47 protein-coding genes and 2 tRNA genes (1 of these 49 running past the window's edge) are annotated in these 57,671 nt (G+C 73.8%); 39 read left to right on the forward strand and 10 right to left on the reverse strand.

Annotation, left to right across the window (positions count from 1 at the left end):
- Positions 1-199: 199 nt before the first annotated feature.
- From M8316_RS13780 to clpX, 12 genes are all read left to right on the forward strand, one after another.
- Complete coding sequence (locus M8316_RS13780) at positions 200-769, forward strand: LURP-one-related family protein (RefSeq protein WP_250055442.1); 570 nt, start codon at positions 200-202, stop codon at positions 767-769.
- Positions 770-801: 32 nt separating this feature from the next.
- Entirely contained in the window at positions 802-1,707 is a 906-nt protein-coding gene (locus tag M8316_RS13785; protein WP_250055444.1) for an alpha/beta hydrolase, read from the forward strand.
- A 66-nt stretch (positions 1,708-1,773) separates the two neighbouring features.
- The gene (locus M8316_RS13790; RefSeq protein WP_250055445.1) at positions 1,774-2,283 is read left to right on the forward strand and encodes a ribose-5-phosphate isomerase; all 510 of its coding nucleotides are present in this window, start codon (positions 1,774-1,776) and stop codon (positions 2,281-2,283) included.
- A 10-nt stretch (positions 2,284-2,293) separates the two neighbouring features.
- Positions 2,294-3,172 (forward strand): Fpg/Nei family DNA glycosylase, encoded by an 879-nt coding sequence (locus M8316_RS13795; protein ID WP_250055447.1) that lies wholly within the window; start codon positions 2,294-2,296, stop codon positions 3,170-3,172.
- Positions 3,173-3,198: 26 nt separating this feature from the next.
- Positions 3,199-4,338: a PP2C family protein-serine/threonine phosphatase gene (locus tag M8316_RS13800; protein ID WP_250055449.1), complete on the forward strand. Its 1,140-nt coding sequence runs from the start codon at positions 3,199-3,201 to the stop codon at positions 4,336-4,338.
- 87 nt (positions 4,339-4,425) lie between these two features.
- Positions 4,426-4,496 (forward strand) — tRNA-Gly (locus tag M8316_RS13805).
- A 60-nt stretch (positions 4,497-4,556) separates the two neighbouring features.
- A tRNA-Pro gene (locus M8316_RS13810) sits at positions 4,557-4,629 on the forward strand.
- A gap of 159 nt (positions 4,630-4,788) precedes the next feature.
- Positions 4,789-6,201, forward strand: coding sequence for a trigger factor (gene tig / locus M8316_RS13815; protein WP_250055450.1), 1,413 nt, complete (start codon positions 4,789-4,791; stop codon positions 6,199-6,201).
- Positions 6,202-6,337: 136 nt separating this feature from the next.
- A complete protein-coding gene (locus tag M8316_RS13820) occupies positions 6,338-6,871 on the forward strand; it encodes an SRPBCC family protein (protein ID WP_250055452.1) in 534 nt (177 codons plus the stop codon).
- 119 nt (positions 6,872-6,990) lie between these two features.
- Positions 6,991-7,593, forward strand: a complete 603-nt coding sequence (locus M8316_RS13825) for an ATP-dependent Clp protease proteolytic subunit (protein ID WP_250055722.1) — start codon at positions 6,991-6,993, stop codon at positions 7,591-7,593.
- Between the two features lie 10 nt (positions 7,594-7,603).
- Positions 7,604-8,209, forward strand: a complete 606-nt coding sequence (locus tag M8316_RS13830) for an ATP-dependent Clp protease proteolytic subunit (RefSeq protein ID WP_250055454.1) — start codon at positions 7,604-7,606, stop codon at positions 8,207-8,209.
- A 242-nt stretch (positions 8,210-8,451) separates the two neighbouring features.
- A complete protein-coding gene (gene clpX / locus M8316_RS13835) occupies positions 8,452-9,732 on the forward strand; it encodes an ATP-dependent Clp protease ATP-binding subunit ClpX (protein ID WP_308196024.1) in 1,281 nt (426 codons plus the stop codon).
- Between the two features lie 111 nt (positions 9,733-9,843).
- On the opposite strand, the gene valS is transcribed toward clpX, so the two are convergent.
- The gene (gene valS, locus M8316_RS13840) at positions 9,844-12,456 is read right to left on the reverse strand and encodes a valine--tRNA ligase (protein WP_250055458.1); all 2,613 of its coding nucleotides are present in this window, start codon (positions 12,454-12,456) and stop codon (positions 9,844-9,846) included.
- A gap of 337 nt (positions 12,457-12,793) precedes the next feature.
- On the opposite strand from valS, the gene M8316_RS13845 reads away from it, so the two are divergent.
- Genes M8316_RS13845 through M8316_RS13855 form a run of 3 tightly spaced genes read left to right on the forward strand, consistent with a single transcriptional unit; the run spans position 12,794 to position 15,625 of the window.
- Positions 12,794-13,708 (forward strand): GNAT family N-acetyltransferase, encoded by a 915-nt coding sequence (locus M8316_RS13845; RefSeq protein WP_250055460.1) that lies wholly within the window; start codon positions 12,794-12,796, stop codon positions 13,706-13,708.
- A gap of 31 nt (positions 13,709-13,739) precedes the next feature.
- On the forward strand, positions 13,740-15,245 hold the full coding sequence (locus tag M8316_RS13850; protein WP_250055462.1) for a bifunctional folylpolyglutamate synthase/dihydrofolate synthase: 1,506 nt from the start codon (positions 13,740-13,742) through the stop codon (positions 15,243-15,245).
- Complete coding sequence (locus tag M8316_RS13855; protein WP_250055464.1) at positions 15,245-15,625, forward strand: DUF4233 domain-containing protein; 381 nt, start codon at positions 15,245-15,247, stop codon at positions 15,623-15,625. The genes M8316_RS13850 and M8316_RS13855 overlap by 1 nt, the downstream gene beginning before the upstream one ends.
- Positions 15,626-15,700: 75 nt before the next feature.
- Here M8316_RS13855 and pdxR read toward each other — a convergent pair whose 3' ends face one another.
- Positions 15,701-17,035: a MocR-like pyridoxine biosynthesis transcription factor PdxR gene (pdxR, locus tag M8316_RS13860; protein WP_250055466.1), complete on the reverse strand. Its 1,335-nt coding sequence runs from the start codon at positions 17,033-17,035 to the stop codon at positions 15,701-15,703.
- 88 nt (positions 17,036-17,123) lie between these two features.
- On the opposite strand from pdxR, the gene M8316_RS13865 reads away from it, so the two are divergent.
- The 7 genes from M8316_RS13865 to rodA all read left to right on the forward strand — a co-directional run bounded on the left by M8316_RS13865 (position 17,124) and on the right by rodA (position 24,589).
- Complete coding sequence (locus M8316_RS13865) at positions 17,124-17,828, forward strand: pyridoxamine 5'-phosphate oxidase family protein (protein WP_250055468.1); 705 nt, start codon at positions 17,124-17,126, stop codon at positions 17,826-17,828.
- A gap of 28 nt (positions 17,829-17,856) precedes the next feature.
- A complete protein-coding gene (gene ndk, locus M8316_RS13870) occupies positions 17,857-18,276 on the forward strand; it encodes a nucleoside-diphosphate kinase (RefSeq protein ID WP_250055469.1) in 420 nt (139 codons plus the stop codon).
- Between the two features lie 236 nt (positions 18,277-18,512).
- Entirely contained in the window at positions 18,513-19,535 is a 1,023-nt protein-coding gene (locus tag M8316_RS13875; RefSeq protein ID WP_250055471.1) for a rod shape-determining protein, read from the forward strand.
- Positions 19,532-20,641, forward strand: a complete 1,110-nt coding sequence (gene mreC, locus M8316_RS13880) for a rod shape-determining protein MreC (protein ID WP_250055473.1) — start codon at positions 19,532-19,534, stop codon at positions 20,639-20,641. Before M8316_RS13875 ends, mreC begins: the two co-directional genes overlap by 4 nt.
- On the forward strand, positions 20,638-21,156 hold the full coding sequence (gene mreD / locus M8316_RS13885; RefSeq protein WP_250055475.1) for a rod shape-determining protein MreD: 519 nt from the start codon (positions 20,638-20,640) through the stop codon (positions 21,154-21,156). The genes mreC and mreD overlap by 4 nt, the downstream gene beginning before the upstream one ends.
- Positions 21,153-23,363: a penicillin-binding protein 2 gene (gene mrdA, locus M8316_RS13890; protein WP_250055476.1), complete on the forward strand. Its 2,211-nt coding sequence runs from the start codon at positions 21,153-21,155 to the stop codon at positions 23,361-23,363. Before mreD ends, mrdA begins: the two co-directional genes overlap by 4 nt.
- Positions 23,360-24,589, forward strand: a complete 1,230-nt coding sequence (gene rodA, locus M8316_RS13895; RefSeq protein WP_250055477.1) for a rod shape-determining protein RodA — start codon at positions 23,360-23,362, stop codon at positions 24,587-24,589. The genes mrdA and rodA overlap by 4 nt, the downstream gene beginning before the upstream one ends.
- 65 nt (positions 24,590-24,654) lie before the next feature.
- Here rodA and M8316_RS13900 read toward each other — a convergent pair whose 3' ends face one another.
- Together M8316_RS13900 and M8316_RS13905 are read right to left on the reverse strand one after the other, a co-directional pair.
- Positions 24,655-27,501: an FAD/NAD(P)-binding protein gene (locus M8316_RS13900; RefSeq protein ID WP_250055478.1), complete on the reverse strand. Its 2,847-nt coding sequence runs from the start codon at positions 27,499-27,501 to the stop codon at positions 24,655-24,657.
- Between the two features lie 157 nt (positions 27,502-27,658).
- On the reverse strand, positions 27,659-28,783 hold the full coding sequence (locus tag M8316_RS13905) for a calcium:cation antiporter (protein ID WP_250055479.1): 1,125 nt from the start codon (positions 28,781-28,783) through the stop codon (positions 27,659-27,661).
- 100 nt (positions 28,784-28,883) lie between these two features.
- Here M8316_RS13905 and M8316_RS13910 point away from each other — a divergent pair, with 100 nt between their 5' ends.
- Positions 28,884-30,518, forward strand: a complete 1,635-nt coding sequence (locus M8316_RS13910; protein ID WP_250055480.1) for an MDR family MFS transporter — start codon at positions 28,884-28,886, stop codon at positions 30,516-30,518.
- A gap of 108 nt (positions 30,519-30,626) precedes the next feature.
- Positions 30,627-32,615 carry a TIGR03960 family B12-binding radical SAM protein gene (locus M8316_RS13915; RefSeq protein WP_250055481.1) on the forward strand — a complete coding sequence of 663 codons (1,989 nt, stop codon included), beginning with the start codon at positions 30,627-30,629 and terminating at the stop codon, positions 32,613-32,615.
- Positions 32,616-32,695: 80 nt separating this feature from the next.
- Here M8316_RS13915 and M8316_RS13920 read toward each other — a convergent pair whose 3' ends face one another.
- Both M8316_RS13920 and M8316_RS13925 read right to left on the reverse strand, forming a co-directional pair.
- The gene (locus tag M8316_RS13920; RefSeq protein WP_250055482.1) at positions 32,696-33,163 is read right to left on the reverse strand and encodes an NUDIX hydrolase; all 468 of its coding nucleotides are present in this window, start codon (positions 33,161-33,163) and stop codon (positions 32,696-32,698) included.
- Positions 33,163-33,630: a hypothetical protein gene (locus tag M8316_RS13925; protein WP_250055483.1), complete on the reverse strand. Its 468-nt coding sequence runs from the start codon at positions 33,628-33,630 to the stop codon at positions 33,163-33,165. Before M8316_RS13925 ends, M8316_RS13920 begins: the two co-directional genes overlap by 1 nt.
- Positions 33,631-33,902: 272 nt before the next feature.
- Between M8316_RS13925 and M8316_RS13930 the strand changes: the two genes are divergently transcribed.
- From M8316_RS13930 to M8316_RS13985, 12 genes are all read left to right on the forward strand, one after another.
- Positions 33,903-35,672: a S8 family peptidase gene (locus tag M8316_RS13930; RefSeq protein WP_250055484.1), complete on the forward strand. Its 1,770-nt coding sequence runs from the start codon at positions 33,903-33,905 to the stop codon at positions 35,670-35,672.
- A gap of 164 nt (positions 35,673-35,836) precedes the next feature.
- The gene (locus M8316_RS13935; protein ID WP_250055486.1) at positions 35,837-37,036 is read left to right on the forward strand and encodes a winged helix DNA-binding domain-containing protein; all 1,200 of its coding nucleotides are present in this window, start codon (positions 35,837-35,839) and stop codon (positions 37,034-37,036) included.
- On the forward strand, positions 37,029-37,754 hold the full coding sequence (locus tag M8316_RS13940) for a TIGR03936 family radical SAM-associated protein (protein WP_250055487.1): 726 nt from the start codon (positions 37,029-37,031) through the stop codon (positions 37,752-37,754). The genes M8316_RS13935 and M8316_RS13940 overlap by 8 nt, the downstream gene beginning before the upstream one ends.
- Before the next feature lie 384 nt (positions 37,755-38,138).
- Entirely contained in the window at positions 38,139-41,657 is a 3,519-nt protein-coding gene (locus tag M8316_RS13945; protein ID WP_250055489.1) for an Rne/Rng family ribonuclease, read from the forward strand.
- Positions 41,658-42,069: 412 nt separating this feature from the next.
- Positions 42,070-42,372, forward strand: coding sequence for a 50S ribosomal protein L21 (gene rplU, locus M8316_RS13950; RefSeq protein ID WP_250055491.1), 303 nt, complete (start codon positions 42,070-42,072; stop codon positions 42,370-42,372).
- A 66-nt stretch (positions 42,373-42,438) separates the two neighbouring features.
- A complete protein-coding gene (gene rpmA / locus M8316_RS13955; protein ID WP_250055493.1) occupies positions 42,439-42,693 on the forward strand; it encodes a 50S ribosomal protein L27 in 255 nt (84 codons plus the stop codon).
- A 160-nt stretch (positions 42,694-42,853) separates the two neighbouring features.
- Entirely contained in the window at positions 42,854-44,440 is a 1,587-nt protein-coding gene (gene obgE / locus M8316_RS13960) for a GTPase ObgE (RefSeq protein WP_250055495.1), read from the forward strand.
- The gene (proB, locus tag M8316_RS13965) at positions 44,437-45,558 is read left to right on the forward strand and encodes a glutamate 5-kinase (protein WP_250055497.1); all 1,122 of its coding nucleotides are present in this window, start codon (positions 44,437-44,439) and stop codon (positions 45,556-45,558) included. The genes obgE and proB overlap by 4 nt, the downstream gene beginning before the upstream one ends.
- A gap of 109 nt (positions 45,559-45,667) precedes the next feature.
- On the forward strand, positions 45,668-46,732 hold the full coding sequence (locus M8316_RS21170; RefSeq protein WP_250055499.1) for an endonuclease/exonuclease/phosphatase family protein: 1,065 nt from the start codon (positions 45,668-45,670) through the stop codon (positions 46,730-46,732).
- Between the two features lie 95 nt (positions 46,733-46,827).
- The gene (locus M8316_RS13975; RefSeq protein ID WP_250055501.1) at positions 46,828-48,108 is read left to right on the forward strand and encodes a cysteine desulfurase family protein; all 1,281 of its coding nucleotides are present in this window, start codon (positions 46,828-46,830) and stop codon (positions 48,106-48,108) included.
- A gap of 3 nt (positions 48,109-48,111) precedes the next feature.
- Complete coding sequence (mnmA, locus tag M8316_RS13980; protein WP_250055503.1) at positions 48,112-49,287, forward strand: tRNA 2-thiouridine(34) synthase MnmA; 1,176 nt, start codon at positions 48,112-48,114, stop codon at positions 49,285-49,287.
- A complete protein-coding gene (locus tag M8316_RS13985) occupies positions 49,284-50,405 on the forward strand; it encodes a uroporphyrinogen decarboxylase/cobalamine-independent methonine synthase family protein (RefSeq protein ID WP_250055504.1) in 1,122 nt (373 codons plus the stop codon). The genes mnmA and M8316_RS13985 overlap by 4 nt, the downstream gene beginning before the upstream one ends.
- Before the next feature lie 113 nt (positions 50,406-50,518).
- Here the strand turns inward: M8316_RS13985 and M8316_RS13990 are convergent, their stop codons facing one another.
- From M8316_RS13990 to M8316_RS14000, 3 genes are all read right to left on the reverse strand, one after another.
- Positions 50,519-52,177, reverse strand: a complete 1,659-nt coding sequence (locus M8316_RS13990) for an MFS transporter (RefSeq protein ID WP_250055505.1) — start codon at positions 52,175-52,177, stop codon at positions 50,519-50,521.
- Between the two features lie 78 nt (positions 52,178-52,255).
- A complete protein-coding gene (locus M8316_RS13995) occupies positions 52,256-52,876 on the reverse strand; it encodes a TetR/AcrR family transcriptional regulator (protein ID WP_250055508.1) in 621 nt (206 codons plus the stop codon).
- Between the two features lie 273 nt (positions 52,877-53,149).
- Positions 53,150-53,881 carry an alpha/beta hydrolase gene (locus M8316_RS14000; RefSeq protein ID WP_250055510.1) on the reverse strand — a complete coding sequence of 244 codons (732 nt, stop codon included), beginning with the start codon at positions 53,879-53,881 and terminating at the stop codon, positions 53,150-53,152.
- 144 nt (positions 53,882-54,025) lie between these two features.
- Between M8316_RS14000 and ligA the strand changes: the two genes are divergently transcribed.
- Complete coding sequence (gene ligA / locus M8316_RS14005; protein ID WP_250055512.1) at positions 54,026-56,215, forward strand: NAD-dependent DNA ligase LigA; 2,190 nt, start codon at positions 54,026-54,028, stop codon at positions 56,213-56,215.
- 13 nt (positions 56,216-56,228) lie between these two features.
- Here the strand turns inward: ligA and M8316_RS14010 are convergent, their stop codons facing one another.
- Complete coding sequence (locus tag M8316_RS14010; protein WP_250055514.1) at positions 56,229-56,831, reverse strand: hypothetical protein; 603 nt, start codon at positions 56,829-56,831, stop codon at positions 56,229-56,231.
- Positions 56,832-57,117: 286 nt separating this feature from the next.
- On the opposite strand from M8316_RS14010, the gene gatC reads away from it, so the two are divergent.
- Entirely contained in the window at positions 57,118-57,417 is a 300-nt protein-coding gene (gene gatC, locus M8316_RS14015; RefSeq protein WP_250055516.1) for an Asp-tRNA(Asn)/Glu-tRNA(Gln) amidotransferase subunit GatC, read from the forward strand.
- Positions 57,414-57,671: the start of an Asp-tRNA(Asn)/Glu-tRNA(Gln) amidotransferase subunit GatA gene (gatA, locus tag M8316_RS14020; protein ID WP_250055518.1), read on the forward strand. It continues 1,299 nt past the right edge of the window; the window shows 258 of its 1,557 coding nt (coding positions 1-258); its start codon is at positions 57,414-57,416; the stop codon falls past the right edge of the window. The genes gatC and gatA overlap by 4 nt, the downstream gene beginning before the upstream one ends.

Here is a 57,671-nt window from a genome sequence, read left to right on the forward strand (position 1 = left end):
GCCAGGACCGATGCTCAGGAACCAGCTCCCAGAAAGCTCTCTCGACGCTCCGCCGTACCCGCGGCCGGCCTCCGACACCCATACACCCCTCCAGGGCTAGGTGTTGCGACCACCGCATGAACCCAAGCCGATGTCGACCTGCACAACGTCACGGACTATCCGCCTCCCGGCGGGTCGGTGACTCGGTAGTGTCCGGCTCGTGACCGCACAGATGTACCTGCCGGCGTTCCTGGTCAAGCAGCGCTTCGCCATGACGGCGAACCGCTACGAGCTCGTCGAGCTGCGGCCCGATGGCTCCGAGGGGCGCAGCATGGGCATCGCCCAGCAGAAGCGGATGGCCCTCAGGGAGCAGGTCACGTTCTTCGCCGACGAGGCGCGCACCCAGCCGGTGTTCTCCTTCAAGGCCCGCCAGCGGCTCGACCTCGGTGCCGGCTACGACGTCACGGACGGCGCCGGCGCCCCGCTGGGCTACTTCAAGAAGGACTTCGGGGCCAGCCTCCTGCGCACCACGTTCCACGTGGAGGGGGCCGGGGTCCGCGGGTCCGGGCAGGAGCGCAACCAGACCACCGCCATCGTGCGCCGGTTCATCGAGCTGCCGTTCATGTCGATCCACTTCGACTTCACCAACGCCGAGGGCGGCCCGCTCATGCACGTCGACCGCGAGCTCAAGCTGCGCGACCGGTACGTGGTGCGGGTGCCCGACGACCGGCTCGACTTCCGGGTCGCCGCCGCCATGGCCGTCGGCCTCGACGCGCTCATGCAGCGCTGAGCCGGCACCGACGCCGAAGCAGAGGAGACCGAGTGCTGCACCCGCAGGCCCGCGCCGCCGTCGCGGCGTACGCGAGCGAGACCAAGGTCCACGACGACGACTTCGACATCGACGCCGCCCGCGCCGAGGCGCGCGCGCTCGCGTCACGCCGGCCCCGGGAGGCGGTGGCCGAGGTCCGTGACGTGGACGCCGGCGGCGTGCCGTGCCGCCTCTACCGGCCGGTCGACGCCCGGCCGGGGCTGGTGCTGCACCTGCACGGCGGTGGGTTCGTGATGAACGACGTCGAGGTGCACGACGCCGTGTCGCGACGGTTCGCCAACCGCCTGGGCCACCCGGTGCTCAGCATCGACTACCGGCGCCCGCCCGAGCACCGGTTCCCGGCCGCGCCCGACGACGTCGACACCGTGCTCGCCTGGCTGGCCGCCCACGCCGAGGACGAGGGGCTGACCGGTCCGCTGGCCGCGCACGGCGACTCTGCCGGCGGCAACCTGGCGCTGGTCGCGGCGCTGCGGCACCCGGGGCGGTTCGCCGCGATCGCGCTCACCTACCCCTTCCTCGACCCCGAGGGAGGCTTCGAGAGCTACCGCACGGCCGCGGACGGGTTCCACCCCGACGAGGCCCGGTGGTACTGGGACCAGTACGCCGCCTCGTCCGCGGACCTGGTCGACCCGGACCTCGCGCCGCTGCGCTCCACGCGGCTCCACACCCTGCCCCCGACGCTGGTGACCACCGCCGAGCACGACCCGCTGCGCGACGAGGGCGAGCACCTCGTGACCCTGCTGGCGGAGGCGGGTGTGACCGTCACCGGCACCCGCTACCAGGGGCAGGTGCACGGCTACTGGCGCCACCCGGACGTCTTCGACGCCGCGGCGCCGCACACGGCCGCCGTCGCCGGCTTCCTGGCCGAGCACCTGCGGCCCGCGCCACCGCCGGCCTGACGCGCCGGTGACGGCTCGGCCTCCCGGGTGCGGGACGCCAGCCTGGGAGGTGGCAGGATCGGCGGCATGCGCGTGCACCTGGGCTCCGACCACGCCGGCCTCGACCTGAAGAACCACCTCGTGGGCTGGCTGACCGACCACGGCTACGAGCCGGTCGACCACGGCCCGTTCGTCTACGACGCCCTCGACGACTACCCGGTCTTCTGCCTGCGCGCCGCGGAGGGCGTGAAGAAGGACCGCGACGCCGGGCTCGACAGCCTCGGTGTCGTCATCGGCGGCTCGGGCAACGGCGAGCAGATCGCCGCCAACAAGGTCGAGGGCATCCGCTGCGCCCTGGCCTGGAGCGAGGACACGGCGAGGCTCGCGCGCCAGCACAACGACGCGCAGGTCGTCTCCGTCGGCGGCCGCATGCACTCGCTCGCCGACATGACCCGCTTCGTGGAGCTGTTCCTCGCCGAGCCGTTCAGCGGCGACGAGCGCCACGCGCGCCGCATCGCGCAGCTGAGCACCTACGACGTCGACGGTGCCCTGCCGCCGCTGCCGGAGTCCGCCCAGGGCCTCGGCCCGGACGCCTGAGGGGCGGGACGTGCCTGAGGGGCACACCCTCCACCGGCTCGCGATCGACCTGACCGACGCCTTCGGCGGCTCCGTCGTCGCCGCCTCCAGCCCCCAGGGGCAGGGGAGGTTCGAGGACGGGGCGGCGCAGCTCGACGGCCGCGAGCTGATCGCCGCGGACGCGTGGGGCAAGCACCTGTTCGTCCGGTTCGCCGGCACCGAGCTGGTGCTCCACGTCCACCTGGGCCTCTACGGCAAGCTGCGCATCGCCGGCGCCGACGAGCTGCCCGACCCCGTGGGCCAGGTGCGGCTGCGGCTGGTCACCACCGACCGCTCCGACGGCCGGGTCACCTGGGCCGACCTGCGCGGCGCCACCGCGTGCGAGCTGCTGACCCCCGAGGAGCGCGACGCCCTGGTGGCGCGGCTGGGTCCCGACCCGCTGCGCGAGGGGGCCGACGCGGACCCGCACCGCGCCTGGGCGCGCATCGGCCGCAGCCGCAAGAGCATCGCCGCGCTGCTGATGGAGCAGGACGTGGTGGCCGGGATCGGCAACGTCTACCGCGCCGAGCTGCTGTTCCGGCACCGCGTCGACCCGTTCCGCGAGGGCCGCAGCATGCGCGTCGGCCGCTGGCAGGAGATGTGGGCCGACCTCGTCGAGCTGATGCACCTCGGCGTCGCGGTGAACCGCATCGAGACCGTGCGCCCCGAGCACGAGGCGGCCGCCCGGGCCGCCGCCAAGCAGTACGAGGGCGGACGCCGGCGGCGCAGCGGGCTCTCCTACGTCTACCGTCGCGACGGTCAACCCTGTCTAGTCTGCGGTACGCAGGTGAGGACAGAAGTGCTCGTGGCGAGGAACCTGTTCTGGTGCCCTCGGTGCCAGCCGCGGTTCCGTTCCCGGGCCCAGCGGTGAGCACCCGCCCCTCAGGAGGGATCGAGATGACGATCGCCTCCGAGAGCGTCCAGCCGGCCTCGCACCCGCGCGGCGTCCTGGCCCGCCAGCGCCGGTGGGTCGGCCTCGCGCGGGACCGGGTGGCCCTCGGCGCCCGACGCGGTGTGGTGCGTCGCTACGGCCCCGTCGCCGGGCTGGTCGTGCTCAGCGCGCTGCTGGTGGTCGGCATCGCGTGGGACGCGGCGACCGTGCCCATGACCACGCTCATGGTGCCGCTGCTGGTGGGCAGCCTCGTGCTGGCACCTCGTCACCTGGCGCCGTTCGTCGGCTGGATGGTCCTGATGGTGATGGCGTCGCTGCTCGTGCAGCCCGACGTCACCACCCGCATCCTCGGCGCGGTCGCCATCCAGCTGGTGATGTGCGGGATCGTGCTGGCCACGGCGCTGAACCGCGTCCGCCTGGGCGTGCCGCACCTCTCGGGCGACGCGATGTTCGTCGACCTGCGCGACCGGCTCCTGAACCAGGGCAGCATCCCCGACCTCTGCGACGGCTGGTCGGTGCAGTCGGCGCTGGTCTCCGCCTCGGGCACCCGGTTCGCCGGCGACTTCCTCGTGGCCGCGCGGGTCGAGGGCCCCGACCGCCTCGAGCTGGCGCTGGTCGACGTCTCCGGCAAGGGGGACGAGGCCGGCACCCGGGCGCTGCAGCTCTCGGGGGCGTTCGGCGGGCTGCTCGGCTCGGTGCCCTCGGAGGAGTTCCTGTCGGCCGCCAACGCCTACCTGCTGCGGCAGGACTGGGCGGAGGGGTTCGCCACCGCCGTCCACCTGCGCCTGGACCTCGCGGACGGCACCTACGAGCTGCGCACCGCCGGGCACCCCTCGCCCCTGCTGCGCTCCGCCGGCACCGGCCGCTGGCGCGCACTGCCGGGGGAGGGGCCGATCCTCGGCCTGGTCGACGGGGTCTCCTTCGGCGGGACCCACGGCACGCTCGAGCGCGGCGACTCCCTGGTGCTCTACACCGACGGCATGGTCGAGGAGCCGCGACGCGACATCGAGCTCGGCGTGGACCGGCTGGCGGGCGCCGCCGAGAGCCTCCTGCGCCGGGGCGTGGACGGGGCGGCGCAACGCGTCGTCGACGAGGTCGGCGCGCCCGGTGACGACCGCGCGGTCGTGTGGGTGCACCGGCGCTGAGCCCGCCCCGGTGCCACCTCGGGCCCGGTGAGGAGGGCCACCTGCGTCGTGTGGCACCATGAGCGCGCACTCGCCTCGGCGAGGCACGCGGATGTAGCTCAATGGTAGAGCCCCAGTCTTCCAAACTGGCTACGCGGGTTCGATTCCCGTCATCCGCTCCGAGACCGCCGCTCGCCTGCCCTGCCTCTCGAGAACGGGCAGGTCAGAGGCGGTGTCGACGGGGCGTAGCGTAGTGGCTAGCGCGCCTGCTTTGGGAGCAGGAGACCGCAGGTTCGAGTCCTGTCGCCCCGACCCGCCGTACCCGGCCCTCGGCGCCGCCGTCCGGAGCCCCGTCCCGTGTCCCGAGCAGGGCTCGGGGCCGTTTCGCGCTGGCGCCCGTGCCGGGGCTACGATCGACGGTCGGTGCGCGCAGTGGCGCGCCGAGCCACCCCGAACAACGAGGAGACCTTTGTGAAGAGCGCCGTCGAGACCTTGAGCCCGACCCGGGCCAAGCTGACCGTCGAGGTGCCCTTCGAGGAGCTCAAGCCGAGCCTCGACGCGGCCTACAAGGCGATCGCCCAGCAGATCAACATCCCTGGCTTCCGTCGGGGCAAGGTCCCGCCGATGGTCATCGACCGTCAGGTCGGCCGCGGTGCCGTCCTCGACCAGGCGATCAACGACGCGCTGCCGAAGGTCTACACCGAGGCCCTCCGCGAGAACTCCCTGGAGCCGCTGGCCCAGCCGGAGATCGAGGTGACCAAGCTCGAGGACAACGACCTCCTCGAGTTCACCGCCGAGGTCGACGTGAAGCCCGAGATCGAGCTGCCCGCCTACGAGGGCCTCGAGGCCAAGGTCGACGACGCCGTCGTCACCGACGAGGACGTGGAGGAGCAGAAGAAGGGCCTGCAGGCCCGCTTCGGCACCCTGCGCGACGTCGAGCGCGCTGCCGCCGACGGCGACTTCGTCACCATCGACCTGGTCGCCAAGGAGAACGGTGAGACCGTCGAGGGCGCCGAGATCTCCGGCACCTCCTACCAGGTCGGCCGCGGCGGCATGATCGACGGCCTCGACGAGGCCCTGGTCGGCATGGGCGTCGACGAGGAGAAGACCTTCTCCTCCGAGCTCGTCGGTGGTGGCATGGAGGGTCGTCCGGTCGAGGTGAGCGTCAAGGTCACCGGCGTCCAGGAGCAGGAGCTCCCCGAGTTCGACGACGAGTTCGCCCAGCTGGCCTCGGAGTTCGACACCGCCGAGGAGTTCGACGCCGACATCCGCAGCCGGCTCGCCAACGGCAAGCGCCTGGAGCAGGCCGCGGCCGCCCGCGACGCCGTGCTCGAGGCCCTGCTCGACAAGGTCTCCGTGCCGCTGCCCGACGGCATCCTCTCCGACGAGCTCGCCGCCCGTCGCCAGAACATCACCCAGCAGCTCGCCATGGCCGGCATGACCATGGAGAAGTACCTCGAGGACGAGGAGATGACCTCCGAGGACTTCGAGGCCGACCTCGAGCGCCGGGTCCGCGACGCCGTCGCCGCGCAGTTCCTGCTCGACGAGATCGCGAAGAAGGAGGAGATCGGCATCGACCAGGCCGAGCTCTCCCAGCACCTGGTGCAGCGCGCCCAGCAGTCCGGCCAGGACCCGCAGGAGTTCGCGAACCACATGTTCGAGCACAACCACATCCCGGAGCTGGTGCAGGAGATCCTGCGCGGCAAGGCCCTGGCGATCATGGTCGAGTCCGCCGTCGTCACCGACGAGTCGGGCAACGCCGTGGACCTGAAGAACCTCCAGGCCGACGGCACCATCGCCGAGCCGGCCGACGAGCCCGCTGACGAGGCCGCCGAGGTCGAGGCCCCCGAGGCCGCGGCCGAGGAGACCTCCGAGGAGGCCTGAGCCCTCCTGCCGCCGGGTCCTGCACGGACCTCGGCGGCACCTCGCCACAGCCCGTCCCGGCAGCGCCGGGGCGGGCTGTGGTGCGTCCGGACCTCGGCACGGGCGCGGTGGGGCGGGCCGGGCTTATCGTGGCCGCATGCCTCACGACGACGACGTCACGGGCCGGATCCACCCGGTGCCGACCCCTGCCGGCCGCGGGGGAGCCGAGCGCGAGCTGCGGGTCGAGGCCGTGCTGGCAGCCCCGCCGGACGCGGTGTGGCGAGCCCTCACCGACCTGCGCAGGATGCCGTCCTGGAGCCCCGAGCTGGTGACCATGCTGCGACTGCGGCCCGGTGGTCTGCGCGCCGGCCAGCAGTACCTGTGCGTCAACCGTCGCGGCCCCGTCCTGTGGCCCACCCGCAGCGTCGTGCGGGCCTGTCGCCCGTGCCGCGAGCTGTCCTGGCTGACCACCTCCAGCGGCGCCCTGTGGGTGTGGGAGCTGGCCCCGGCGGGGGAGGGGACGCGGGTGGTGCACCGGCGTCCGGTGCCGGAGGGCACCACCTGGCTCAGCCGGGCCTTCGCGCCGCTGTTCCTGGGCGGCAACGAGGGGCACGCGGACGAGCTCGAGAGCGGCATGGCGCGCACCCTGGCGGGCCTCCGCGCGGCCGTCGACGGGCCGGGCCGTTCCTGAGAGCCGGGTGAAATCTGCTGTCGGCGAACAGGCGGCGCGCACCCGTGGATGTGTCCCCGGTTGCGGCTACTGTCGCTCACGTGAACCCCAACTCCACGACGTCGGCGCACGACCCCTCGATGGGTGGCGGCGGCGGCCTCAACGTCCTCGACGACCACATCTACCAGCGCCTGCTGCGAGAGCGGATCGTGTTCCTCGGCTCCGAGGTCCGCGACCAGAACGCGAACGCGATCTGCGCCCAGCTCCTGCTGCTGTCCGCGGAGGACCCCGAGGCGGACATCTTCCTGCACATCAACAGCCCGGGTGGCTCGGTCGACGCCGGCATGGCGATCTACGACACGATGAACTACATCCCCAACGACGTGGCGACGGTCGGCATGGGCCTGGCCGCTTCCATGGGCCAGTTCCTGCTCTGCGCGGGCACCAAGGGCAAGCGCTACGCCCTGCCGCACGCGCGGATCATGATGCACCAGCCCTCCTCCGGCATGGGCGGCTCGGCCTCGGACATCAAGATCCAGGCCCAGCAGTCGCTGCACATCAAGAAGGTGCTGCTCGACCTCATCTCCGAGCACACCGGCCAGCCGATCGAGCAGGTCATCGCCGATGCCGACCGCGACCGCTGGTTCACCGCCGACCAGGCCCTCGAGTACGGCCTCGTCGACAAGGTGATCCGCAGCAGCCGCGAGGCCGCCGACCAGGGCCGTCCGGCCCACAACAGCTGAGGAGGCTCGCATGAGCTACTACATCCCGCAGTGGGAGGAGCGCACCTCCTACGGCGTCCGCCGCATCGATCCGTACACCAAGCTCTTCGAGGAGCGGATCATCTACCTGGGCACGCCGATCTCCGACGAGGTCGCGAACGCTGTCATCGCCCAGCTGCTCTGCCTGCAGTCGATGAACCCCGACCAGGAGATCAGCATCTACATCAACAGCCCCGGTGGCTCGTTCACCGCGCTGACGGCGATCTACGACACGATCAAGTTCATCCGCCCCGACGTGCGCACCGTCTGCCTGGGTCAGGCCGCCTCCGCGGCCGCGATCCTGCTGGCCGCCGGCACCAAGGGCAAGCGGATGGCGCTGCCGAACAGCCGCATCCTGATCCACCAGCCCTACACCGAGGGCACGTTCGGCCAGACCTCGGACATCGAGATCCAGGCCAACGAGATCATCCGCATGCGTGACCTGCTCGAGAAGATGATCAGCGACCACTCCGGCAAGCCGCTGGAGGAGGTCTCGAAGGACATCGAGCGCGACAAGATCCTCACCGCTCCGCAGGCCGTGGAGTACGGGCTGATCGACTCCGTCCTGGAGACGCTGAAGACCCCGGCGCTCGCCTGAGCGACCACCTGACCCGTACGGGTCAGGACGGGCCGGGCCCGGCCGATCCACAATGAGCACCGCGTCGCCGTCCTCGCGGAGGGTGAGGCAGGTTACCGTGGTGAGGCCGGGTCCCCCGGGTGCGGCGACACGGGTGGCACCCACGGTCCCTGGACCGAGACACGCACGACAGACCAGCAGCACCCCGGCGCACGCCGGGTCACGAGCCCGGCCGGCCGGCCGGGATGAGGAGGACGAGCCCGGTGGCACGAATCGGTGACGGCGGTGACCTGCTGAAGTGCTCCTTCTGCGGCAAGTCGCAGAAGCAGGTCAAGAAGCTCATCGCAGGTCCCGGCGTGTACATCTGCGACGAGTGCATCGACCTCTGCAACGAGATCATCGAGGAGGAGCTCTCCGAGGGCACCGAGGTGGGCCTCGACGAGCTGCCGAAGCCGCGCGAGATCTTCGACTTCCTCAACTCCTACGTGATCGGCCAGGAGCAGGCGAAGAAGTCGCTCGCCGTGGCCGTCTACAACCACTACAAGCGCGTCCAGGCCGGCGTCTCGCCCGCCTCCGGCAAGCACTCCAAGGAGGAGGCTGTCGAGGTCGCGAAGTCCAACATCCTGGTCATCGGCCCCACGGGCTGCGGCAAGACCTACCTCGCCCAGACGCTGGCGCGCATGCTGAACGTCCCGTTCGCCATCGCCGACGCCACCGCGCTGACCGAGGCCGGGTACGTCGGCGAGGACGTCGAGAACATCCTCCTCAAGCTGATCCAGGCCGCGGACTACGACGTGAAGAAGGCCGAGACCGGCATCATCTACATCGACGAGATCGACAAGGTGGCCCGCAAGGCCGAGAACCCGTCGATCACGCGTGACGTCTCCGGCGAGGGCGTGCAGCAGGCGCTGCTGAAGATCATCGAGGGCACGACCGCCTCGGTGCCCCCGCAGGGCGGCCGCAAGCACCCGCACCAGGAGTTCATCCAGATCGACACGACGAACATCCTGTTCATCGTGGGCGGGGCGTTCGCGGGGCTCGAGCACATCATCGAGCAGCGCGTCGGCAAGAAGACCCTCGGCTTCACCGCCGAGGTCGCCGCCGAGCAGGAGAAGTCCGAGCAGGACCTGCTGGCCGCGGTGCGCCCCGAGGACCTGACCAAGTTCGGCCTCATCCCCGAGTTCATCGGTCGTCTGCCGCTGATCGCCAGCGTCGAGAAGCTCGACCAGGACGCCCTGGTGCAGATCCTGACCGCTCCGCGCAACGCGCTGGTGAAGCAGTACCAGAAGCTCTTCGACCTCGACGGCGTCGAGCTGGAGTTCACCGAGGACGCCGTGCTGGCCATCGCCGACAAGGCGCTGGAGCGCGGTACCGGTGCCCGTGGACTGCGCGCCATCATCGAGGAGCTGCTGCTCCACGCGATGTACGAGGTCCCCTCCCGTGGCGACGTCGCCCGGGTCGTCGTCACCGCCGAGAGCGTCAGCGGCGCCGAGGTGCCCACCCTCGTCCTCCAGGACGAGGAGAAGAACCGCAAGAGCGCCTGAGGCGGCTCACCGCCTCCACGCACCACGACGAAGGCCCGGCACCCCACCAGGGGGTGCCGGGCCTTCGTGCTGCAGCGGGGCCAGCGTCGTGGGGCCGAGGCCCCCGGAGGGTCAGCCCTCCTGGGGGACCTCGGCCAGCTCGGCGCTGACGGAGACCTCGGCGTCGTCGCCGGCGGCGGTGAAGACCAGGTCACCGGTGATCGTGCCCGTGCGGCGCAGGTCGTCCGCGGCCTTCTCGGCGGCCGCGACCGTCGCGGCCGGCCCGGTCACCTCGACGCGCGACAGCGGGGCGCGCATCTTGACCTTGGCCTGCGACTTGGCGCCGCGGATGCCGCCGAGGACGGTCTCGACGGCGTCCAGGACGCTGCTGTCGGCCGCGGCCGCGGAGCCCAGGTCGAGCTCGGTCGGCCAGGTGCTGGTGTGCACCGAGCCGTCCTGCCACCACGACCAGACCTCCTCGGTCACGTACGGCAGGAACGGCGCGAGCAGCCGCAGCTGGGCGTGCAGCGCGAGCGCCAGGGTGGCCCGGGCCGAGGCGCCGCCGGTGCTCTCCTTGTCGTAGGCCCGCTCCTTGACCAGCTCGAGGTAGTCGTCGCAGAAGTCCCAGAAGAACTTCTCGCTGACCTCGAGCGCGGTGGTGTAGTCGTAGGCCTCGAACGCGCTGGTCGCCCGGCGGATGACCTCGGCCAGCCGCCCGAGCAGCGCGCAGTCGACCGGCTCGGAGACCTCGTAGGGCCGCAGCTCGGTGGCGCCCACCCAGCCGAGGACGAACTTGGAGGCGTTGAGGACCTTCATGGCCAGCCGGCGGCCGACCTTCATCTGGGCCTCGTCGAAGGGGGAGTCCAGGCCCGGGCGGGCCATGGCGGCGCGCCAGCGCACCGCGTCCGCGCCGAACTTCTCCAGGATCTCGGTCGGGACGACGACGTTGCCCTTGGACTTCGACATCTTCTTGCGGTCCGGGTCGAGTATCCAGCCCGAGAGCATGGCGTGGGTCCACGGGACCTGACCCTGCTCGAAGTGGGCGCGCACGACGCGGCTGAACAGCCAGGTGCGGATGATGTCGTGACCCTGGGTGCACAGGTCCATCGGGAACACGCGCTCGAACAGGTCGTCGTCGACGCTCCAGCCGCCCGCGATCTGCGGGGTCAGCGAGGAGGTGGCCCAGGTGTCCATGACGTCCGGGTCGCCGATGAAGCCGCCGGCCTGGCCGCGCTGGGACTCCTCGTAGCCGGAGGGGGCGTCGGTGGACGGGTCCACCGGGAGCTCGGCCTCGCGCGGCAGCAGCGGGTGCTCGTAGTCCGGCTCGCCCTCGGCGTCCAGGGCGTACCAGACGGGGAAGGGGATGCCGAAGAAGCGCTGACGGCTGATCAGCCAGTCGCCGTTGAGGCCCGAGACCCAGTTGTCGTACCGGTGCTTCATGTGGGCGGGCACCCAGGTGATCTGCTCGCCGTCCTTGACCAGGTCGGAGCGCAGGTCCGCGTCGCGACCGCCGTTGCGGACGTACCACTGGCGGGTGGAGACGATCTCGAGCGGCTTGTCGCCCTTCTCGTAGAAGTTCGCCATCCGCTGGGTCGGCCTGGGGTCGCCGTCCAGGGTGCCGGTCTCGCGCAGCATGGTGACCATCTCCTCGCGGGCGGAGAAGACGGTCTTGCCGGCCAGGCGCTGGTAGGACTCCTCGGCGGCGGCGAGCCACTCGGGGGTCTCCCGGGTCAGGCGGCCGTCGCGGCCGATGACGGTGCGCACCGGCAGGTTCAGCTCGCGCCACCAGGTGACGTCGGTCAGGTCACCGAACGTGCAGCACATGACCAGGCCGGAGCCCTTGTCCATCTCGGCCGCGGCGTGGGCGACGACCGGGATCTGCACGCCGAAGACCGGCGAGGCGACGGTGGAGCCGAACAGGTGCTGGTACCGCTCGTCGTCGGGGTGCGCGATGAGCGCCACGACCGAGGGGATCAGCTCCGGGCGGGTGGTCTCGATGTAGGCCGGGCCGCCGTCGGGCAGCGTGAACGCGACCCGGTGGTAGGCGCCGGCGTAGTCGCGGGCCTCGAGCTCGGCCTGGGCGACGGCGGTCTGGAAGGTGACGTCCCACAGGGTCGGCGCTTCCTGCAGGTAGGCCTCGCCGCGGGCGAAGTTGCGCAGGAACGCCCGCTGGGAGACCTCCTGGGCGCCGGTACCGATGGTCGTGTAGTGCTGCTTCCAGTCCACCGAGAGGCCCAGGGTGCGCCACAGCGACTCGAAGACCTGCTCGTCCTGCTCGACCAGCTGCGAGCAGAGCTCGATGAAGTTGGGTCGCGAGATCGGGACCTGCTTCTTGGCGTCGGGCTTCTCCGGCGGGGTGAAGTCCGGGTCGTACGGCATCGACGGGTCGCAGCGGACGCCGAAGTAGTTCTGCACGCGACGCTCGGTCGGCAGGCCGTTGTCGTCCCAGCCCATGGGGTAGAAGACGGACTTGCCGGTCATCCGCCGGTAGCGGGCGATGAGGTCGGTGTGGGTGTAGGAGAAGACGTGGCCGACGTGCAGGGAGCCGGAGACGGTGGGCGGCGGGGTGTCGATGGAGTAGACGTTCTCGCGCGGCTGCGTCCGGTCGAAGGCGTAGGTGTCCGCCTCCTTCCAGGCCTGCGACCACGTCGCCTCGAGGCCCTCGAGGGCAGGCTTCTCCGGTACGGCGACGGCCCGCGGGGTGGGGCTCGTCGTCTCGGGTGCGGCCTGCGTGGTGTCGGTCATGGACCGAATCCTAGTTTCGCCCCCACCGCGGGCTCCAACCCGTTCCCCCTTCGCGGGCCACGGGCCGGTGCGGGACGGGTGCGGGAGGGGCGCGGGAGCACCCGGCGGCCTGCCCGACGGACGTGGCGCACGCCTCGCCCACGGGGGTGAGAAACCGGTAAAGTGGACGCCAGCGTGGACGGCGCCCCGCCCGGCTCGCGTCGGCGGTGCCGAGTGGCTGGACACCCTGGGCGATCCCGTTGCTCCGACCAGGGCGGAGCGCCGTCCGCCACGCCGTTCGCCACGCCGGCCGGAATCCGGTGGCCCGTCGCGGCCCGCCCGACCTAGGTTGCGGCGCATGAGCAGCTCCTTCTCCGCCGAGGTCGTCACCGACGCCGCCGCCTTCACCGAGGCAGCCTCCGCCTACCTCGAGGCGCACCCGGTGCTCGGCACGGTCGTCTCGTCGGCCACAGCCGACTGGCTGGCGCCGACGCTGCCCTGCGAGCCGGGCCCGTGGGGGCCGTGGTGGGCGCTGGTGCGCGACGCCGACGGTGACGTGGTCTCGGTCGCGATGCGCACGGCGTCCTTCGAGCCGCACCCGCTGTACCTGCTCCCGATGGTGGACGAGGCGGCCCGCTCGCTCGCCGCGGCGCTGCACGCCCGGGGCGACGACGCCTCCGCCGCCAACGGGGCGGTGCCGGCCTGCGAGGTGCTGCTCGCCGAGCTGGCCCGGCTGCGCGAGGACGACACGGTGCCCGAGGTGGCCGTGCCGACCCGGCTCTACGAGCTGGACCGCCTCGTCCGCCCGACCGCGCCCGCCGGCGCCGCCCGGGCCGCGGACGAGGCCGACCTGCCGTGGCTGGTGCCGCTGCTGGGCCGCTTCGAGACCGAGGCGGCCGCCCAGGCCGGCCGCACCCACCGTGACGCCGGTGACCACCTCGACGAGCACTGGGTCCGGCGCCGGCTGGAGGCCGACGCCCTGTGGGTCTGGGAGGTCGCGGGGACCCCCGTCTGCGCCGTGGGTGCCACGCCGCCGGCCTTCGGGGTCAGCCGCGTCGGCCCCGTGATGACGCCCGCCGAGCACCGGGGCCGCGGCTACGCCGGCGCGCTCACCGCGCACGTCACCGCGCTGCGCGAGGCCCAGGGCGTCCGGGTCTGCCTCTTCACCGACGCCGGCAACCCGGTCTCCAACGCGCTCTACCAGCGGCTGGGCTACCGGCCGCTGGCCGACATGACCGAGGTCGTGCTGCGGTCGGGCGCGCGAATGGGGTGAGCGTGGCCGACGCTCCTAGACTGGCCGGACCATGAACGACTCGTCTGCTCCCCGCCCGGCCGAGACCGTCGCCGAGGCCGAGGACGCCCTCCTCTCGCGCTGGCCCGAGACCCGGCTGGAGCCCTCCCTCGACCGCATCTCCGCCCTGATGGAGCTGCTGGGGGAGCCGCAGCGCGCCTACCGGGCCGTGCACCTGACCGGCACGAACGGCAAGACGTCGACCTCCCGGATGATCGACGCGCTGCTGCGGGCCGTCGAGCTGCGCACGGGCCGCTTCACCAGCCCGCACCTGGAGCGGATCAACGAGCGCATCAGCGTCGACGGCGAGCCGCTGGACGACGAGGCGTTCGTCCGGGCCTTCAACGACGTCGCCCCGTACCTGGGCCTGGTGGACGAGGACCAGCCGCACCCGCTGTCGTTCTTCGAGTCCGTGGTGGGCATGGCCTACGCCGCGTTCGCCGACGCCCCCGTCGACGTGGCGGTCGTGGAGGTCGGCATGGGCGGGGCCTGGGACGCCACCAACGTCATCGACGGCGACGTCGCCGTCGTCGGCCCCATCGCGGTCGACCACGCCAAGTACCTCGGCGGGACGCCCGAGGCGATCGCGCACGAGAAGGCCGGGATCATCAAGGAGGGCGCCACCCTCGTCACCGCCGCCCAGAGCCCCGAGGTCGCCACCGTGCTGGCCAAGCAGGCCGCGGCCGTCGGGGCGAAGGTCGTGGCCGAGGGCGTCGACTTCGGTGTCGTCTCCCGCACCCCGGCGCTGGGGGGCCAGAGCCTCTCGCTCCAGGGGCTGCGCGCCCGCTACGACGACCTGTTCCTCCCGCTCTACGGCGCGCACCAGGCGCAGAACGCCGCCGTCGCGCTCGCCGCCGTCGAGGCCTTCCTCGGCGGGTCCGAGGCGCTCTCGCCCGACGTGGTCTCGGCGGCGTTCGCCGACGTCACCTCGCCGGGACGCCTGGAGATCGTGCGCCGCAGCCCCACCGTGCTGCTGGACGCGGCCCACAACCCCGCCGGCGCCGAGGCCACGGCCGCGGCACTGGAGGACTCCTTCACCTTCCGCCCGCTGGTGGGCGTGCTCGGCGTCATGGCCGACAAGGACGTGGAGCCGCTGCTCGTGGCCCTGGAGCCGCAGCTCGACCACGTGGTGGTCACCCAGAACTCCACCGACCGCTGCCTGCCGGCCGCCGAGCTGGCCGAGGTCGCGGTCGGCGTCTTCGGCGAGGAGCGGGTGACCGTGGCCCCGGTGCTGGCCGACGCGATCGAGGCGGCGGCGACGCTGGCCGAGGCCGCTGACACCGGCGGTGCCTCCATCGGCTCCGGCGCCGTGCTCGTGACCGGCTCGGTCGTCACCGCCGGCGAGGCGCGCACGCTGCTGGCCCCGAAGGAGCGGCCGCGCCGCACGGGCTCCGGCGTGCGCCTGACCCGCGGCGAGGAGGAGGTCGAGGTGCCCGAGGACGAGGGCGGCGGCGACCTCTCCGAGCTCTCGCTCCAGGCGCTGCTGCGCGACACCCTGTCCGGGGAGGACGAGGACTGATGCGCTCCCCCCGACGCGGGCTCTGCTCCGCCATCCTGGCCCTCGAGGGCATCGCCCTGGGCCTCACCACTCCGGTGCTCATCACCCTCACCGACGTGCCCACCGGCGCCTCGCTCGGCCTGGGCCTGGGGCTGGCGCTGGTCAGCATCCTGCTCACCGGCTTCCTGCGCTACCAGTGGGCCTACACCGTGGGCTGGCTGGTGCAGGTGCTCGCCGTGGCGATGGGCCTGCTCATCACCCCGATGTTCTTCCTCGGCGGCGTCTTCGCGGCGCTGTGGGCCACCGCCATCTGGCTCTCGAACAAGATCGATCGCGAGCGGGCCGAGGCGTTCGCCGCCTACGAGGCCGAGCAGGCCGCGGGCGGCGCGACCGAGTCCTGACGCTGGGTCGGCGGCCGAGCGGCGACGCGGACGGCGACGACGACGGGCGAGGAGCCCACGTCGAGACCGTCCCGGTCACGCCAGCGCACCCCTGATCGCGGCCAGCGCCTCCTCCAGCTGCGCGTCGGTGCAGCCCCCGAAGCCGAGGACGAGGCCGGTGGCCCCGCTGGAGCGAGCCGCGTCCGACAGCAGCGGCACGTCGTAGCCCGCCGCGCGGGCTGCTCGGTGCGCCGCCTCGGCCCGGGCGGCCGGCAGGGGGAGCGAGGCGTACATGCCCGCGACCGGGCCGCCCAGCCAGGGCCCCAGCACCTGCGTCACGCGCGCGGCCCGGCGTGCGTAGACCCGGCGGGCGCTGCGCACGGCGTGGTCGACGTAGCCGTCGCGCAGCAGGCTCAGCAGCGCCCGCTGCGCCGGCCACGACGGGGTGTCGTGGGTGACCTCGCGGTACGCGTCCACCCGCTCCAGCACCGCCGTCGGTGCCACCAGCCAGCCGAGCCGGAGCGCGGGGCTGACCGACTTCGAGACCGTGCCCAGCAGCGCGACCCGGCCCGGGTCGAGGCTGGCCAGGGCCGGCACGGGCGCGACGTCGTAGCGGAACTCGGAGTCGTAGTCGTCCTCGACCACCAGGGTGCCGGCCTCGCGCGCGGCGGCGAGCAGCGCGGCGCGTGCCGGCGCCGGCATGACCGGGCCGAGCGGGTGCTGGTGGGCCGGGGTGACGTAGTGCGCGACCAGCCCGGCCAGCTCCTCCGCGCGCGCCGGTGGGCGGAGGGCGGGCACGTCGACCACCGTGCGGCCGGTGGCGCGCACCACCGCCACGGCCGCGCGGTAGCCCGGGTCCTCCACCCCGACCGGGCCGGGCGGCAGCCCCGCGAGCAGGTGCCGCAGGCCCTCGGTCGTGCCCGAGGTCAGGCGGACGTCGTCGCCGGTCACCGCCAGCCCGCGGGTGCGCCGGAGCCGCTCGGCCAGGGCGGCGCGCAGGTCCGCGTCGCCCCGGGGGTCGGGGTAGCCGGCCGGCGGGGCGGCCGTGCCGACCTCGCGCCAGGCCCGCCGCCAGGCCGCGTGGTGCGCCGGGTCGACCCACGGGTGCCCCGCGGAGAGCCGCAGCAGCGCCGGGTCGGGTGCGGGCGCGGGCGCGGGCCGTGCGCCGGCGTCCGGGGAGAGGCGGACGATGGCGACGAACGTGCCTGCGCCGTGGCGGCCCTCGAGCCAGCCCTCGGCCACGAGCTGGGCCCAGGCCTGCTCCACGACCGAGCGGGCCACCCCGAGGTCGCGGGCCAGCGCCCGGCTCGAGGGCAGCCGGGTGCCGGGGGCGAGCCGTCCGTCACCGACGCGCTCCCGGACGGCGGCGGCCAGCTGCGCGCCCAGGGGCGTGCCGAGGTCGCGGTCGAGCGTGACGGCGAGGGTGGGCATCGGGCCTCCGTGGGTGGGCGAAGTGGCCTGGCGAGATCGCTCGCAAGTGCCACTCGTCGGCAGGCCACTACTCGCTCAGCATGGTGCCATGAGCACGACTCCGCTGCAGCCCACGCCCCGCACCACGCTGACCCGTGGCCGCCACCGTGCCGTGGACGACCGGGAGGCCCTGCACGCCTGCCTGCGCGAGGCCCTCGTCGGGCACCTCGGGGTGACGGTGGGTGCGGGGGAGGAGTCGCACCCCGTCGTCCTGCCGGTGGCGATCGCCGTGGACCCGGGCTCCCCGGAAGGGCAGGGGCCGGACGAGGGGGGCACGCTCTACGTGCACGGCTCGGTGGCCGCGGGCTGGCTGTCCTCGGCGGTGGGGAGCACGGTCTGCCTCACCGTCACCCACCTGGACGGGATGGTCACCGCCCGCTCCGGCTTCCACCACTCGATGAACTACCGCTCGGCGGTGGTGATCGGCCGGCTGCGGCTGGTGGAGGACCCCGACGAGCGGGTGCGCGCCCTCGACCTGGTGGTCGACCAGCTGGTGCCCGGTCGCGCGGCGACCCTGCGGCCGATGAGCCGCAAGGAGCTGGCCGCGACCGCGGTGCTGGCCCTGCCGCTGGCCGAGGCGTCGCTGAAGGTGCGCGGGGGCGGCCCGGTCGACGACGAGGAGGACGTGGCCGCGGGGGTCTGGGGCGGGCACGTCCCGCTGCGGCTGGTGGCGGGCGAGCCGGTGACCGACGAGCTCTCCGCCGGCGTCCCCGTGCCCCCGGACGTGGCGGCGAGAGCGGCCTCACTGCGATGAGGCGGTCATCACTCGCTAGGGTCGGGGCATGACCCAGCGTTCCCTCGTCCTCGTCAAGCCCGACGGCGTCGCCCGTGGCCTCACCGGTGAGGTCATCCGCCGGATCGAGGCCAAGGGATACACCCTGGCCCGCCTCGAGCTGCGCACCGCCACTCGCGAGCTGCTCGAGCAGCACTACGAGGAGCACGTGGGCAAGCCGTTCTACGAGCCGCTCGTGGAGTTCATGCTCTCCGGCCCCGTCGCCGCCATCGTGATCGAGGGCGAGCGCTGCATCGAGGGCTTCCGCAGCCTGGCCGGGGCCACGGACCCGACCGCCGCCGCCCCGGGCACCATCCGCGGCGACCTCGGCCGCGACTGGGGCCTGAAGGTGCAGCAGAACCTCGTCCACGGCTCCGACGCCCCCGAGTCGGCCGAGCGCGAGATCGGCATCTGGTTCCCCCAGTCCTGATGGCCTGATCCACACCACCACCCACCGGCGGTGCGTGGGCAACGGTTCGTGGTGCGCGAACGGTTGCTCCCGCACCGCCGGTGTCGTTGTGGCGTGTCTCCCGAGAATCACAGGCTGCGTCCCTAGCCTGAGGAGACCTCCCCAGGAGGCACTCCTTCCCCACACGCACCACCAGCCCCGGCCACCCGGCGGGGGCTCCACCCGTGGTGCCCGCACACCCCAGGGACGCAGCAGCGATGGCGAACAGCTTCCTCGGCCGCGACATGGCCGTCGACCTCGGTACCGCCAACACGCTCGTCTACGTGCGGGGCAAGGGCGTGCTGCTGGACGAGCCGAGCGTCGTCGCCCTGAACAGCACCACCAACGAGATCCTCGCGGTGGGCCACGAGGCCAAGCGGATGATCGGCCGCACGCCCGAGGGCATCACCGCCATCCGACCGCTCAAGGACGGCGTGATCGCCGACTTCGAGGCCACCGAGCAGATGCTGCGCTGGTTCATCCAGCAGGTGCACCGCCGCGCCTTCGCCAAGCCGCGCCTCGTGGTGTGCGTGCCCAGCGGCATCACCGCCGTCGAGCAGCGCGCGGTCAAGGAGGCCGGCTACATGGCCGGCGCCCGCCGCGTCTTCATCGTCGAGGAGCCCATGGCCGCCGCGATCGGCGCCGGGCTGCCCGTGCACCAGGCCACCGGCAACATGGTCGTGGACGTCGGCGGGGGCACCACCGAGGTCGCGGTGATCAGCCTCGGCGGCATCGTCACCAGCCTGTCCATCCGCACCGCCGGCGACGAGCTGGACGCCGCGATCGTCTCCTGGATGAAGAAGGAGTACTCGCTGCTCCTGGGCGAGCGCACCGCCGAGGAGGTCAAGACGACCCTCGGCTCGGCGTTCCCGCTGCCGGACGAGCCCGAGGCCGACGTCCGCGGCCGCGACATGGTCTCCGGGCTGCCCCGCACCGTCTCGGTGTCCACCGCCGAGATTCGCCAGGCGATGGAGGAGCCGATCAGCGCCATCGTCGACGCGGTGCGCACGACCCTCGACCAGACCCCGCCCGAGCTGGCCGGCGACATCATGGACCGCGGCATCGTCCTCACCGGCGGCGGCGCTCTGCTGCGCGGCCTGGACGAGCGGCTGCGGCACGAGACCGGGATGCCGGTGCACGTCGCCGAGGACCCCCTGACCTCCGTCGCCCTGGGCGCGGGGCGCTGCGTGGAGCAGTTCGAGGCGCTCCAGCAGGTCCTCGTCGGCGACGGGCGGCGGTGAGCGGCGTGACGGACCTCGTCGGCCGCCCCCGGGAGGGCGCACCCCACGACCCGCTCGACGGCGAGGCGCTCGCCCGGGACGAGGCGGCGCGGCCCGCCGTCCGCAGCCCGTTCCGCGACCTCTCGGCCCCCGAGCCGCGCGGCGAGCGCGGTCGGCTCGGCGCGGGTCGCCTGCTCTCGCGCGTCGAGCGCCGCGAGCGTCGTTGGTCCGCCGGGCCGGTGCCCGCGCGGCCGGCCTCGCGCTCGCTGCTCGTGGCCCTGGTGCTGGCCTCGGCCACCGTGGTCACGCTCGACCTCGCCGCCGACGACGGCCCCGTGGGCGCCGCCCGTGCGGTGGTCGCGGACGTCGTCGGCCCGCTGGAGACGGCCACCGCGGCCGTCGTCCGCCCCGTGACGAGCCTGGGGGAGGCCCTCACCACCCGCAGCGAGCTGGAGGACCGGGTGGCCGACCTCGAGGCCGCCAACGCCGAGCTGCGCGACCAGCTGGCCGGCGCCGGGATCGACCAGCAGCGGCTGGCCGCCTACGACGCGCTGGCCGCCTCCGCGGGCGACCTCGACCGCGCCGTCGTCCCCGCCCGGGTCGTCGGGTGGGGCGCGGCCCAGACCTTCACCAGCACCGTGACCATCGACGCCGGCACCGACGACGGGGTCGTCGAGGACGCCACCGTCATCGCTACCGACGGCCTCGTGGGGCGGGTGCTGCGCGCGGACGCCTCGACCGCCACCGTCCTGCTGGTCACCGACGCCGAGTCCACCGTGGGCGCCCGCGTGGGCTCCTCGGGCACGCTCGGCTTCCTCTCCGGCACCGGCGAGGTCGGCGACGGCGCCGCCCTCGACCTCGAGCTGGTCGACTCCACCGAGGTGCCGGACCGCGGCGAGGAGGTGCTGACCTGGGGCTCCCAGGACGGCGCGCCCTACCTGGCGGGCATCCGCATCGGCCGCGTGACCCACGTGTACTCCTCGGTGCGGGACTCCTCGATCCGCGTCGAGGTCGCCCCCTCCGTCGACATGACCACGCTGGACGTCGTCGGGGTCGTCGTGCCCACGGGCACCGACTCCGCCCGCGGCCTGATCACCGGCTCGCTCGCGCAGGGGAGCGACCGGTGAGCGCGCTGCGGGCCGTCGCCACCGGCCTGGCCGTGCTCGTGGCGCTGCTGCTGCAGGTGACCGTGGCGCCCCACGTCTCCTGGCACGGCGTCGTGCCCGACCTGGTGCTGCTGGTGGTCGTCGCCGTCGCGCTCGCCCGCGGCCCCAACCCGGCCATGGTGGTCGGCTTCGCCGCCGGGCTGCTGGTCGACCTCGCCCCGCCCGCCGACCACGTGGCCGGCCGCTGGGCCCTGGCCCTCGTGCTCGTCGGCTACCTGGCCGGACGGCTGCGCCCCGACGTCCGCCCCACCGCCCTCTCCACGCTCGCCACCGTCGCCGGCTGCGCCTTCGTCGGGGCCTCCGTGGTCGCGCTCACCGGTCTCGTGCTCTCCGACCCCGCGGGCGTGGGCACCGGCGACCTGATGCTGGGCGTGCTGGTCTCGGTGGCCTGGGACGTGGCGCTGACGCCGCTGGTCCTGCCGCCCCTGCTGGCGCTGCTGCGCCGGCTGGAGACGCCGGAGCGGGGCACCGCGTGAGCGAGCAGCTCGGCCGCGTCCCCGGCCCCCGGCACCCGCGCCCGGGGGGTCCGCCCGGCGCCGTGCCCGGTGACGAGCCCCGGGCCCAGCGCACCTCGCGGCTGCGGATCATCGTCATCCAGGCCCTGGTGCTCGCGCTCTTCGCGACGCTGCTGGTGCGCCTGTACTACCTGCAGGTCGTGCACGGGGAGGCCTACCACGCGCAGGCCGCCTCGCAGTCGGTGCGCGACGTGGTGACGCAGCCGAGCCGTGGCCTCATCGTCGACGACCAGGGCCGCACGCTGGTGGCCAACCGGCTGGCGTGGGTCATCTCGGTCGACCGCACCCTGCTGGGCAAGCTCGGCTCCGCCGACCGGGCCACCGTGCTCGAGCGGGTCGCGGACGCGACGTCCCAGCGCGCGAGCCGGATCGAGAAGATGCTGGTGGACTGCGGCACCAGCGGCGCCGTCGCCGGGCTGTGCTGGAACGGCTCGCCCTACCAGGCCGTGCCGGTGGCCACGGACGTGAAGCGGGCCGTGGCCCTGGAGATCAGCGAGCAGCCGGAGGACTACCCCTCCGTCGTGGTCGAGCAGCAGAGCGTCCGCTCCTACCCGAGCCCGTTCGGGGTCAACCTGGCCCACGTGCTCGGCTACACCTCCGCCGTCACCTCCGACGAGCTGGACACCGCCACCGAGGACAACGACACCTCCGTGGACGCCTCCTCCGTGCTCGGTCGCGCCGGGCTGGAGAAGGAGTACGACGAGTGGCTGCGCGGCCTGCCCGGCACCTCCTCGGTGACCGTCGACTCCCAGGGCCGCGTGCTGGGGGAGAGCGGCGAGGAGGAGGCCCGCCCCGGTGACACGCTGGTCACGAGCATCGACGCCAAGGTGCAGTCGGTGGTCGAGAAGCAGCTCGCCTCGACGATCGCGGAGGCCCGCCGGACCTTCGACACCGTGACGAAGAAGAACTACGTGGCCGACTCGGGGTCCGTCGTCGTCCTGGAGGCCGACACGGGCCGGGTCGTGGCCATGGCCTCCCAGCCCACCTACGACCCCGAGGTGTGGGCCGGCGGCATCACCGAGAAGCAGCTGCGTCGCCTCTACTCCGAGGCCGCCGGCACCCCGCTGCTGGCGCGCGCCACGCAGGGACAGTTCGCCCCGGGGTCGACGTGGAAGCCGTTCATGTCGGCCGGGGCCCTGACGCACGGCTACTCCACCGACACCCAGCTGAACTGCTCCAGCTCCTTCCGGGTCGGCAACCGCGACTTCAAGAACTACGAGTCCGGCGCCTACGGCTTCATCGGCTTCGCGCGGGCGCTCGAGGTCTCCTGCAACACGTTCTTCTACCGGGTCGGCTACCACTTCTGGGAGAAGTACGGCTCCGACGAGGGCGACGTGACCGCCCAGGACCCGCTCGTCTCCGAGGCCAAGGCGTTCGGCTTCGGCGAGGCCACCGGCGTCGACCTGCCCGGCGAGGCCTCCGGCCGGATCGCCGACCGCCGCTGGAAGCGGGCCTACTGGAAGTCGATGCGCTCCTACTACTGCGGCATCGCGCGCAAGCCCCAGACGAGGTCCACCAGCGACTTCCTCTACCAGTTCGCCTCCGAGTTCTGCGTCGACGGCTACGCCTACCGCGCCGGTGACGCGGCCAACTTCGCCATCGGTCAGGGCGACACCCTGGTCACCCCGCTCCAGCTGGCCCGCGCCTACGCCGCCCTGGCCAACGGCGGCACCCTGTTCGCGCCGCGGATCGGCAAGGCGATCGTCGGCTCGGACGGCACCGTCATCCGGCGCATCCGCCCGAAGGTCGTCGGCACCGTGGACCTGCCGCAGAAGGTGCTCGGCTACCTCGACACCGCGCTCTCCGGGGTGACCCGCCAGGGCACCATGTCGTGGCGGATGACCGGCTTCCCGCTCGACGACGTGAACATCCGCTCCAAGACCGGCTCGGCCGAGGTCTACGGCAAGCAGTCGACCTCCTGGGTGGCCTCCTACTCCGACGACTACGTGGTGGTGATGATGGTCAGCCAGGGCGGCACCGGCTCGGGCACCTCGGGGCCCGCCGTGCGCAAGATCTGGGAGGCGCTCTACGGCGTCGACGGCGAGGACGTGGACACCGACGCCGCCGCCATCCCCGGGGTCGTGCAGTCCGAGGGCCTGCCGGTCTTCACCGACGACGGCTCCATCCTCCCGCCGCGGGTGGCCTCCTCGGGGAAGGCCTCCTCGTGAGCACCGTCCTCGGCCGGACGACGGCCCGCCCGGCGCCCCGCAGCGGCGCCGGCACCCGCCCGACCCCCGACGGCGCGGGGGTCCTGCGCTGGCGCGGCGTCGACTGGGTGCTCGTGGGCGCCGTGCTCGGCCTGGTCACGATCGGCACGCTGCTCATCTGGTCGGCCACGTCCTCGCGGGACGCGCTGACCGGGGGCGACCCGACCGCGTTCCTCGACAAGCAGGTCGTCAACGTCGTCATCGGGCTGGCCCTGGGCGTCACCGTGGCCGTCGTGCCGCACCGCTGGATCAGGCTGCTCACGCCCGTCGCCTACGCGGGGGCGGTGCTGGGCCTCGTCCTGGTGCTGGTGATGGGCTCCACGATCAACGGCTCCCGCTCGTGGCTGGTGCTCGGCGGGCAGTCCTTCCAGCCCTCGGAGCTGGCCAAGCTCGCCGTGGTCGTGGGCATGGCCCTGGTGCTCGCGCGCCGCCTCGAGGGGCGCTGGCGGCCCCGTGTCGGGGTCGTCGAGGTGGTGCTCATGCTCGCCGTGGCCGGGCTGCCGGCCGTGCTCATCCTCGCCCAGCCCGACCTGGGCACGATGCTGGTCCTCTCCGCGACCGTGCTGGGCGTGCTCGGCATCTCCGGTGCCCCGCGGCGCTGGCTGGTGCTGCTGGTCGGCTCCGGCGTGGCCGTGGCGGTCGCGGCCGTGGCCGGCGGGGTGCTGAAGGCCTACCAGGTGGACCGGTTCCTGGCGTTCACGAACCCCGACCTCGACCCGCTGGGTGCCGGGTACAACGTGGAGCAGGCCCGGATCGCCGTGGGCAACGGCGGTCTGGTGGGGCAGGGGCTGTTCTCCGGCTCCCAGACGCAGTCGGGCTTCGTGCCCGAGCAGCACACCGACTTCGTGTTCACCGTGGCCGGCGAGGAGCTGGGCCTGGTGGGCGCCGGCCTCGTCGTCGTCCTGCTGGGCGTCGTGGTCTGGCGGGCGCTGACGATCGCCCGGCTCTCCGACGACGTGTTCGGCCGGGTGGCCGCGGCGGGCATCGCCTGCTGGTTCGGCTTCCAGGCGTTCCAGAACGTCGGCATGTGCCTCGGCATCATGCCGGTCACCGGCGTGCCCCTGCCGTTCGTCTCCTACGGCGGCTCCTCGCTGTTCGCCGGCCTCATGGCCGTCGGCCTGCTCGTCGCCATCCGCCTGCGGGCCACCGCGCCGCGGCCCTCCCGGTACCGGCTCGCCGCCCGCTGAGGCCGGCTGAGGCCCGCCCGGCCCTGCTCCCCAGGGAGCGGGGCCGGACGGGCGGCACGTCCGGGTCAGCGACCGGGGGCCGGGGCCGGCGCCACCCGGCGCAGCGAGGCCAGACGGCGGACGTCGAGGGCGGACGGGCGCCGGTCGAGCCGCCGGTCGAGCAGCGTGGCGGCTCGCTCGGGTCGTCCCGACCTGGCCAGGCAGAGCAGCAGAGCCTCCTCGACGACCTCGCGCTGGGCGGCGGACCCGCCGACGAGGACGAGCCTGGGCAGCAGGTCGAGCAGCAGGTCGGCGGCTTGCCCGTACCGACCAGCCCCCTGGTGCGCGAGGGCCTCGCACAGCGGGGCGACGACGCCGCTGAGCACGGGGTCGCCGTCGTCGCGGCAGCGGCGTCGCAGCCGATCGAGCCGGTCGTGCCGCCCGGCAGCGGCCAGCGCCACGGCCGCGTGCACGGCGCCGAAGGGCGTCCCCGGACGGGCGAGGAGCGCCGGGTCGACCTCAGCGAGGGCGGACTCGACCGAGGGCAGCGCCTGGTCCTCCGAACCCGGCCAGGCAGCGGTGGTCAGCTCCCAGCGCCACAGCAGCGAGACGGCGTCGACCAGCAGCCGCATCCCGGTGGTCGTCGGCGGGGCCAGCTCGCGGCAGTAGCGGCGACGCACGGCCTCCAGGTCGCCCGTCGTCAGCTCGTGCAGCGCCGCGTGCCAGGAGAAGTGCGCGCGGTGGTCGGCGTCCCGCCCGCTGCGGCCGATCCAGCCGTCCAGCCAGGCCAGGCCGGCCTCGTGCTCGCCGGTCTCGTAGAACACGTGGGTGAGGGCGTGGACGGCGTGGCCGGACGCGGGCTCGCAGGCGAGCGCGCTCTCGGCGAGCAGCCCCGCCTCCTCGAGCCGGCCCTGGTCCTGCCGGGTGAAGGCGAGCAGGGAGTGGTACCACCAGTGGTCGCCGTAGGCGGGGGCCAGGCCCTCGACCAGCTCCCAGGCCTCCCGCTGCAGGTCGGTCACGCCCGAGAAGGCGATCGTCGGGACGGCCGCCGAGACGGCCAGGGCGTCGCGGGGGTGCAGGGACACGTGCCGGGTCAGGGCGGCCGCCCCCGCCCGGGTGCCCGCGGAGGCGTCCCCGACCCGGGCGCCCACGACCGCGACGAACGAGCGCTCCCGCTCGTCCCCGCGTCGGGCCAGGGCGGAGCGGGCTGCCGCGAGGGCTGCGGACACGTCCACCTCGGCGCCGCCCTCGTGGCCGAGGAGGGCGAGCGCCGCGTGCCCGACCGCGAGGTCGGGGTCCAGCGCCACGGCCTCCGCGATGAGCGACTCGCCACCGGACTGCAGCCGCAGGACGCGCTCCAGCCCCGCGTTGTAGGTGGCGGCCGCCTCGGCGGTGGTGGAGAGGGGGAGCCCGAGCAGGTCGCGGGGCCGGGCGACGGGATGGTGCCCACCGACCCAGCGGCCGTCCTCGAGGCGGCGGGGGAGCGGTGCCACCTCGTCCAGGACGGCGCCGGCCAGCGCCTGGGCCTGCGACCGGATCTCGGGGATCGCCGTCGACTCCAGCAGCTCGCCCCGGCGCAGGCTGCCGAGCGTCCAGACCGGCGCGTCGGTGGTGCCGTCGGAGTCGCGCAGGCGCCCCTCCACCGTGCGCACGCCGAGGCCGCGGGTGGCGGGCTCGGCGAGCCTGAGACCGGCACGGTCGCGGAGCAGGTCTCGCAGCAGGGCGTCGGGCGAGCGGCGGACGTCGCCACCGCCACCGGTGGCGTTGACCACCCAACCGACGTCGTGCGTGGTCCCGTCGTCGAGGCGCACGCGGAGGCCGCCGTGCGGGAGCGGCTCGGCGTCCTGGACCCGGACGGCGCGGACCTCGACCCGGTCCGTGGCCAGCAGCCCCTCCAGCACCTCACCGGGCACCGGGGCGGCGCGGTGGCGCAGGACGTTCCAGGCTCCCTGGTGCTCGTCGAGGAACCGGTGTCGGTCCTCCTCGCCGAGACGGTCCCACAGCACCGTGACGCGGTGCCGGAGCCCGTCCGCCCCAGGGCGCCAGTCGCCCGTGTCGGCCTCCACGCCCCGCAGGTGGGCGGTGGCCGCGGCGAGGACCGCGTCGAGGTCGGCGTCCCAGGTGCTGACGTCGGGGACGACGGGCAGGGCGGGGCGCCGGCGGTGGGTGTGCGGGACCCGGCCACGGCGGGACGTGGCGAGGACGCGGCGGTCCGGGCGGGCGCCGTCCCCGACCACGGTCAGGGTGACGTCGAGCATCGTGAGCCCCGAGCCCACGACCAGGACGTCGGCCGGGCCGCTGCGGTCGCGGCGGACGACGTCCAGCGCGCCCGGGGCCCAGGGATCGACGACGAGGAACGGGGAGGCCCGCAGGGAGGCCGGAGCCCAGTCCACCTGGTCCGCCGGGGCCCCGGTGGCCAGGACGACGGCGTCTGCCGCGACGTCCTCGGCGCCGGCGCGGACGGTCCAGGCCCGCCCCTCGCGCCCGGGCTCGGCGTCCGTGCGGGTCAGGGCCGTGGCGCGCAGGTGCCGGTGCCGGACCCGGACGGTCTCGGCCGCGGTGCCGGCCTCCGCGCTCAGGCAGGCGTCCAGGTAGGCGGCCCAACGCCGCCGGGGGACGAAGGCGTGCGGCTGGGCCTCGGACGGGCGCCCGTGCTGCTCGAGCCAGGCGACGAAGTGCCCGGGGTCGTCACCGAGAACGCTCATCTGGGCCGCCGGGACGTTGAGCAGGTGCTCCTCGTCGTCGGTGCCGAACGCGACGCCGCGTGCCCAGCGAGGTGCGGGGTCGAGCAGCTCGACCTCGAGCGCGGTGGCGCGGGCACGCGCGGCACGGGCGAGGTGCAGGGCGGTCAGGCTGCCGGCAGCGCCGGCGCCGACGACGACCACGCGGGGCGCGGCACCGGAGCTCGGCCGAGGACGGGGGGTGGGGCTCATCGGTCCCTCTTTCTCTCTAATGTCTATCGGATTACTCGACATTAGCGACGCGGGTCGTCGCCGCCAAGCGACAAGGACGCCCCGGCGCGTCGCGCCGGGGCGTCCTCGGTGGTGCGTGGAGGTGCCTCGAGGTTCTCGGAGGCGCCTGGAGGTGGGCCTACGGCTGCGCCGAGAGGAACACGAACGTCGCCAGCAGCACCAGGTGCACGAGGCCCTGGAGCGCCTTGGCGCGGCCGGGCACGACGGTGAGCACCGAGACCACCACGGAGATCGTCAGCAGCACGATCTGGGTGGGGCCCAGGCCCAGCTCGAGCGGGCCGTCGAGCCAGATCGAGGCCACGGCGATCGCCGGGATGGTCAGGCCGATCGAGGCCATCGCCGAGCCGTAGGCCAGGTTCAGGCTGATCTGCACGCGGTCGCGCGCCGCGTGGCGGACGGCGGCGATCGACTCCGGCGCCAGCACCAGCAGCGCGATCACCACGCCGACGACGGGGGCCGGGAAGCCCGCGGCCGCCACGACGTCCTCGATCGTGGGGGAGAGGAGCTTGGCCAGGCCCACCACCGCGACCAGCGCGGCGACCAGCAGCCCGACGCTCACCCAGGCCGCGCGCGCCGTGGGCGGGTCGGCGTGCCCGTCGCCGTCCTCGTCGAGGACACCGGTCATGCGGCCCAGCTCGTCCGAGGAGACCGGCAGGAAGAAGTCGCGGTGCCCCACCGTCTGCGTGAGCACGAACGCGACGTAGAGCGTGAGCGAGACGACCGCGGCGAACGCGAGCTGCGAGGCGGAGTACTCATAACCCGCCTCGGAGACGGTGAAGCCGGGCAGCACCAGGCACACGCTGGCCAGCGCCACGACGGTGGTGAGCGCCGAGCCCGAGCCGGAGGCGTTGTAGCTGGCCAGCCCGTGCCGCGTCGCGCCGACGAGCAGGGAGAGGCCGACGATGCCGTTGAGGGTGATCATCACCGCGGCGAAGACGGTGTCGCGGGCGTAGGTGGAGGCTCCGTCACCACCGCCGACCATGAGCATCACGATGAGACCCACCTCGATGATGGTCACCGCCACCGCGAGCACCAGTGAGCCGTAGGGCTCGCCCGCCCGGTGCGCCACGACCTCCGCGTGGTGGACGGCGGCCAGCACCGCGCCGACCAGGAGCACCGCGATCAGCGTCAGCACCCACGGGCTCTCGTGCCGCGTCCACGTGGCGACGAGGACGAGGACGGCGACGGGCGGGACGAGGGTGGTCCAGGAGGGGCGACCCGGGCGGGCCGTCGTGGCGGTCATGGCATGAAACCTAGTGAGGTGGTGCAACGGCGATCGCGGCGGCGATCGCGGTGGCGGTCTCGCACCGCGCTGTCACCGGGAGGGCCTACCCTCGTTGCTGATGGCAACGACAGCAGAGCCGGCCAGCGAGCCCACCGGCGAGTACACCCACGCCCAGATCCTCACGATCATGTCCGGGCTCATGCTCGGCATGTTCCTGGGCGCCCTGGACCAGACGATCGTCTCCACGGCGATCCGCACGATCGCGGACGACCTCAACGGTCTCTCGATCCAGGCGTGGGCGACCACGGCCTACCTGATCACCATGACGATCACGACGCCGATCTACGGCAAGCTCGGGGACCTCTACGGTCGCAAGAAGCTGTTCATGTTCGCGATCAGCATCTTCGTCATCGGCTCGGCCCTGTGCACGCTGGCCACCTCGATGTACTCCCTCGCGGTCTACCGCGCGATCCAGGGCCTGGGCGCGGGCGGTCTGTTCACGCTCGTGCTGGCGATCATCGGGGACGTCGTCAGCCCCCGTGAGCGCGCGAAGTACTCCGGCTACTTCATGGCCGTCTTCGGCACCTCCTCGGTGCTCGGGCCCGTCATCGGCGGCTTCCTGGCCGGCCAGGACACGCTGCTGGGCATGTCCGGCTGGCGCTGGGTCTTCCTCGTCAACGTGCCGATCGGCGCGATCGCGCTGTTCGTCGTCTTCCGCACCCTGCACGTCCACCACGACGCCCCCGACCACAGGATCCGCATCGACTGGTGGGGCGCCCTGGCGCTCGTCGTCGGCCTGGTGCCGCTGCTGACCGTGGCCGAGCAGGGCCGTGAGTGGGGCTGGGACTCCGGCCGCTCGCTGGCCTGCTTCGTGGTCGGCGGCATCGGCCTGGTCGCGTTCTTCCTGGTCGAGCGCGTGATGAAGGAGTCCGCGCTGTTCCCGCTGCGCCTGCTGCGGCTGCGCGCGGTCTCGGTGACCGTCGTGGCCAGCATCGTCATCGGCGCCGCCATGTTCGGCGGCATCCTGGTGCTGCCGCTGTACATGCAGATCGTCCACGGTGCCTCGCCGACCGAGTCGGGCTTCCTGATGCTGCCGATGGTGCTCGGCATCATGAGCGCGGCGATGGGCTCGGGCATCGCGATCTCGCGCACCGGCAACGTCCGGCCGTTCCCGATCGTGGGCTCCGCGCTCGTCGTGGTCGGCCTCTTCGCCCTGTCCTTCACCACCGCCGACACCGCGCTGTGGCTGGTGATGGTCCCGATGTTCGTGCTCGGGTTCGGGCTGGGCAACTGCATGCAGCCGCTGCTCCTGGCGGTGCAGTCGGCGGTCTCCCCGCGCGAGATCGGCGTGGCCACCTCGTCCGCCACCTTCTTCCGCCAGATCGGCGGCACGCTGGGTGTCGCGGTCTTCCTCTCCGTCCTCTTCTCCACGGTGGGCGGCAACATCGAGACGGAGCTGGACGCGGCGGCGAGCTCGCCCGAGTTCCAGGCCGCGGCCGAGGCCAACGGCGGGTTCGACCCGAGCGTCGTCGCCTCCGTGCAGGACGACTCGTCGGTGCTCTCGACCCTGCCGGACGCGCTGGCCCACCCCATCCGCGCCGGCTTCGCCACGTCCATGGACCAGGTGTTCCTGGTGGCCTCCGGCGTGGCGGTGATCGCCTTCCTGGTGCTGCTGCTCATGCCCCGCGTGGAGCTGCGCGCCACCTCGGCGGCCGCGGAGCGAGGGGCGCGGACGGCGCCGGCGGGGGAGTGACCCGGCGCACCACGGACGACCGGCCCTGGCGGAAGTGGGCCGGACCTGCTCACGCGCGTACGCTTGAGCGCTGATCCACCCGCTGTCTACCTCCACGAGGGAGCGCCCATGTCCGCGCCGTCCGTCACCGCTGCTCGGGGCGAGTCCGTCTTCGCCCGGCTCGAGCCGCTGCTGCCGAGCGTGTCGAAGCCGATCCAGTACGTGGGCGGCGAGCTCAACGCGACGCTGAAGGACTGGGACTGCGCCGCGCAGTCCGAGGAGGGTGGCGAGACCGTCCGCTGGGCGCTGATGTACCCCGACGCCTACGAGGTCGGGCTGCCCAACCAGGGCGTGCAGATCCTCTACGAGATCCTCAACGAGCGGGACTGGATCGTCGCCGAGCGCACCTACGCGGTGTGGCCCGACATGGAGAAGGTGATGCGGGACAACGCGATCCCGCAGTTCACCGTGGACGGCCACCGCCCGGTCCGCGACTTCGACGTGCTCGGCCTCTCGTTCTCCACCGAGCTCGGCTACACGAACATGCTCAACGCGCTCGACCTGGCCGGCATCCCGCTGCACGCCGTCGACCGCACCGAGGACCACCCGGTCGTGCTGGCCGGCGGTCACGCCGCGTTCAACCCCGAGCCGATCGCCGACTTCATCGACGCGGCCGTGCTCGGCGACGGCGAGGAGGTCGTGCTCGCGATCTCCGAGATCGTGCGCGAGTGGAAGACCGAGGGCCGCCCGGGCGGCCGCGACGAGCTGCTGCGCCGCATGGCGGTCACGGGCAACATCTACGTCCCCCAGCTCTACGACGTCACCTACGCCGCGGACGCCACGATCGAGGCCGTCGTCCCGAACAAGCCGGGCATCCCGTTCCGGGTCAAGAAGCACACGCTCATGGACCTCGACGCCTGGCCGTACCCGGCCAAGCCGCTCGTGCCGCTGGCCGAGACCGTGCACGAGCGTTTCAGCGTGGAGATCTTCCGCGGGTGCACCCGCGGCTGCCGCTTCTGCCAGGCCGGCATGATCACCCGCCCCGTGCGCGAGCGCTCGATCGAGACCATCGGCAACATGGTCGAGAACGGCATCCGGCAGACCGGCTTCGAGGAGGTCGGGCTGCTCTCGCTGTCCTCGGCCGACCACACCGAGATCGGCGACGTCGCCTCCGGCCTGGCCGACCGCTACGAGGGCCAGAACGTCTCGCTCTCGCTGCCCTCCACGCGCGTGGACGCCTTCAACATCACGCTGGCCAACGAGTTCTCGCGCAACGGACGCCGCTCCGGCCTCACGTTCGCGCCCGAGGGCGGCTCCGAGCGGATGCGCAAGGTGATCAACAAGATGGTCACCGAGGAGGACCTGATCCGGACGGTCTCGACCGCCTACGGGCACGGCTGGCGCCAGGTGAAGCTCTACTTCATGTGCGGCCTGCCGACCGAGACCGACGAGGACGTCCTGCAGATCGCGGAGCTGGCCAAGAAGGTCATCGCCAAGGGCCGCGAGGTCTCCGGGCGCAACGACGTGCGCTGCACGGTCTCCATCGGCGGCTTCGTGCCCAAGCCGCACACCCCGTTCCAGTGGGCCGCGCAGCTCGACCACGAGACCACCGACGAGCGGCTGAAGAAGCTGCGCGACGAGGTCCGCAGCGACAAGAAGTTCGGCCGCGCCATCGGCTTCCGCTACCACGACGGCAAGCCCGGCATGGTCGAGGGCCTGCTCTCGCGCGGCGACCGCCGCGTCGGCGCCATCATCGAGCAGGTCTGGCGCGACGGCGGCCGCTTCGACGGCTGGAGCGAGCACTTCTCCTACGACCGCTGGGTCGAGGCCTCGCAGCAGGCGCTGGCCGGCACCGGCACCGACCTGGAGTGGTACACGACCCGCGAGCGGGACTACGACGAGGTCCTGCCCTGGGACCACCTGGACTCCGGCCTCGACAAGGACTGGCTCTGGGGCGACTGGGAGGACGCGCTCGCCGTCGCCGACGGGTCGGCCGACGTCGAGATCGAGGACTGCCGCTGGACGCCCTGCTACGACTGCGGCGTGTGCCCCGAGATGGGCACCGAGATCCAGGTCGGCCCCACGGGTCAGAAGCTGCTCCCGCTCAGCGTCGTCTGACGCCGGACCATCCCCGCTCGCTCGCCAGGGATCGTGACACGTGCGGACGCCTGAACCGCCCGGTTCGCCGTCCGCACGTGTCACGTCCCTCGAGCAGCCCGGCCTCGCGCCAGGTGCTCCTCGAGCATCTCCTGCAGCCCGGTCGGGAACAGCGGGACCTCCGGGTCTCCGGCGATCGGCCGCCACTCGACCCAGCCCGGCACGTCGCCGTCGGTGAACGGTCGGCCCTCGTCGGGCACGGCGTCGGCCTCCGCCAGGTGGCCGAGGTGCACGAAGACGACCTCGTGGCCGAGCTCGCCGTCGATGGTGAAGACGTTCTCGAGGACGCCGAGCAGCCGCGGCTCGACGAGCGTGGCGTCCAGCTCCTCGCGGATCTCGCGCACGGCCGCGTCCAGCGCCGGCTCTCCGAGCTCGACGGAGCCGCCGAGCGGCCGGTGGAGCGTCGGGTGCTCGGTGGTCGACATCCGCGACACCGCGTGCCGGGTGCCGTCGGGGTGCAGGAGCACCGCGAACGCCTTGACCCTGATGCGCGAGCGGTCGACCGCCATCAGCCGCGTCCGAACCAGCGCCGTCGCGCTCGCGGCGCGGGGGCGGGGGCGGGCTGCTCGTCCGGCGCCGGCTCGCCGAAGGGCTCGGCCGCCCCGTCCCACCCGTTGACGCCGCTCTGGGTCAGGCCGTCGGCCGTGTAGGTGTAGGTCCAGGTCTCCTCGTCCTCGCCGGTGAACGTGACCACTCCGTCGGCCACGAACGGGGCGAGGGCGACGTAGAAGGCGGTCGCCTGGGCCGACCACTTCGGGTCGCCGTCCTCGTCGGTGGCCAGCACCAGCAGGTCGCCCTCACGCTCGAGCGAGGCGGCGGCGTAGGTCGCCAGGTCGGCCAACGAGGTGGCGGGCTCGTCGTCGGGGTGGAACCAGCCGTCGCGCCCGGTCATCGCCTGCACCGCGGCGTGGAACGCGTCGTTCTCCTGCGTGGCCGGCAGCCGCAGCCGTCCGCGCGTGGTCACCAGGTAGCCCATGGGCGGACGGTGCCACGTGCAGGCGCCGCTTGACAAGGGAGCTGGGCGATGTTCGTCGGGCGTCGACGCCGAGGGCCGGAGGGTCTGCGGTCGGCGGCATCCACGGAGGGAAGAGTTGCAGTTTCTCGCGCTGCGAAAAGGTGCACCGCTCACCCCCTCCCGCCGTGCACGGCCCCGTCCTAGGTTCTCCGTCACGCACCGCGGCTCGGGCCGCGGTGCCGACCGCCCGGCACCCCGTCGGGCGCGGACCACTTCTCGGGAGCACACATCTCATGACGGACCGCACCACGCGCGCCACACGCCGGCGTCGCGCCCTCGGCACGGCAGCCACCGCCGCCCTGCTCACCACCTCCGTGGCCGCCCTCAGCGGACTGGGCACCGCCCAGGCCGCCGACGCGGGCACGGACAAGGCCGACGGCCAGAAGTCGGGCCAGCGCACCCCCGCCACCGCCGAGCGCAGCGACAAGGCGCCCCTGGTCGGCGCGAACCGCTCCGGTGTCATCGACGGCGACTACATCGTCGTCCTCAAGGACGGCGCCACCACCAAGCAGCTGCGCGCGACCCGTGGCCAGGCCGTGGCCCGCGGCGCCGAGGTCAGCGACACCTTCCGCACGGTCGCCGACGGCTTCTCGGCCACCCTGACCGGCGAGGCGCTGACCCGCATGCGCAACAACCCGAACGTCGCCTACGTCGAGGCCGACCGGGAGCTCTCCATCGACGCGACCCAGTCCGGCGCCACCTGGGGCCTGGACCGCATCGACCAGGACAGCCTGCCGCTGGACGGCACCTACACCTACGACGCCACCGGCGCCGGCGTGAAGGCCTACATCATCGACACGGGCGTCCGGTCCTCGCACAGCGAGTTCTCGGGCCGCACGGTCTCGGGCTACACCGCGATCAGCGACGGCAACGGCACCACCGACTGCAACGGCCACGGCACGCACGTGGCAGGCACCGTCGGCGGCTCGACCTACGGCGTGGCCAAGGGCGTCACGATCGTCCCGGTCCGCGTGCTCGACTGCAACGGCTCCGGCACCACCTCCGGCGTCATCGCCGGCGTCGACTGGGTGACCTCGAACCACACCTCCGGCCCGGCCGTCGCCAACATGAGCCTCGGTGGTGGCGTCTCCACCACGCTCGACAACGCGGTGGCCGCCTCCATCTCCGACGGCGTCACCTACGCGGTCGCCGCCGGCAACGAGTCCACGAACGCCTGCAACGGCTCGCCCGCCCGCGTCTCCTCGGCGATCACCGTCGGTGCGACCACCAGCAGCGACTCGCTGGCCAGCTACTCCAACTACGGCTCCTGCGTCGACATCCTGGCGCCGGGCTCCTCCATCACCTCGGCCTGGTACACCTCGAACACGGCCACGAACACGATCTCGGGCACCTCGATGGCGACCCCGCACGTCGCCGGCGTGGCCGCGCTCTACCTGGAGGACCACACCTCGGCCTCCCCGAGCACCGTGACCAACGCGCTCCTCGGCGCCGCGACCCCGAACAAGATCTCGGGCGTCAACGGCTCCCCGAACCTGCTGCTCTCCACCGACTTCGACGGCACCGGCGGCGGCACCGACCCGGTCGACCCGCCGAGCGGCTCGAACCTGCTGCTCAACCCCGGCTTCGAGTCCGGCAACGTGTCCTGGACCGCCTCCTCGGGCGTCATCACCTCCAGCACCTCGGCCCCGGCCGCGACCGGCTCCTACAAGGCGTGGCTGAACGGCTACGGCAGCAGCCACACCGACACCCTGAGCCAGACGGTCACCATCCCGTCCGGCAGCAGCGCCAGCCTGTCGTTCAAGCTCTACGTCTCCTCCTCGGAGACCACCACGAGCACCGCCTACGACAAGCTCACGGTGAAGGCCGGCAGCACCACGCTGGCGACCTACTCCAACCTGAACGAGACCTCCGGCTACGTGACGAAGACGCTCAACATGTCCTCGTTCACCGGCAAGACGGTCACGATCAGCTTCACCGGCGTCGAGGACTCCTCGCTGGCCACCAGCTTCGTCATCGACGACACCTCGCTCACCGTCGGCTGAGCCTCCTGACCGGCGGCGCGGGCCCGATCCGCGTCCGCCGGCCGGGACACCGGCCCGGCCCCTCCTGCACACGCTGCGGGGGAGGCCGGGCCTCGTCGTGCGTCGGCCGCTGTCGGTGTCGGCTGTCGGTGTCGACTGTCGGTGTCGGGTGGCAGGCTGCCGCCATGCCCACGAGCAGGCCAGGACTGGACGACGACGAACGACGGCGTCGTCTCGTGCGGCACGGCCTCGTGCCCGGTGCGCGGGCCGCGTCCGTCGAGGAGGCCACCGAGCGGGTCGTCTGCCTGCACGCCACCGAGCCGCCCACCGTGCCGCTCTCGCTCCACGCCCGGGTCGACGACCTGACCCGCGAGGAGGTCGAGGCCGCCCTGGTGGAGCGCCGCACCCTCGTCCGCCAGCTCGCGATGCGCCGCACCCTCTTCGTCTTCCCCCGGGACCTGCTGCCGGTCGCCTGGGGCTCCGCCGCCGCGCGCACGGGCGCCAACGAGCGGGCCAAGCTGGCCAGGGACGTCGTGCGCGGCGGCATCACCACGGACGGCGACGCCTGGCTGGCCTCCGCCGAGCGGGCGGTGCTGGCCGCGCTGGACGCGGCCCCGGACGGTCTCACCGCGCTCGAGCTCAAGGCGGCCGCTCCCGAGATCGACGTCCGCGCCGACCTGCCCAGCTCGCAGGTCTCGCCCGGCCGGGTGCTGACCGTGCTGGGTGCCGAGGCGTCCATCGTCCGCGGGCCCAACACCCAGCACTGGCGGCTCTTCCGACCACGCTGGCAGACCCGGCAGCACTGGTTGGGCCCCACGCCCGAGCCCCTCGCGTCGGCCGACGGGTACGCCGAGCTGGTCCGGCGCTGGCTGGCGCGGTTCGGGCCGGGCACGGAGACCGACGTGGTGTGGTGGCTGGGGGCGACCAAGACGATCGTGCGCGCAGCCCTGGACGAGGTCGGTGCCGTCCCGGTCGACCTGGACTCCGGCGAGGTCGGCTGGGTGCTGCCCGACGACACCGGTCCCACGCCCGAGGTGCAGCCCTGGGCGGCCCTGCTGCCCGTCCTCGACCCCACGGTCATGGGGTGGAAGCAGCGGGACTGGTACCTCGGCGAGCACGGCCCCGCCCTCTTCGACCGCAACGGCAACGCCGGCACCACGGCCTGGTGGGCGGGCCGCGTGGTGGGCTGCTGGGTGCAGGACGCCGACGGCGTCGTCCAGGTGCGCCCGCTCGAGCCGCTCCCGGCCGAGGCCCGGGCAGCCCTGCGCGAGGAGGCCGCCCGCCTCACCGCCTGGCTGTCGGGGGAGCGGGTCAGCCCGATCTACCGGGCGCCGACGATGACGGCCGAGGCCGGGGACCTGCCGTACCCTCCCCTCCGTGCCTGAGCAGCCCGAGCAGCAAGCCCCGCCGGTCCAGCGGCTGCGCGTCCGCTACGCCAAGCGTGGACGCCTGCGCTTCACCAGCCACCGCGACTTCTCCCGCGCCTTCGAGCGCGCGGTCTTCCGCGCCCGGGTGCCCATGGCCTACTCCTCCGGGTTCAACCCGCACCCGCGCATCTCCTACGCCGGCGCCGCCCCCACCGGCTCGGCCAGCGAGGCCGAGTACCTGGAGATCGCGCTCAAGGAGGTCGTCGACCCCGCCGCGATCCACGCCCTCCTGGACGAGGCGCTCCCGCCCGGGCTCGACGTGCTCGAGGTCGTCGTCTCGCCCGGCGGGTCGCTCGCCGACCGGCTCGAGGCCAGCCGCTGGGCCCTCGACCTCACGCCCGTGGGCGCCGGCCGCCCGGAGCTGGAGGCCGCGGTCGCGGCGTTCCTGGCCGCCGCCGAGGTGACGGTGGAGCGGATGACGAAGAAGGGCCTGCGTCAGATGGACTGCCGCGCCGCCGTCGTCCACCTCGAGGTGGTGGACAGCGACCGGGCCGGCGCCGTCCGTCTCGACCTCCTGCTGCGCCACGGAGTGCCCGCGATCCGCCCCGACGACGTGCTCCGCGGCCTGGCGCAGGTCAGTGGTCTGGACGCCGGCGGCGCGCCGCTGTTCACGCGGCTCGCCCAGGGCCCGCTCGTCGACGACGCCGTCGGCGACCCGCTGACCAGCGAGGGTTGACCCCCTCCGCTCACCCCTGTGCGATACTCACCATGGTCCTCGACCACCGGTCGAACCCGACGACGGCGCCCAGCACACCCGGAGCGTCCCGCCCGACGGCTCGCCCTCGGTCGGCGACCCGACGACGTTCTCGCCGAGCCACGAGGCTCGGCACTCCGAGAGCCGGTCGTCGCCAGACCGCGACGCGGCCCGTCGGCTCGGTGACAGCGAGCAGGCGACCTCCCCCAGGTGGGGCCCAGCGACCGCGGCAGGTGACGAGCGTCCTTCGGTGACGCGCACCCTGCGGAGGAGTCGCCGCCACCGACAGACTTTCCGGCCCGCGCGTCGCGCGGCGTCGGACGACACGCCCGACGCGTAGCCGCGGCCCGGGCCGAGGAGCAGCACATGCCCGACGAGAACGAGGTCGGCGCGCAGCCGACCACCGAGACCTCCCCCGAGGCCTCCGCCGCCACCCCGGCGAAGAAGACCACGCGCAAGCGGACCACCAAGAAGGCCGCCGCGCCCGCCGCGTCCGAGCCCGCCGCCGACGCGCCCGCCGCCGAGGCCGCGCCGGCCGCGAAGAAGGCGACCCGCAAGCGGACCACCAAGAAGGCCGCGGCGCCCGCCGCGTCCGCCGAGCCGGGCCTCTTCGAGGAGCCCGCCGCCGAGGCCGCGCCGGCCGCGAAGAAGACCACGCGCAAGCGGACGACGAAGAAGGCCGCCGCCGCGCCGACCGCCGAGGCCGCCGCTGCGGTGGAGGCCGTCGAGTCCGCGCCCGAGGCCGGTACCGAGTCCACCGAGAGCGCCCCCGCGCCGGCGGTCAAGAAGGCGCCGCGCAAGCGGACCACCAAGAAGGTCGCCGCAGCCGAGCCCGCGGCCGAGCCCGCTGCCGAGCCCGCTGCCGAGGCCCCGGCCGCGAAGAAGACCACGCGCAAGCGGACGACGAAGAAGGCCGCCGCCGCGCCGACCGCCGAGGCCGCCGCTGCGGTGGAGGCCGTCGAGTCCGCGCCCGAGACCGGCGCCGAGTCCGGCGATTCCGCCGAGAGCGCTCCCGCTCCGGCAGTGAAGAAGGCGCCGCGCAAGCGGACCACCAAGAAGGTCGCCGCCGCAGCGCCCGCTGCCGAGCCGGCCGCGACCGACGAGGCTGCGAGCGAGCCTGCCGAGGCGCCGGCCGCGAAGAAGACCACGCGCAAGCGCCCCGCGAAGAAGGCCGCCGATGCCGGCACGGCCCTGCTCTTCCAGGCGCCCGACCCGGCAGCCGCGGCCGCCGAGGAGACGGACGAGGAGGACGAGGAGGCCGCCGCGCAGGCCGAGGCTACCGAGACCACCGCCGCGCCCGAGCAGGATGCCGCCTCCACCGACGACCAGACCGACGCCCAGACCGACGCCCAGACCGACGCCGAGACCGGTGACGACGACACGAGCGACGACGACTCCGAGGACCGCGGCGAGGGCTCCGGCTCCGGCCGTCGCCGTCGCCGTCGGGGTGGTCGCCGCCGCCGCCGCGGGGGCGGCCGCTCGGGCGAGGACGGCGACGAGACCACGTCCGAGAAGCAGGACGACGCCTCCGCAGGCAAGGACCCGAAGGCCGACGCCCAGGACGAGGACGCCGACGACCAGGGCGCCAAGGACGACCAGGGCGAGAAGGACGGGGAGGCCAAGGACGAGAAGTCCGAGGGCTCCAGCTCGTCCTCGCGTCGTCGCCGTCGTCGTCGCCGCTCGGGCGACTCCGGTGGCGACGGTGGCGACGACCCGGAGAACACCGTCACCAAGGTGCGGCAGTCGCGCTCGCCGGAGGACCAGATCACCTCGCTGTCGGGCTCGACCCGCCTCGAGGCGAAGAAGCAGCGCCGCCGCGAGGGCCGCGAGGCCGGCCGTCGTCGCGCCCCGATCGTCTCCGAGGCCGAGTTCCTGGCCCGCCGGGAGTCGGTCGACCGCGTCATGGTGGTGCGCGAGCGCGAGGACCTCACCCAGATCGCGGTCCTCGAGGACAAGGTGCTCGTCGAGCACTACGTCGCCCGCGAGTCCCAGACCTCGCTCATCGGCAACGTCTACCTCGGCCGCGTCCAGAACGTGCTGCCCTCCATGGAGGCCGCGTTCATCGACATCGGCAAGGGCCGCAACGCGGTGCTCTACGCCGGCGAGGTCAACTGGTCGGCGCTGGGCCACAAGGAGGGCACGCCCCGCAAGATCGAGTCGGTGCTCTCCTCGGGCCAGTCGGTGCTGGTGCAGGTCACCAAGGACCCGATCGGCCACAAGGGCGCCCGCCTCACCAGCCAGGTCAGCCTGCCCGGCCGCTTCCTGGTCTACGTGCCGGACGGCACGACCTCCGGCATCTCCCGTAAGCTGCCCGACACCGAGCGGGCCCGCCTCAAGGCGCTGCTGAAGGAGATCGTCCCCGACACCGCCGGCGTCATCGTCCGCACGGCCGCCGAGGGCGCCAGCGAGGAGGAGCTGACCCGCGACGTCGAGCGGCTCAAGGCCCGCTGGGAGGACATCGAGAAGAAGACCAAGGGCTCCGCCCCGCAGCTGCTCTACGGCGAGCCGGACCTGACCCTCAAGGTCGTCCGCGACCTGTTCACCGAGGACTTCTCCCAGCTCGTGGTGCAGGGCGAGGACGCTTGGAGCACCGTCTCGGAGTACGTCGAGCACGTCGCGCCCGACCTGGCGGAGCGGCTGCACAGGTTCGAGCCGGCCACCGAGGGCAAGCACGTCGGCAAGGACGTCTTCGGCGTCCACCGCGTCGACGAGCAGATCGCCAAGGGCCTGGACCGCAAGGTCTGGTTGCCCTCCGGTGGCTCCCTGGTCATCGACCGCACCGAGGCCATGACCGTCATCGACGTCAACACCGGCAAGTTCACCGGCTCCGGCGGCAACCTCGAGGAGACGGTCACCAAGAACAACCTGGAGGCGGCGGAGGAGATCATCCGCCAGCTCCGGCTGCGTGACATCGGCGGCATCATCGTCGTCGACTTCATCGACATGGTCCTGGAGTCCAACCGCGACCTGGTGCTGCGCCGCATGGTGGAGTGCCTCGGCCGCGACCGGACCCGCCACCAGGTCGCCGAGGTGACCTCCCTCGGCCTGGTGCAGATGACGCGCAAGCGCATCGGCACCGGGCTGCTCGAGGCGTTCAGCGAGAACTGCGACCACTGCCAGGGCCGCGGCGTCGTCACCCACGACCTGCCCGTCGAGCCCAAGGGCGGCGGCCGCGGCAACGGTGGCGGCGGCAACGGCGGCGGCGCCAACAACAACGGTGGCGGCAACGGTGGCGGCAACGGTGGCGGCAAGGGCGACCACAAGCACGACGGCAACGGCGAGGACGGCGAGCCCCGCCGGTCGCGCCGCAACCGCCGTGGTCGCGGCGGCGACAAGTCCGAGGGCCACGAGTCCGAGCAGGCCGAGAAGAACGAGGCCAAGGACGAGCGGCGCGGCCCGTCGCCGGCCGAGTTCGCCGCGATGGCCCGGCACGAGGACAAGCCGGCCGACGAGGCGACGGAGGCATCAGCGGAGGCCCCGGTCGACGAGGCCCCGGTCGTCGAGGAGGCCCCCGAGCCGCAGGCGGCGGAGACCACTCCCGAGGTGTCGCCGGGCGAGGTGCCCGCCGAGCCCCAGGCAGAGGAGACCCCGGAGCCCGCCCCGGAGCCCGCCCCGGAGCCCGCCGCCCCGGCGGCCGAGGAGCCTGCGGCGCCCGCAGCGCCGACGGTGACCACCACGACGCGCACCCGGACGCGGCGCTCGACCCGCACCGGCACGGTGACCACGGGCACGGCGGCGACCATCACGGTGCCGTCGGCGTCCTCCACCCCCGCGCCGGAGACGCCCGCGACGCCGAGCACGCCGGCGCCCAAGGTGGTCACCCGGACCCGCGGCCAGCGCGCCGCCCGGCCCGCGGCGACGCCGACCGAGGCCACCGAGGGCTGAGCAGCAGCCCGAGCACGCCCGTCGGGGCGGTCCCGCAGCAGCGGGGCCGCCCCGACGGCGTCCGGAGGGCGCTCACCTGGTCGCCACCGGGTCGCCACCGGGTCGCCACCGGGCCGCCGACTGGCTCGTGGGCGCCCGCAGGGTCCATCCTGGGAGCGCTGCGAGAGCACGCCGTGGCCCCGTCCGCGGGCCCCTTCCCGGGCGTTTTGCTCCCGCTGCACCCGGTGCGTACGATGAACCTTCGGTGCGTCGATACGTGCCCTCATTCCCTGCACGACCCGTCACGTCGTCCGCCTGCACAGGCGTGGAGCGACGTCGGTGGACTCGAACGGTGCGAACCGTCTCGGCCACGTTCGCGGTGTGCGGAGAACCCCCAGACAGACGCAAGACGAGTTCGACGAAGGAGACCGCGGTGTACGCGATCGTGCGCGCTGGCGCCACCCAGCAGAAGGTTGCCGTGGGCGACGTCATCGAGATCGACAAGGTCGCCACCCCGGTCGGCGAGACGCTGACCCTGCCCGTCCTGCTGGCCGTCGACGGCGAGACCGTCACCTCGGCCGGCCTGGACAAGGCCGCCGTGACCGTGGAGGTCGTCGGCGCCGCCAAGGGCCCGAAGATCGTCATCCAGAAGTACAAGAACAAGACCGGCTACAAGAAGCGCCAGGGTCACCGCCAGAAGTACACCCAGGTGAAGGTCACCGACATCTCGATCTGACCTCCACGGGTCAGGTACAGCCCTCGGCGCGGCTCGCCCGCACCGTCCAACGCGTAAGGATTCGACATGGCACACAAGAAGGGTGCGGCTTCCACCAAGAACGGCCGCGACTCGAACGCCCAGCGCCTCGGCGTCAAGCGCTTCGGCGGCCAGCTGGTCAACGCCGGCGAGATCATCGTCCGCCAGCGCGGCACGCACTTCCACCCGGGCACCAACGTGGGTCGTGGCAACGACGACACGCTGTTCGCCCTCGAGGCCGGCGCCGTCCAGTTCGGCACCCGCCGCGGCCGCCGCGTCATCAACATCGTCCCGGGCGAGTGACGTCACTCGTCGTCTGAGACATCAGGCTTCACCTCGAAGGGCGTCCCGTCACGGGGCGCCCTTCGCGCGTTGAGACACCGTTGCGGCGGATCACCGCTCAGCGCCAGCAGCACCCGCACGGGCACCCGCCCGGCGCCCCCAGCACCAGGAGAGATCACCCATGGCCGTCCCCAGCTTCGTCGACCGCGTGCGACTGCACGTCTCCGCGGGCCGCGGCGGTAACGGGGTCGCCTCCGTCCACCGCGAGAAGTTCAAGCCCCTCGGTGGACCCGACGGCGGCAACGGCGGCCCCGGTGGCTCCGTGATCCTGCGCGTCGACCCGGACGTCACCACCCTCGTCGACTACCACAACAGCCCGCGCCGCAAGGCCGAGCACGGTGGCCAGGGCGCCGGCGACCACAAGAACGGCGCGCACGGCGCCGACCTGGTGCTCAGCGTCCCCGACGGGACCGTCGTGGCCGACACCGAGGGCAACGTGATGGCCGACCTCGTGGGCGTGGGCACCGAGGTCGTCGTGGCCGAGGGCGGTCGCGGCGGCCTGGGCAACGCGGCGCTGGCCTCCACCAAGCGCAAGGCCCCCGGCTTCGCCCTGCTGGGCGAGCCGGGCGACGAGCGCGAGCTGGTGCTCGAGCTCAAGATCGTCGCCGACATCGGCCTGGTCGGCTTCCCGAGCGCCGGCAAGTCCAGCCTCATCGCCGCCATGTCGCGGGCCCGGCCGAAGATCGCGAACTACCCGTTCACCACCTTGCGCCCCAACCTCGGCGTGGTCACCGCGGGGGAGACCACCTTCACCGTGGCCGACGTGCCCGGACTGATCGAGGGCGCCGCCGACGGCCGCGGCCTCGGCCACGACTTCCTGCGTCACGTCGAGCGCTGCGCCGCCATCGTGCACGTCATCGACACCGCCTCGATCGAGCCGGGCCGCAACCCCGTCGACGACCTCGACGTCATCGAGAACGAGCTGACCCGGTACGGCGGCCTCGAGGACCGCCCGCGCATCGTCGCCCTCAACAAGGTGGACGTGCCCGACGGCCGCGACATCTCCGACATCACCATCGAGGACCTGCGGGCCCGCGGCCTCGACGTGTACCCCGTCTCCGCGGCCTCCACCGAGGGCCTGCGCGAGCTCACCTTCGCCATGGCGCGGATCGTCTCGGCCACGCGGACGACGGCGGAGCCGGCGGCCCCGCAGCGGATCGTGCTGCGCCCGACCGGTCTCGGCTCGGCGCCCGGCGCGGAGTTCACCGTCACCGCGACCCCCGACGGCTGGCGCGTGCGCGGCCACAAGCCCGAGCGCTGGGTGCGCCAGACCGACTTCTCCAACGACGAGGCCGTCGGCTTCCTCGCCGACCGGCTCAACCGGCTCGGCGTCGAGCTTGCGCTCGCGAAGGCCGGCGCCGAGGAGGGCGACGCGGTCATCATCGGTGCCGAGGAGAACGCGGTCGTCTTCGACTTCCGCCCCAGCATCGAGGCCGGCGCCGAGATGCTCGGTCGCCGCGGCGAGGACCAGCGCTTCAACTCCGACCGTCCCGCCGCCCAGCGCCGCCGCGACATCCTGGAGGCGATGGAGACCAAGGAGGAGAACGAGGCGCGCGCCGACGTGGCCCGTCGACTCGACGACGCCCGCCGCGCCGGCAAGCTGGATGCGCCCGAGCCCAAGCGCGGCGGCGCCGACGGCCCGATGTCCTACGAGATCGGCTCCGAGGACGACCCCGACCACGCCCCCGACCGCGGCGGCGAGGAGTGAGCGGAGCACCGTTCGAGGCCGCGGACCTGCGGCCCGTCGTCACCGGCGCCCGCCGGGTCGTCGTCAAGGTCGGCTCCTCCTCGCTGACGACGGCGGAGGGCGGGATCGACCCCCAGCGACTCCAGTCGCTGGTCGACGTCCTGGCGGCCACCCGGGCCCGCGGCACCGAGGTCGTGCTCGTCTCCTCGGGCGCGATCGCCGCCGGCCTGGCCCCGCTGGGCATGAGGCGCCGGCCCACCCTGCTCGCCGAGCAGCAGGCGGCCGCCAGCGTCGGCCAGGGCCTGCTGGTGCACCACTACACGACCGCGCTGCGCCACCACGGCATCACCGCGGGCCAGGTGCTGCTCACCGTCGACGACGTCACCCGTCGCGCGCACTACCGCAACGCCGCCCAGACGGTCTCGGCGCTGCTGGGCATGGACGTGCTGCCGATCGTGAACGAGAACGACACCGTGGCCACCACCGAGATCCGGTTCGGCGACAACGACCGCCTCGCGGCCCTGGTCGCCCACCTCGTCCGGGCCGACCTCCTCGTCCTGCTCTCCGACGTGGACGGCCTCTACGACGCCGACCCGCGCACCCCCGGCGCCCGCCTCCTCTCCGAGGTGCACGGCCTCGACGACCTCGCCGACGTCGCGATCGGCAAGACCGGTGCCGCCGGCGTCGGCACCGGCGGGATGGAGACCAAGGTCGAGGCGGCCTCGATCGCCACCGGCGCGGGCGTGCCGGTCGTGCTGACCTCGGCCGGCAACGCCGGCGCCGCCCTGGCGGGCGACCACGTCGGCACCCTCTTCCACGCCACCGGCCGCAAGCGCAAGCGCCGTCTGCTGTGGCTGCAGCACGCCACCGAGGGGCGGGGCAGCATCGTGCTGGACGCCGGCGCGGTCCGTGCGGTCACCGAGCGCGGTGCCTCGCTGCTGGCCGCGGGCGTCACCGGCGCGCACGGCGACTTCCACGCCGGCGACCCCGTCGACCTGGTCGGCCCCGACGGCGAGGTGGTCGCGCGCGGGCTGGTCAACTACGACGCCGACGAGATCCCCGGCCTGCTGGCCCGGACCGCCCCGGAGAAGCGCCGGGAGCGCGAGGTCGTCCACCGCGACGCGCTCGTCCTGCTCTGACCCTGATCCTGACCCTGACCCGGGCCTGGCCCTGGCCCGCGGACCGTCGCGGTCCTCACACCCGGCCGCGTCCCGCGACCGACGACCGCGGACCGGCTAGGTTCGCTGCGTGCCGCTCACGAAGCGGGCCCCCGCGCCCCCGCAGCCCGGCCCCGGCGTGCTCGTCCGGGTCGGCCGCGTCGTGCTGTGGACCGTGCTGCTCGCGCTGCTCGTCCCGGCCCTGCTCCTCACCTGGCTGCGCCTCAGCGACGCCGAGGGCGACCTGGCCGTCCGGGCCGTGGCGTTCACGCCGTTCGCGTTCGTCGCCTACCTGTTCGTGCTGGTGCTCGCCGCTGGTGCCTGGTGGGCGCGTCGCCGTGCGGTGCACCGGCTGCTGGTGGCCCTCGTGGCCGCCGTCGGCGTCCTCGTGCACGGGTCGTGGCTGCTGCCGCTGGTGGTCGGCCCGCCCGACCGGGCCGCCGACGCCGAGCGGCACCTGGTGGTGCTCAGCGCGAACGCCCTCATGGGCCAGGCGGACCCCGACGCGCTGATGAGCGTGGCCGACGAGGAGGCCGCCGACCTGGTGGTGCTGCCCGAGGCGACCGTGGGCCTGGTGGCCGGGCTCGACGCCGCGGGCGCCGCGGGGGAGTACCCGTACCGCGTCGGCACCGCAGCCGAGGAGGGCAGCACGGCCGGCACCGTCGTCCTGTCCCGCTTCCCCCTGGGCGAGCCGACGCGGGTGGGCACGATCATGGAGTCGTGGGCGGTGGACGTCGACGTGCCCGACGAGCCGGGCGGTGCCGGCGGGGACGCGGGCGACTCGGTGCGGCTGCTGGCGGTGCACCCGGCGGCTCCGGCCGACCCCGACTCCTTCCGCGCCGACGCCGCGGTCCTGCGCGCCGCCGTCCGCGAGGAGGCCCCCGACCTGGTCGTGGGCGACTTCAACGCCACCCTCGACCACGTGCAGCTGCGCCGGCTGCTCTCCGCGGGCCTGCGCGACGCCGCCGAGGAGGCCGGCAGCGGCTGGCAGCCGACCTGGCCGGCCAACGGGCTCTTCGCCGGGCTGCCCTTCCCGCTCGTCAGCATCGACCACGTGCTCGTGGGGCCGGGCCTGACCGCCTCGTCCACCCGGACCCACCTGCTCGCGGGCACCGACCACCTGGCGCTGGTCGCCGACCTGGGCCTCGCGGGCTGAGCCCGGGGAACGGCTCCGGGAACAGGCACGAGAACAGGGTCGGTGGCGACCTGAGTTAGATCCGGGGTCGGGGACGGACGTAGGCTGGGGAACCGATGTCACGCCCATCCGTCTACCTCGATCACGCCGCGACCACGCCGCTCTCGCCGGTCGCGCTCGAGGCCATGACCGAGGAGCTCGCCCAGGTGGGCAACGCGTCCTCGCTGCACGCCTCCGGGCGTCGCGCCCGCAGGGTGGTGGAGGAGTCCCGCGAGCGGATCGCCGCCGCCCTCGGCTGCCTCCCCAGCGAGGTGGTGCTGACCTCCGGCGGCACGGAGGCGGACAACCTGGCGCTCAAGGGCGGGCAGGCCGCCCGCCGCAGCGCCGACCCGTCGCGACGGCGGCTGCTGGTCTCCTCGGTCGAGCACCACGCCGTGCTGGACCCCGCCGAGCACCTCGCGGCCACCGGCGAGGCGGACCTCGGGCTCCTGCGGGTCGACCACGACGGTCGCCTCGACCTCGAGGCGCTGCGGGCCGAGCTGGGCCGGGGCGGGGTCTCGCTGCTCAGCCTCATGTGGGCCAACAACGAGGTCGGCACCCTCCAGCCGGTCGCCGAGGCCGCGGCGCTGTGCGCCGAGCACGGCGTGCCGGTGCACAGCGACGCCGTCCAGGCGCTCTCGACCCAGCCGGTGGACTTCGCGGCCAGCGGCCTGGACGCCGTCACGGTGAGCGCGCACAAGGTCGGCGGGCCCATCGGCGTCGGTGCCCTCGTCGCCCGCCGCGACCTCGCGCTGACCCCGCTGGTGCACGGCGGCGGCCAGGAGCGCGACGTGCGCTCCGGCACGCTGCCCACGCCGCTGGTGGCCGCGTTCGCCGCCGCCCTGGAGCAAGCCGTCGCCGAGCGGGAGACCACCGCGGCCCGGTTGCTCGGGCTCAGCACGCGCCTGGTGGCGGGGCTGCGGGCCGCCGTCCCCGACGCGGTGCTCAACGGCCCGGCCCTGTCGGCCACCCCGGACGCGGCGGGGCGGCTGCCCGGCATCGTCCACGTGTCCTTCCCCGGCTGCCAGGGCGACTCGCTGCTGATGCTGCTGGACGCTGCGGGGGTCGAGTGCTCCACCGGGTCGGCGTGCTCGGCCGGCGTGCCGCAGCCCTCGCACGTGCTGCTCGCGATGGGCCGCGACGAGGCCGAGGCCAAGAGCTCGCTGCGCTTCAGCCTGGGCCGCGGCACCACCGAGGCGGACGTCGACGCCGCCGTCGACGCGATCGGCCCCGCCGTGGAGCGTGCCCGCCTGGCCTCGGGGCGCGGCACGCTGCGCCGCGGCGCCCCGGCCCAGGGCTCGACCCAGGGCTCGACCCAGGACCCGGCCGGCCGCCCGTCCGACCGACGGGCGGGCTGAGCCGTGCGCGTCCTCGCCGCCATGAGCGGGGGAGTCGACTCCGCCGTCGCCGCCGCCCGCGCCGCCGAGGCCGGTCACGACGTGACCGGCATCCACCTGGCGCTCTCCCGCAACCCGGCGTCCTACCGCTCGGGCGCGCGCGGCTGCTGCACCATCGAGGACAGCAACGACGCCCGCCGGGCCGCCGACGTCATCGGCATCCCCTTCTACGTCTGGGACCTCTCCGAGGAGTTCCACGCCGAGGTCGTCGAGGACTTCATGGACTCCTACGCGGCCGGCCTCACGCCGAACCCGTGCCTGCGGTGCAACGAGAAGATCAAGTTCGCCGCGGTGCTCGACCGGGCCCTGGCTCTCGGCTTCGACGCGGTGGCCACCGGCCACTACGCCGTGCTCACCGAGAGCCCCGCGGGCCTGGTCGAGATGCACCGCTCGGTGGACGCCGGCAAGGACCAGTCCTACGTGCTGGGGGTGCTCGACCAGTCCCAGCTGCGGCACTCGCTGTTCCCGCTGGGGGACACGCCCAAGTCGCAGGTGCGTGCCGAGGCCGCGGCCCGGGGCCTGCTGGTGGCCGACAAGCCCGACAGCCACGACATCTGCTTCGTCGCCGACGGTGACAACGCAGGCTGGCTGCGCGAGAAGCTCGGCGACCGGGCACCCAACGACGGGGGTGCGATCGTGGACGACGCCACCGGCGAGGAGCTCGGCCGCCACGAGGGCACGTACGCCTACACGATCGGCCAGCGCAAGGGCCTGAGGATCGGCCGCCCGGCGCCCGACGGCAAGCCCCGGTACGTGCTCGACATCGAGCCGGTCTCCGGCACCGTCCGGGTCGGGCCCCGCGAGGGGCTCGCCGTCGACGGGCTCGAGGCCGACCGGCCCCGCTGGTGCGACGTGCCGCTCGCGCCGACCCCGGCCGGGCCCGCCGTGCTGGAGGGCGAGGACGTCACCGTGCAGCTGCGCGCGCACGGCGCCGAGCACCGCGCCCGCGTGGTCGTCTCCGGCGACCCCGCGGCCCCCACCGACGAGCACCGGGTGGACGTGGAGCTGCTCGAGCACGCCTCCGGCATCGCGCCGGGCCAGGCCGTGGTGGTCTACGCCGGCAGCCGCGTCGTCGGCTCGGCGACCATCACCGCGACCCGACGCGTCGCCACCCGCGAGCGTGCCGGAGCCCCCGCATGAGCCTGATCCTGCCCGGCAGCGACGACTGGGAGGACGCACCCGACGCCGCCGGCGTCGCACCCGACCTCCTGGCCGGGGCACCCTTCGGCACCGCGGTCGGCTCCCTGCCCGGCGGTGGCGCCGGTGGCGGGTCGAGCGCCGCCGAGGACGCGGTGGCCTACCGGGAGGCCGTGAAGGCGGTGCTCGGCACCCTGGGCGAGGGCTCCCTGGCACCGCTCCCCGAGCTGCCCGGCCGCAGCGCCTACGCCCGGATGATCGGCCGGACGCTCGGTGCCGTCCGCGCCGTCGACGCCGACCTCCAGCCTGCCGGCTGGCGGCTCACCGGCACGGACGGAGCCCCCGGCCTCGACCAGCGGCGCGCGCGCAGCCTGCTCGCCCAGGACCTCGACGCCGTGGAGGAGCTCGGCCAGGGCTTCTCCGGAGTGGTCAAGACGCAGCTGGTGGGCCCGTGGACGCTCGCCGCGACGGTGGAGCTGCCGCGCGGGGAGAAGGTGCTCTCCGACCACGGAGCGCGCCGCGACCTCGGCGGCGCCCTGGCCGAGGCGGTCGGCGAGCACGTGGCGGACCTGCGTCGCCGGCTCCCGGACGCCGCCGGCATCGTGGTGCAGCTCGACGAGCCGTCCCTGCCCGCGGTCATGAACGCCCAGGTGCCGACCGCCTCGGGCTACCAGCGCTACCGCCGCATCGACCGGCCCGAGGTCTCCGCGCTGCTCGAGACCGTCACCGCCGCGGTGTCCGCCGCCGGGGCGGAGCCCTGGGTGCACTCCTGCGCGCGCGGCGTCGACTGGGCACTCGTGCGGGGAGCCGGCGTCCGCGGCCTGCTCGTGGACGCGGCGATGCTCACCACCGCCGACCACGACCTGCTCGCCGAGGCGCTGGAGGCCGGCGACGCGGTCGTGCTGGGCATCGTGCCCAGCACGGACCCGGACCCGTGGCCCTCGGACGCGCGCCTGGTCCAGCGGGTCGAGCGTTGGCTCGACATGCTCGGCCTGGAGCCCGGCAGCGGTCGGCTGGGCGTCTCGCCCGGCTGCGGCCTGGCCGGCGCCTCCCCGGCGTGGTCGCGCCGGGCGATGCAGCTCTCCGCCTCGGTGGCGCACGACCTCGCCCACCTCGGCTGAGGGCCACCCCGGCCGGCCCTCCGTCAACGCCGCGAGGCGCGGGACGTCATACGGAGCGGACGCAGTGTCCCTCAGAGGTATGACGTCCCGCGCCTCGGCGGGGTGGGTGGGGCTCAGCCGACGTGCACGCCGCCCTCGGGGCCGTCGGTGGCCAGCTCCTCGGGCTTGACGTCGAGGAAGATCCAGATGATCACCGAGGCGATCAGCATCATCGCCGCACCGACGAGGAACGCGTGGGTGGCGCCGTCGGTGAAGGAGGCGGAGAAGACCGCCGCGTCGAGGTAGCTGGTCGAGGTGCCCGGCACGACACCGGTCGGGTCCACCCCGGCCTGGGTCAGGCCCTGGGCGAGGTCGGGGGCCACCCGGGCGCCGGTGTCGTTGATGTAGTGCAGGGCCACCGTGGAGAGAGCCGCCAGGCCGATCGCGCCGCCCACCTGCTGCATCGTGTTCAGCACGCCGGAGCCGATGCCGGAGTCGTGCGCCGGCAGGTGGTGCACGGCGGTGAGGGTCAGCGGCACGAAGGTCATGCCCATGCCGAGCGCCATGAAGAAGATGAACGGCGCCAGGTGCAGCCAGTAGTTCACGTCCGCGCCCAGCGGGTCGCCGCCGAGCGAGGCCAGGACGGCGGCGGGGGAGTCGTCGACCGAGAGCGTGGAGTAGCCGAAGAGGCAGGCCGCGGCCACCAGCGTGCCGACGCCGGAGATGTAGCGCGGCCGGATGCGGTTGACCAGGTTCGAGCTGATCGTGGCGCCGATGACGATGCCGACGCTGAACGGCAGGAACGCGAAGCCGGTGCGCAGGCTGGAGTAGCCCATGATCTGCTGCACGAACAGGCTGAGGTAGTAGAACATCGCGAACATGGCCGCGGGGGCGATGAGCATCGCCACCAGGCTGGCGGCCCGGTTGCGGTTGGCGAAGATGCGGATCGGCAGCAGGGGGTGCTCGCGGCGCCGCTCGATCAGCACGAAGGCGGCCAGGAGCAGGACGCCGGCGGCGAGCGAGACCAGCGTCTGCGCGCTGCCCCACCCGTAGTCGGACTCGCCGGCCCGGGTGAAGCCGAAGACGATGCCGACGAGGCCGAGCGTGCCGGTGATGGCGCCGGGGACGTCCAGCTCGCCGGGGTGGGTCTCGGACTCGGGCAGCAGCAGCGGGGCCACGGCCGCGGCCACGAGGCCGATCGGCACGTTGATGAGGAACGTCAGGCGCCAGCCCTCGACGTCGAAGCCGAACGCGGAGTCGAGGCCGGTGAGCCAGCCGCCGAGGATGAGGCCCACGGCCGCGCCGGCGCCGGACATCGCCGCGTAGACCGCGAACGCGCGGTTGCGGGCCGGGCCGGCCGGGAACGTCGTGGTGATGAGGGCCAGGGCGGCCGGGGAGGCCAGTGCGGCGCCGAGGCCCTGGAGGGCGCGGGCGCCGAGCAGCAGGCCTTCGTTGGTGGCCATCCCGCCGAGCAGGGAGGCGACGGCGAAGACGGCCAGGCCGATCATGAACACGCGGCGGCGGCCGTACAGGTCGCCCAGGCGACCGCCGAGCAGCAGCAGGCCGCCGAAGGCGAGGGCGTAGCCGGTGACGATCCAGGTCAGGTTGGCCGAGCTGATGTCCAGGTCGACCTGGATGTGGGGCAGCGCGATGTTCGCGATGGTCGCGTCGAGCACGACCATCAGCTGGGCGACCGAGATGAGCACGAGCGCCCACCCCAGGTGCCGGGCGCCGCCGGTCTGCTCGGTCGGCTCGACGGGCTCGAGGCCGTCGGCGAGAGAGGTGTCGGTCACGGGGGGTCCTTCCGGGACGTGCGTGAGGAGGGCCCGGTCGCGGTGGCGACGGGCTCGGGGTGCGAGGAGCGCGGTGGCTCAGGCCTGGGTGGCGGCCGTGTCCAGCGGGGCGCCCTGCGGGCGCGAGCAGGGCAGGAGGATCTGGTCGATGATCCGGGTGACGGTCTCGTCGTCCGGGGTCTCGCCGAGGACGAACACGCGGTGCAGCACGATGCCCGACAGCGCGCTCTCGACGAGGTCGAGGTCGAGGTCCGGGCGGACCTCACCGCGGTCGCGGGCGCGCTCCCAGACGGTGCGGGAGGCGTGGATCTGGGGCGCGACCACCGCGCTGCGGAACGCGTCGGCGAACTCCGGGTCACGGGCGATGGCGGCGGCGATGCCGGCCATCATGGCGGCCTGACGGGGGTCGGTGACGCCCTCCTTGCCGCAGAACATGGCCTGGAGGTCGGTGCGCAGGGTGCCGGTGTCCGGCACCGGACGGGACCTCTTGTGGGCGGCCAGCGCGGCCGCCACGAGGGTCGTCTTGTCGGCCCAGCGTCGGTACAGCGTGGCCTTGGAGGCACTGGCCCGCTGGGCCACGGCGTCCATGGTCAGGCGGTCGATGCCGACCTCGAGGAGCACCTCGAGGGCCGAGGCGAGGATCTCGCTCTCGCGGTCACCCTCGACGCGGGGCCGGGTGCCGGGCTCGACGGGGGTCATGCGGGTCCTTCCGACGCTGGTGGCGGACAGCGATGGAACGAAACTGTTTCGTACCAACGGACGAAACGGTACGGTTTCGTTTCACCCGTGGCAAGCGTGTTCCGCGTCACTGTCCTGGGGCTGATCGCGAGCTCGGTGCCGAGTCCGGCGCCGAGCCCAGCACCGAGTCCAGCACCGACCACCGACAGTCGGCACGCGTCGTCGCGGCAGCACCGCCGACCGGGGACGACGCCGGGGCGATCCCGGGAGCGGAAGGAGAGGGGAGGCGGACGCTCAGACGGCGTCGGCGGAGCGGAGCACGTCCAGGCACCCGTCCAGCGCCGCGGCGTGCCAGGCGGGCACCCGACGCAGCATGTAGTGGCCGACCGGACCCATCGGCGTGAACGCCGCGGACGCGGTGAGCCGCCCGGCGCGCTCCACGTAGGCCGCGGTCATGGTCGCGGAGGTGATGTGGTCGCCGGTGCCGTGGGCGGCCCGCAGGTGCCGGCCGGTCAGGGCGGTCACCGGGTCGTCGGGCTGCCACCACGGCGCGAGGCCGACGACCCCGACGACCTGCGGGTCGTCCGCCTCGTGCACGGCCACGCGGGCGCCCATGGAGTGCCCCAGCAGGACGACGGGCAGGTCGCCGTGCTCGGCGCGGACCTGGGCCAGGGCGGCCCGGGCGTCGGCGCGGACGACGGCGCCGTCACCGTTCCAGCCGCGCTCGGAGTAGCGCAGCAGCCAGGTCGCCACGCCGGCGTCGGCGAGGCCAGCGGCGATGTCGCGCTGGACCGCACGCATCCGGTGCCACGAGGCGCTGCGGCCGGTGACCGGGGCGGTGGAGCGGACGGTGCCCCCGTGCAGGGCCAGGACCAGGGCACGGGGCCGCGCCACGGCCTCGCGCACGAGGCGCTCCGACGGCAGCGGCGCCGGGACGGTGCTCTCGTGGGCCTCGTCGATCTCGTGGGGGTGCACGGGGCTCGCGGGGGCGTCGGGGGAGCCCTCGCGGGGGCTGGGGTGGGGCACGGGCACGCTCCTGGTTCGTCGTGGCCAGTGAACCGGATGGGTGGCGTCCGCGCGCTCGCCGCCAGGGGTGGGGTCAGGGGTGCGGTCAGGGGTGGGTCCAGGGGTGGGACCGGGCTGTCGGAGCGGCGCGGCAAGATGTCCTCCATGAGCGAGGCCCCCACCCCCAGCAGCCCCACCGCCGCCGAGCCGACCCCGGCCGAGGCGCGCGAGGAGCACCGGCTGCTGGCCGAGGAGGTCGAGGACGCGCGCTGGCGGTACTACGTGCTCGACAGCCCCACGCTGGACGACGCGGAGTTCGACCGCCGCATGCGCCGGCTGGAGGAGCTGGAGGCGGCCCACCCGGACCTGCGCACGCCCGACAGCCCGACCCAGAAGGTCGGCGGTGCGGTCTCCACCGACTTCGCCGCGCACGACCACCTCCAGCGCATGGAGAGCCTCGACAACGCCTTCGACGGCGACGAGCTGCTCGCCTGGTACGAGCGACTGGCGCGCGACGGCGTCGAGGAGCCCGCCCTGCTGTGCGAGCTCAAGGTCGACGGCTTGGCGATCAACCTTCTCTACGAGGACGGTCGCCTGGTGCGGGCGCTGACCCGCGGTGACGGCACCACGGGTGAGGACGTCACGCCGAACGTCCGCACGATCGAGTCGGTGCCCACGCGCCTGACGGGCACCGACGAGTTCCCCGTGCCGAGGCTGGTGGAGGTGCGCGGCGAGGTCTTCCTGCCCGTGGCCGCCTTCGAGCGGCTCAACGAGGCGATGGCGGACGCGGGCAAGCCGGTGTTCGCGAACCCGCGCAACGCGGCGGCCGGCTCGCTGCGGCAGAAGGACCCCCGGGTCACCGCCTCGCGGGCGCTGGACATGGTCTGCCACGGCATCGGTGCCCGTGACGGCTTCACGCCTGCGGCACAGTCGCACGCCTACGAGGCGCTGACGGCCTGGGGCCTGCACACCAGCGACCGGGTCCGGGTGCTGCCGACGCTGGCCGACGTCCGCGAGTTCATCTCCTACTACGGGGAGCACCGGCACGACGTCGAGCACGAGATCGACGGCGTCGTGGTCAAGGTCGACGACACCGCGCTGCAGCGGCGCCTCGGCTCCACCAGCCGCGCACCCCGGTGGGCCATCGCTTGGAAGTACCCGCCGGAGGAGGTCAACGCCAAGCTCCTCGACATCCGGGTCAACGTCGGCCGCACCGGCCGGGTGACGCCCTACGGCGTGATGGAGCCGACGAAGGTCGCGGGCTCCACCGTCGAGAACGCGACCCTGCACAACGGGCACGAGGTCAAGCGCAAGGACGTGCGCCCCGGCGACACCGTGGTGCTGCGCAAGGCCGGCGACGTCATCCCCGAGATCCTCGGCCCCGTGCTGGCGCTGCGCCCCGAGGGGCTGCCGGCGTGGGTCATGCCGTCGGAGTGCCCGTCGTGCGGCACGACCCTGGCCGAGCAGAAGGAGGGCGACAAGGACCTGCGCTGCCCCAACCACGAGCAGTGCCCCGGGCAGGTGCGCGAGCGACTCTCCTTCGTGGCCGGCCGCTCCGCCCTCGACATCGACAACCTGGGCTACGAAGGCGTCGTCTCCCTGCTGGACTCCGGTGTCGTCCGCAACGAGGGCGACCTCTTCGCGCTCGACGAGTCGGCGCTGCTGCGCACCGACCTCTACACCCGTGCCGCCAAGAAGGGCGAGGTCGAGGGCGACCCCGAGGGGCAGCGGGTCCTCAACGCCAACGGCCAGGGCTTGCTGGTGGCGCTGGACGCCATCCGGCAGCAGACCCGCGACGTGCCGCTGTGGCGGGTCGTGGTGTCGCTGTCGATCCGGCACGTCGGCCCCACCGCCGCCCGCGCCCTGGCCACCGAGCTCGGCTCGATGGCCGCGATCCGCGGGGCGGACGAGGAGACGCTGGCCGCCATCGACGGCGTGGGCCCGACCATCGCGGCCGCCGTGATCGAGTGGTTCGACGTCGACTGGCACGTCGAGATCGTGGAGAAGTGGGCGGCGTGCGGGGTCTCGATGGAGGACGAGCGGGACGAGTCCGTCCCGCGGACCCTCGAGGGCCTCACCGTCGTCGTGACGGGCAGCCTCGAGGACTTCTCCCGTGACTCCGCGAAGGAGGCGATCCTGAGCCGCGGCGGCAAGGCCGCCGGCTCGGTGTCGAAGAAGACCAGCTTCGTGGTGATCGGCGAGAACGCAGGCTCCAAGGCGGAGAAGGCCGAGCAGCTCGGCGTCCCGATCCTCGACGAGGACGGCTTCAAGGCCCTGCTCGAGCACGGCCCGGCTGCCGTGACCGAGGCCGAGGACCCCGAGGCTCCGGAGGACGCGGCGCAGCCAGAGGGCTGACCCGCGGGGAGGATCAGCGGGCCCGCAGGACGAAGACCTGCTCCTCCAGCCGCTCCGTGCCGCGGCGGGTGAACGGGCCGACCTCGTAGGAGTACGTGAGGTCGACCGCGGTCAGTCGGGTACGGCCCGGCTGCTGGGCCGTGACGAGGACGTAGAGCGCCTCGTCGGCCCCGCCGCCCCAGGTGAACGTCGCGCCGACGGCCGGCTCGGTCGCCTCACACCACCCGGCGAGGCTCGGCCCCACACCCATGGGCTCCTCGTCGGCGCCGCGGCAGACCACCACAGAGATGTCGGCGCGGGTCCCGTCGGTGGTCAGCACCGGGGCGGCGTCCTCGATCGTGATCGTCGTCGCCGCGTCGTCCCCCAACGGCCACGCCACGAGGTAGTAGAGCGAGGCGTCGGCCACGGCCAGTGGGTCCGCGACGAACCAGCCGAACCCTTCGGCTTCCCCCAGCACCGTCGGGTGCGTCCACCACCGCCAGCCCTGCACTCCGCCGACCGCCGCCAGGCCGAGGGCGATGACCAGCAGGAGAGCGGCCGCGCGCCTGCGCCTGCGCGAACGTGGTGCCGAGGGGGCGTCGCCTGCGGGCGGGGAGGTCTCGATGGTCGTCGGCACGACGTCAGGGTAGGTGGACGCGCGCTGATGTTGCTCCGGATGCGACGAGAACGACCTCGCCGGTGACGAGGAGAGGGCGTCCAGGGCCGAGGACGGCCCCGGGAGAAGGTCCCGGGGCCGCGGGTCCGCGCAGGGGAGTCCGCCCGGCACAGGGTCGGGCGGGGCGCGGACGCTCGGGGGGATCGGTGGGCTTCACGGCCCATCCAGTTGAACTGTCAACCACGTTATCCGGGACGCGCGGGACCACCGGGGACCGCCGCGGGCGGTCGCTCCTAGGATGGGGCCCATGCCTGACATCACCCGCGACGAGGTGGCCCACCTGGCCGCGCTGTCGAGGATCGACCTGTCGGACGCCGAGCTGGACCACATGGCCCCGCAGCTCTCGGTGATCCTCGACGCGGTCGCCTCGATCACCGGCGTGGTCGGGGACGACGTCCCCGCCACCTCGCACCCGCTGCCCCTGACCAACGTCTTCCGCGAGGACGTCGTCACCCCCGGCCTCACCGCGGAGCAGGCGCTCTCCGGTGCCCCCGAGGTGGAGGAGCAGCGCTTCGCCGTCCCGCGCATCCTGGGGGAGGAGGCATGAGCATCGACCCGACCCGCGCCACCGCCGCGCAGATGGCCGACGCCCTGGCCTCCGGCGAGACCACCTCGGTCGCCCTCACCCGCGCCGCGCTCGAGCGGATCGCCGCCACCGACGGCGACGCCGAGGGCGGCATCCACGCGTTCCTGCACGTCGACGCCGAGGGCGCGCTCGCCCAGGCCGAGGCCTCCGACGCCCGCCGCGCCGCCGGCGCCCCGCTGAGCCCGCTCGACGGCGTGCCCGTCGCGGTGAAGGAC

This window comes from Nocardioides bruguierae, assembly GCF_023554635.1.
In the GTDB taxonomy this organism is placed as follows: Bacteria; Actinomycetota; Actinomycetes; order Propionibacteriales; family Nocardioidaceae; genus Nocardioides; species Nocardioides bruguierae.

Excerpts from the sequence above, each read along its gene's own strand:
- M8316_RS13790 (WP_250055445.1), top strand. The coding sequence starts at position 1,774 with ATGCGCGTGCACCTGGGCTCCGACCACGCCGGCCTCGACCTGAAGAAC.
- M8316_RS13800 (WP_250055449.1), top strand. The coding sequence starts at position 3,199 with ATGACGATCGCCTCCGAGAGCGTCCAGCCGGCCTCGCACCCGCGCGGC.
- M8316_RS13820 (WP_250055452.1), top strand. The coding sequence starts at position 6,338 with ATGCCTCACGACGACGACGTCACGGGCCGGATCCACCCGGTGCCGACC.
- M8316_RS13825 (WP_250055722.1), top strand. The coding sequence starts at position 6,991 with ATGGGTGGCGGCGGCGGCCTCAACGTCCTCGACGACCACATCTACCAG.
- M8316_RS13830 (WP_250055454.1), top strand. The coding sequence starts at position 7,604 with ATGAGCTACTACATCCCGCAGTGGGAGGAGCGCACCTCCTACGGCGTC.
- valS (WP_250055458.1), bottom strand. The coding sequence starts at position 12,456 with ATGACCGACACCACGCAGGCCGCACCCGAGACGACGAGCCCCACCCCG.
- M8316_RS13845 (WP_250055460.1), top strand. The coding sequence starts at position 12,794 with ATGAGCAGCTCCTTCTCCGCCGAGGTCGTCACCGACGCCGCCGCCTTC.
- M8316_RS13850 (WP_250055462.1), top strand. The coding sequence starts at position 13,740 with ATGAACGACTCGTCTGCTCCCCGCCCGGCCGAGACCGTCGCCGAGGCC.
- M8316_RS13855 (WP_250055464.1), top strand. The coding sequence starts at position 15,245 with ATGCGCTCCCCCCGACGCGGGCTCTGCTCCGCCATCCTGGCCCTCGAG.
- pdxR (WP_250055466.1), bottom strand. The coding sequence starts at position 17,035 with ATGCCCACCCTCGCCGTCACGCTCGACCGCGACCTCGGCACGCCCCTG.
- M8316_RS13865 (WP_250055468.1), top strand. The coding sequence starts at position 17,124 with ATGAGCACGACTCCGCTGCAGCCCACGCCCCGCACCACGCTGACCCGT.
- ndk (WP_250055469.1), top strand. The coding sequence starts at position 17,857 with ATGACCCAGCGTTCCCTCGTCCTCGTCAAGCCCGACGGCGTCGCCCGT.
- M8316_RS13875 (WP_250055471.1), top strand. The coding sequence starts at position 18,513 with ATGGCGAACAGCTTCCTCGGCCGCGACATGGCCGTCGACCTCGGTACC.
- M8316_RS13900 (WP_250055478.1), bottom strand. The coding sequence starts at position 27,501 with ATGAGCCCCACCCCCCGTCCTCGGCCGAGCTCCGGTGCCGCGCCCCGC.
- M8316_RS13905 (WP_250055479.1), bottom strand. The coding sequence starts at position 28,783 with ATGACCGCCACGACGGCCCGCCCGGGTCGCCCCTCCTGGACCACCCTC.
- M8316_RS13910 (WP_250055480.1), top strand. The coding sequence starts at position 28,884 with ATGGCAACGACAGCAGAGCCGGCCAGCGAGCCCACCGGCGAGTACACC.
- M8316_RS13915 (WP_250055481.1), top strand. The coding sequence starts at position 30,627 with ATGTCCGCGCCGTCCGTCACCGCTGCTCGGGGCGAGTCCGTCTTCGCC.
- M8316_RS13920 (WP_250055482.1), bottom strand. The coding sequence starts at position 33,163 with ATGGCGGTCGACCGCTCGCGCATCAGGGTCAAGGCGTTCGCGGTGCTC.
- M8316_RS13925 (WP_250055483.1), bottom strand. The coding sequence starts at position 33,630 with ATGGGCTACCTGGTGACCACGCGCGGACGGCTGCGGCTGCCGGCCACG.
- M8316_RS13930 (WP_250055484.1), top strand. The coding sequence starts at position 33,903 with ATGACGGACCGCACCACGCGCGCCACACGCCGGCGTCGCGCCCTCGGC.
- M8316_RS13935 (WP_250055486.1), top strand. The coding sequence starts at position 35,837 with ATGCCCACGAGCAGGCCAGGACTGGACGACGACGAACGACGGCGTCGT.
- M8316_RS13945 (WP_250055489.1), top strand. The coding sequence starts at position 38,139 with ATGCCCGACGAGAACGAGGTCGGCGCGCAGCCGACCACCGAGACCTCC.
- rpmA (WP_250055493.1), top strand. The coding sequence starts at position 42,439 with ATGGCACACAAGAAGGGTGCGGCTTCCACCAAGAACGGCCGCGACTCG.
- obgE (WP_250055495.1), top strand. The coding sequence starts at position 42,854 with ATGGCCGTCCCCAGCTTCGTCGACCGCGTGCGACTGCACGTCTCCGCG.
- M8316_RS13975 (WP_250055501.1), top strand. The coding sequence starts at position 46,828 with ATGTCACGCCCATCCGTCTACCTCGATCACGCCGCGACCACGCCGCTC.
- M8316_RS13985 (WP_250055504.1), top strand. The coding sequence starts at position 49,284 with ATGAGCCTGATCCTGCCCGGCAGCGACGACTGGGAGGACGCACCCGAC.
- M8316_RS13995 (WP_250055508.1), bottom strand. The coding sequence starts at position 52,876 with ATGACCCCCGTCGAGCCCGGCACCCGGCCCCGCGTCGAGGGTGACCGC.
- ligA (WP_250055512.1), top strand. The coding sequence starts at position 54,026 with ATGAGCGAGGCCCCCACCCCCAGCAGCCCCACCGCCGCCGAGCCGACC.
- gatC (WP_250055516.1), top strand. The coding sequence starts at position 57,118 with ATGCCTGACATCACCCGCGACGAGGTGGCCCACCTGGCCGCGCTGTCG.